Genomic DNA, 57,671 nt, shown 5'->3' on the forward strand with positions numbered 1-57,671 from the left:
GAAAAGTCATATTTTTAGGAGATATTACGGATCGAGGTCCAGCTTCCATTAAAATGATTGAACTGGTATATGAAATGGTCGTACAAAAAAAGGTTGCTGCATATGTACCTGGCAATCATTGCAATAAGTTATATCGCTATTTCCGGGGAAATAACGTTAAAGTAAAGCATGGTTTAGAAACAACAGTTGCAGAATATAACAGCCTATCTACTTCTAAACAAAATGAAATAAAAGATAAGTTTATGCAATTATATGAAGAAGCACCATTGTACTTAGTGCTTCACAAATATCAAGCAGTTATCGCCCATGCAGGTATTCGTGAAGACCTGATCGGTCGTCAGGATAAAAAAACAGCGACATTTGTTTTTTATGGTGACATTACCGGTGAGACACATGAGGATGGTAGGCCAGTAAGGCGAGACTGGGCACAAGCATATCATGGGGATAATTGGATAGTTTATGGTCATACCCCAGTTAAAGAACCTCGTATCGTTCATAAAACCATTAACATCGATACCGGGTGTGTGTTCGGAAATAAACTAACAGCTTTTCGCCTACCAGAAGAAACAACTGTTAGTGTTAATTCTAATCAACCTTATATTGAAGAAAAGTTTAGCTATTTTGCATAAAGAACGTTCGATTTTGGTTCAAATAATTACTCCCAGCGAAAGCATTTTGCTCATTTCGCTGGGAGTAATTTTTGCATATCTGCTGGTAACTTAGAAGTAAATGTATGTTTCTCTTTCGTAATTGGATGGATAAATGATAAAGATACACAATGTAAGGCTTGGCGATGCAAAACATCTGTTTTACCACCATACAACTCATCACCAACTAACGGATGACCAAGATGTGAAAAATGAACACGAATTTGGTGCGTCCTCCCTGTTTCTAACCTTATGTGCAACAAAGAATCAGAATTTGTCTCTTCCAATACGTGATAATGCGTGATGGCTCGTTTCCCCGAAATATCTACCCTTCGTTCGATAATAGACGCTGGATTTCTGGCTATCGGTGCATCAATTCTCCCTTGCTTTTCTTGTAAATGTCCAGATACAATCGCTTGATACCGTCGTTCTATCTTACCTTGTTTTTGATCCATTGCAAGGATAGAATGACTAAGTCGATGCTTTGCTACTAATACCAATCCGGAAGTATCTCGATCTAGCCTAGTGACAATATGTACCGTAAAATCTATTTGATTTTTTTCATAATGATACAATATGCCATTGGCGAGTGTTCCTTTTGTATGATGAATGGATGGTATAGTTGCCATCCCTGCCATTTTGTCAATAACTAATACATCATCATCCTCATAGACAATATTTAAACATACTGGCTCTGCTCGCATAAACGATCCCCGATGTTCTTTAGGAAAAACAACCTCTACTATATCATTTTCGTGTAATACTCGGCGAACAGTCGCACATTCCCCATTTACTAACAGACTTCCAGACTGAAACTTAATTGCTTTAATAATACGTCGAGAAAACCCCTTTGTATCTTTTAGGTATTCTCTTAGTAATAAACCACTTTCTTCATTTGTTACTTGCCACTTCACTATTCTCTTCACCTTTTCATCTTTCTTATCGTTCATCAGATATAAAGGAATCACGAACCCGCTTCCAAAATGGAAAAGACCTAAATCTTGCAAATCGAATTTTTTCCTCTGCTACTTGGTATTCAATCGACTCAATATTGACTACACTCTTAGTAATATGATCGATCGTCAATAAGAAACTTTGGTTCTCCTCTACTGGTTTAAATTCACATACATGATGTTTTGGTAATATCAAAGGGGAGCCAATTGTTCGATATACTCGGTTATTAATGGATGACATCTCTGTAATTTGTACAGAAGCTAGAGAAGGATGAATAATCGCTCCACCCAATGCTTTGTTATAAGCTGTACTACCAGAGGGAGTGGAAATACACAGTCCATCACCTCTAAAACGTTCAAACTGCTCCCCCTTAATATTCACATCTAATACAACAGATCCTTCTACTTTTTTAATTGATGATTCATTTAAAGCTAAATATCGCTTCGATTTCTTGTTTTTTGTATGAATTGTCATAGCTAATAAAGGGTATTCCACAATTTGATATGGATTTTTTGCAATATCAATTACTAATTTTTCAATTTCTTCCGGAACCCAGTCAGCATAAAAACCTAAATGACCTGTATGCACACCAATAAATGCAGTTTTGTTTAATCGGTGGCTGTAATTGTGAAAAGACTGCAAAAAAGTCCCATCTCCACCTACTGATATTGCCAAATCAGGCGCTTGTTCATCGTATTCTAAATCAAAATCAGTTAAATATTGACGTATTAATGCTTTAATACTTTCAGATTTGTGATCACCTTTTGATGTAATAGAAAACTTCATGAGCTATGAACTGCCTCCTCCTTTATGCTTATGTGTAAGTTTGTATTGATTAAAAATGCGTTGTGCCTCTTGGACTTCATCTTTAATCATAGCCATTTCTTCATCTAATTGAAAAGCTGCTTCTGCCGCACGTTTTAATTTTGATTTAATATGTGATGGAATTCGGCCTTGGTATTTGTAATTTAAAGAATGCTCATTTGTTGCCCAAAAATTCATAGCTAATGTTCGAATTTGAATCTCCGCAATGACCTGCTTTTCACCTTTAATAGTAGCAACAGGATAACGAATAATCATGTGATAAGACCGATAACCACTTTCCTTTTTATGTTCTATGTAATCTTTTTCTTCAACAATCTCAAAATCATTTCTTTCTCGTAACATGGTAACAATCGTGTAAATGTCATCAACAAATTGACAGACAACACGAACACCAGCAATATCTTGCATCTCTTCTTCTATTTTATCAAGCAATATATTTTTCCGTTTTGCCTTATCAATAATACTTGAGATAGGCTTTACTCTTGCAGTAACAAATTCAATGGGGGAATGCTTAGACTCATATTCGTATTGTGCTCTTATCCCCTTTAATTTTACTTTTAATTCTTCAACTACTTGTATATAAGGTGCGAGAAATGTTTCCCAATTCAAATCGGACACCGCCTCCATGTCAATTAATTCTTATTTTATCATCATTGTATCATATGTTTGTTTAAAAGCATTATAATAACTTCATTACAGATTTACGCATATATTATTCGACATTTACTCAAGTCATCCTCTATACTAATATATAGCAAATAGCACTAGTAATCGGGAGTTGATCTAATGGTTCAAGAAATAGAAATGGAAAGTAAAAATTTATTAACTAAACAAGAGTATAAAGATCTAATTCACTATTTTAATTTAGATACAGAGGTACCAAAAAAACAAGTGAATTATTATTTTGAAACACCAGATTTTCATTTAAAAAATACCGGATCGGCATTACGCATTCGGGAAAAAAACGGGCAATGGACACTAACATTAAAACAACCTTATCATGAAGGCTTATTAGAAACGCATGATCAATTAACGGAAACAGAAGCAAAACAAGCGACAAACGATCAAATCATTGATAAACCAAATGTCGGAAAACAATTAAAACAATTAAAAGTTGATAGAACAACAATACAATACATGGGTTCCTTAGAAACACACCGCTTCGAGGTACCATATAAAAATGGACTAGTAGTTATCGATTTTAGTAAATTTAACGGTTATTCGGATTACGAATTGGAAATTGAATCATCATCTAAGTTAACAAGTGAAACAATAATGAAAGAGTTAGCAGAGATCTTGGATATATCCATAAAGCATACGCCAAATAAAATTGAACGTTTTTACCATACGTTACAAAAGTAATTTATCACGTAATCCTATTCCTTAAACAGATAAGTTGCCCAATTTCAAACAATGCTGTTAGAATAAGTTATTAGATAGAGTTATGAATAAATAAGTAGATAGGCTGTCACATCAAAAGTTTATCTTTCAATACACTGGTCAGTATTTATTGAAAAACATGGGTATCCTAAATGTAACTTGATACTTCAAATTTATATAACATCCAGATTTGTTGTTAATAAAGAATCCTACTGCTAACTTATAATTAAACAAAGAAACCACATCCTATGATGAATACACCTGAAAATGAGAAAGGAGAATCGATGTGAGCTGGAATGTATCTGGATCATCCGATCATGCTACGGCACAGTTTGGCTACTTTGATCTTCTTAGAAAACCAATAGAAATATATCTCTTTATTAATCCCTTATGTCCAGAATGTTGGTCACTTGAACCATTATTAAAAAAATTAGTGATGGAATATGGTCGATTTTTTACCATTCGTCCAATATTAAGTAATCAACTATCTACTTTAAACCAAGAAAAATTCAATAAGAAAGAGTTAAAAAAACAATGGGAAAAGACTAGCAGCTTGACTGGGATGTGTTGTGATGGTGATTTATGGCTAGAAAAACCTGTACACTATCCCTCTATTCTCCCAATAGCGATTAAAGCAGCAGAACTTCAAGGGAAAAAGGCAGGAAAGAAATATTTACGAAAAGTTCAAGAGTGTGCTTTTTTAAATAAACGAGATATCACTACTGAAGAAAATTTAATTGCCTGTGCTGATGAAGCACAATTAGACGTTGTAGAATTTAAAAAGGATCTATATTCTAACTCAGCAAAAAAGGCGTTACAGTGTGATTTAAAGTTAGTCAAAGAGATGGAAGTTGATTATTTTCCTTCTATCGTTTTTTTCAATCAAGCTGGTGATGACGAGGGATTAAAGCTCTCTGGTATATACCCATATGAAGTTTATGTGAAGGTACTAAAAGAAATACTACAGAAAGAAGTAAAACCTGTTGAAAAACCCTCATTAGAGGAATTTATTGCACATTTCCGCTTTGTTGCAACAAAAGAAGTTGCTGTTGTATTTGACTGGTCCATAGAACACGCAATAAAGGAATTAAAGAAATTACAACTAAAACAATTAGTCCATGAAATTCCAGTTAAACATGGATCATTTTGGGAATACGCGAAATAAAGTGGAGGATACTGTTACAATCAGCATCCTCCATTTTATTATACTTTTCAAAGAAACTGTTACCCATGTCTAGATTTAAACATAAAAAAAGCGAGTGTACATTAATGTACACTCGCTTCACCTAGTCTATTTCTAGACAAGGGGGGGATGGGAGAAAGTTTCAGGTCAAACAAAGGGGTTTTGTTTGTTAAACATCTCACATTTAGAATATACCAAGTATTTCTATGTGGTGCAATGGTTAGCTATGCGGTTTCACAAAAATGTCAAAGTTCTACTTCTGTTGTTCGATACATAAATTAAATTAAAAATTAGTATTTATTTCGTAATATATTTTTCAATCCAAAGGAGGTTGCACATTTGCGTCATTATTCACCTTGGATCTTTCTTTTTTTAACTTGTATTGCTTTTGTTGTTAATTTATTTGGATTAATGGAGCTCATTTCAAAAATTATTACCTTACCATTTTTATTTGTTTGTATCTATCTAACCTTATTTTCCTTCACTCATCGGCATACTTATCGTGGAAGATAAAACGGAGTTGTCTTTAACAGGCAACTCCGTCTTAATTTTATTGTTCAACTTTATCTAATAATTGTTCCATTTCATCAAGTTTTTCTTCAAACACCTTCAATGCTTGCATGATCGGTGTTTTTTCTGTCATATCTACCCCAGCTTGTTTTAATACTTCAATAGGATAATCACTACTTCCAGCCTTAAGGAAGCCAAGATATCGCTCAACAGCTGGTTCTTTTTCTGTTAATATCTGAGACGCAAGTGATTGCGCAGCAGCATATCCTGTTGCGTATTGGTATACATAATAATTATAGTAAAAATGAGGTATTCTTGCCCATTCTAAACCGATTTCTTCATCAATGGTAATTTCTTCACCAAAATATTTTTTATTCAGCGTATAATACATTTCGGTTAATTTATCTGGTGTTAAAGCCTCTCCGTCTTGTGCTTGTTTATGAATAAGGTGTTCGAATTCGGCAAACATTGTCTGGCGGAAAACAGTTCCTCTGAATCCTTCAAGAAAATGATTCAATAAAAATAATTTTTCTTTATCATCATTTGTCTGATTTATCAAATATTCATTTAACAAAGCCTCATTACAGGTAGAGGCTACTTCAGCCACAAAAATAGAATAATCGCCATAACGAAAAGCTTGGTTTTCTCGTGTGTAATAACTGTGTAATGAATGTCCCAATTCATGGGCTAAAGTAAATAAATTATTTAAGTTATCCTGCCAATTCATTAGGACATATGGATTTGTTCCATACGTACCGGAAGAATAGGCACCGCTACGTTTCCCTTTATTCTCTTCTACATCAATCCACCGGTTTTCAAAGCCTTCTTTCAATCTTGAAACATATTCTTCACCTAATGGTGCCAATCCTTTTAAGACATGTGCTTGTGCCTCTTCATAACTATATTTCATTGAAACATCTTTAATTAGTGGTGTATACAAGTCGTACATATGCAATTCTTCTACATCTAAAACTCGCTTACGTAAAGATACATATCGGTGAAGGAGATCGATTCGATCATTAATTGTTTCAACTAAATTATCATAAACTTTTTCTGGAATTTTATTATTATCTAAAGCCGCTTCACGAGCAGATTGATATTTTCTAACCTTTGCATTAAAATTATGTTTTTTGACTGCGCCGGATAATGTTGAAGCGAATGTATTAATAAAATTTCCGTACGTATTATACATTGCTTTAAATGCATTCTTACGCACTGATTGCTGATCGGATTCTAAAAAATTAAGATAGCGACCATGTGTTAACTCTACTTTATTTCCTTTATCGTCTTCAATGGTTGGAAACGTAAGATCTGCATTATTTAACATGCCAAACGTTTGCGAAGCATTATCCGTTACTTCAGATACTTCCGCTAATAGTGCTTCCTCTTTCTTTGATAACACATGATCTCGTCTACGGGTGATTTCTGCTAAAGCTTGACGATAGTGCTCTAATTTAGGAACGTCTTTAAAAAACTGCTCCAGCTTTGACTCTTCTATTTGTAAAATCTCTGGTACAATAAAACTCATCTTACTTGCAGCTAAAGTTAATAGGTTTTCTGCTTTTGCATTTAACGCTTGATAAAATGAATTCGTTGTGTCTTGATCATAGCGCATATGGGCATATGTATACAACTTACCAATTCGCTCTGAAATCTCATCCTGTAATACTAGCAAGTCATACAAGTTAATTGCTTCTTCTGCTAATTTCCCTTGATAATCCTGAATTTTTGGAATTTCTTTTTTTAATTCCTTTAATTCCATTTCCCATGACTCATCAGTCGAGAATATATCTTCTAAACGCCATGTTTTCTCAACTGATACTTGATCCCTTGTTTGTAACTTTTGATTTTCCGCTGTCATTTAAAAAACCTCCACTTCTTCTTTTTCGACCATTAATGATGGTAATCCAATTACTCTATTACTTACTATTATAACTTACTAATTAATATTCATGTGTCTTTTTCTATAATATAGCAAATTGTTTCATGATTAACTTATCCTGTTCAAGCGCTTTATCTAGGGATTCATACGATGTTAAATCCATTTGTAGTTGAAAAGTATCATGGCTTATCTCTTGGATATATTGGAGTTGTAATAATATATTTAAATATTCTTTGATTGGATGGTGTTTGGCATATACGAGAGGAAATTTGTAATCGGGAATCATGTACCGAGTTAAAAATTGTTGACATTCATAAAATGTGACACGTTTTTTCTTTAATAATAAATCAATGCATAATCTGCTTTGCCAATTCCATGGTGCAATCATCATTTTCCATTGACTAACAACTGGTAAATGAATAATGGAGGGTAAGGTAGTAGGATGATATCGATGTAAATACAACCATTGACGCCATTGTTTTTCACTGCTGCTTGGATGAGAACTGTTATATAATCGAAATTGTTTTTTTTCAACTAACCACAATGTGGCTCTCTCCTCGCTTGTTTTATTTGCTATCTTAAATAGATCAACAAATTTCAGTTGAGAAATGGGATGAAAGGATAAGTTACCAATTGCTGTTCTTCGCCCATTAAGCCAACTATTTTGATTAATAGCGAATTTTTTACTGTTCGGACAATAATAGAAAAAATAAGTTGGCAAGTTTGCTTTAAATTGATGAATGAAATGATGCTCTGTAGGGGTTAAATATAATTGTTGATGGTTGCGACGCCTCATTCGATTGCCGCCTAAAACCCAAATAGGAATGATACCTAGTTTTTGATAACCAGCTGTTCTTGAGATTAGTTGCTTTATTGGGATAGATGCACATTGAAATTCAATTGCGATCTTTTTATTATTGTGGAATAGAAGGAGATCAGGGCGTTGTTTAATTTGAGGTAAGTATTTTTCCAATTCGACATAATATCCTTGCGCTAGAAGCCAGTCATAAAGATCTATTTTTCCTTGTTCATGGTATTCACCTTCCCCTTGAGAAAAAGCACAAGCACTTTTTCGTTGGTGAGCAAAATGGGCAATTCTTTTATCGCCTATTCTTATATTTACCCTTTCTTTGCAGCATGGGCAATAAAATGGATGTTTTGATTTTAAGCTTAGAGCCACATCCCTTGATAATAATGGAAGTATAATTATCTGGCCATCTTTCGAAATTGCTTTAAGCATATATTCACCTTCCTTTGTTTTAATGGATACATATTCGACAAAAGATTGCATAATCCTTCTTAATCCAAAAAAAAGAAGCTGTCGTATAGACAACTTCCGCCATTGAAAGCTTATCACTTTTCTGGAAAATAGCTACGAATTTGTTCAAATACATCTTGATCAAAAATAACTTTACCATATTCCTCTAATAAATGTATCGTCTTGTTTGTTTCTTGTCCATATTCTAATAATTGACTTTCAATATCTGCTTGTTGGTCTTCATTTAAATATAAGTCATCAAATTGGACTAATAATACATATTTTCCTTGATAATGATATAATGTATCTTTTACTCCTTCTATTTCAATTGATTGATGACTTAACTGTATGACGTCTTCAAACTCTTCAAATTGAATAATTGAAATTAGATCTTCATCTATTGGATACAGCATATCTTCTTCTTGATCATTTTCCGATTCGCCACCAAACTTTTCATCAAGTAAAGACTCTATCTTTTCATCAATCGGTAAATCAAAAGTGCTTCCTGCTTCGGTAGGCAGTTCTAAATTCTGACCATCCTTTGAAAGTTTGGCTTTGGTAACAACAATTTCTAAACCTTTATCTAAAGCTTGAACTTGAATCCAAAGCGGACCGTCTATATTAAAATCTTCATCAGTATAATTCACTTCATCCATTACTTGCCAAAAAAGTTGTTCGCTTCTTTCACGATTGTACCAAATTTCTTCTCGATCAAATCCTCTATTTTCAATATCCATATATGATATATAGAATTTAACCGTGTTCTCATTTATTCTTTCGATTTCCATTTGCTTTTACCTCTCCCTTCTAAAATATATTAGGTGGAAGGGATAACTTCACCTATTATACCTTACCCGAATGAAATAGTACTTAATCATCTAACATGGATATAGATCTTTATTCTATTCTATGATAAATTAGTTGTAATTGAAAATAGATATGCCTAAAAAAATTAATTTTTATTAAAAAATATCACAATTATTTGACATGTTATTATATAAAGTTCTCTGTCAAATGTGGTGGTGTGGTTCTCACTCCACCATCTCTTTTATAAAAAGTTTATTATAAGCAATGCTTGTACCTAAACCGCAGGGGAAATACACTCGCTTTTTTTGCTTCTATTGATGCCTTGAAAGATCAAGGGGGCACCACCACATTTAGTATACAGCCAACATATATTTATAAAAAAAACGCTAACCCTAGGTTAGCGTTTTTTTGTAAATATTATGCTTCTTTTGTTGCAGGTAATGGATATACACTTACTTTTTTACGGTTACGTCCAACTCGTTCAAAACGAACCACACCGTCTGTTTTAGCATAAAGTGTGTCATCTCCACCACGTCCTACATTGACGCCTGGATAAACTTTTGTTCCACGTTGACGGTAAAGAATAGATCCACCAGAAACAAATTGGCCATCAGCACGCTTGGCGCCTAGACGTTTTGATTCAGAGTCACGACCGTTCTTTGTACTACCCACACCTTTTTTAGATGCGAAAAATTGCAAATCTAAACGTAGCATTGGTTTGCACCTCCTTATTTGTCAGAGATGGTAATATATTGACCATAATCACGAGCGATTGTTTCTAATGATACAATCATTCCTTCAAGTAATAATTGCACACGTTCAAACGTGACACCTGTTACTTGTGTAGGAAGCGTAACATAAAGATAACCACCCTCGCCACCCTGGTCAATAATTGGCTCAATCTCACAAAGCTTTATCATAGCATTAACGGATCCAAACGAGACGGCTGACACTGCTGCACAAACTAAATCATGACCAGCAGGACCACTCTCTGCATGTCCGCTCAACTCAAAAGCTGAAACTTTCTTATTCGATTTACGATAAATCGTAACATTAATCATATAAGTCAACCTTACGCATTGATTTTTTCAATCGTTACTTTTGTATATGGCTGACGATGACCTTGTTTACGGTGGTAGTTCTTTTTAGGTTTGTATTTGAATACAGTTACTTTCTTTTGACGACCTTGTTTTTCAACTTTTGCCGCAACTGTTGCACCATCAACGTATGGAGATCCGACTTTTACATCATCACCACCAACGAAAAGTACTTTGTCAAAAGTCACTGATTCTCCAGCTTCTGCTTCTAATTTTTCTACAAAAACTGTTTGTCCTTCTTCAACTTTTACTTGCTTACCACCAGTTTCAATAATAGCGTACATACTACCTGCACCTCCTTCAAAAACTCAGACTCGCCATACAGGTGTTGTAAAATACAACTTATGCTTTACCTGTTCTGTGCGGTTGTAGCAACAGGTGCTACGATGAATAACGTATTGATATTATCATGAATTAAACCAATTTGTCAATAACCCGATCCTTATTCTTTTCCATATACGATTTAATAAGATCTTGGGTTCCAACCCGTTTAATATGAAAACCGGTAACTCCTTTTGTTTTTTCAAAATAAATGGACTGTTTGATATTTATCTCAATCTTTTTCTGATCAATGTATTCATACCATAATTCTAGCACTTTTGGTTCCACTTGGATCAATAATGCTTCAACCTCAGATGTTTGATATTGATACAGTGTTCGTTCTAGGCTAAAAACAAAAGACAGTGGTGCATACGCAACTTTTTTCCTGTTCGGTTGTCCCCCTAATAATTTAGTAATAGAAGGAGCTTCTCTTTTCCTTGTTATTTCTAGTAATCCCAGTTTAGTGAATCCGTACACTACTGTTTTCATACGATCAAAAGCAAAGACTTTCCTCAATGCATGGATTACCTTTTGTTGTTCTTTTGTTGATTTCATATCAATAAAATCAATGATAATAATACCAGATAAATTGCGTAATCTAATTTGTTCTGCAATTGCTGTTGCAGCAAACAAGTTAGTTTTTACATGTGTTTTACCTTGATGATATCGATCTGCAAAACCACCAGAATTAACGTCAATGACAACCATCGCTTCTGTTTCCTCTATCGTTAAAGTTATACCATTCTCTAATGTGACAACTGGATGGAGTAGCTGTTTAAAAAGTTGATCAATAGTCATTGGCAATGCTTGTTCCATTGATTTTTTCCAATGAATCATACTAATCATTGTTGGAAATTTTTGTTTCAAGTGTTTACTTAGCACACTACTATCGACGTTGATTTGATTTATTTCTGATGGTGAATAGCTACGAATTACACGCTCTGCTACAGAGTCCTCAAAGAGAAGAGACGGGGCTTTTTTTGATTTAGCCTGATTGAATAATTGATTCATTTGAGATCGTAGCATGATGAATTCTGTTTTAATCACGTCATCCGCTACTTCTGAAGCAGCTGTTCGAAGAATAATTCCCTCTTTGCTTTCGATCACAGAAGCAAGCATTTCTTTTTTTGATTCAATCGCCAATGCAGTTAACTTTCTGGAAATCACTATATTATCACCATATGGCAAATATATTAGGTATTGACCAGGTAAAGTAATATTTGCTGTTAATCTAGCTCCTTTAGATTCATAAGCATCTTTCACAACCTGTACCAGTAACGTCTGTCCTTCTGTAATTAACGATTCGATTCGTGTGTCTGGATCAAATGGAAGTTCTTTTCGTTGTAAAAATCCATCTTGGTCTGCACCAATATCGATAAACGCAGCTTGCAATCCTTTCTCAACCTTTTTTACCTTTCCTAAATAAATATTTCCAACTTGCTGTGGTTGATCTGGACGATCAATAATCAGTTCTTTTATTTGAGTGTTTTCTATTGCGATTGCAATTTTTTCTGTTGTTTCATTAAAAATATAAAAGGAAACCACATACGATCCTCATTTCTACTAATTTTTGCAAACATCCTCCACTGTTGCTTGGTATTGTTTTAATGTGAAATATGTATAAAGACATTGTCTTTCATCTGTTGTGTTTAAGCTATGCTGTACATATATGTCATGCTGATATCCTCGATGAAATTGACTAAATAAATCGATTAACTTTGTTTGAGTTGGCACTAGAATTGGTCGTTTTTTTTGATTAAAAGATAAAGCTTGTTGTCGATTTAATAAAAAACGCATAAAGACATAAAAACGTTGTTTCCATTCTAATCGATTTTCCCATAGGATAAAAGTAAATAATAAATAAGTACTAAACGCAACTTCTTGTTGATATAACATAAAACCAATTAAAGCTAATGTAAAACTTACTGATGTAATAATGGTCATGGTATGTGCTTTACGGAAAGGATATCGAAAAGATAGAATGGTTAATAATAATTTACCCCCGTCTAATGGGAAAATGGGTAATAAATTAAACAGAAGAATCGTCCAATTAAATTGATAAGCCATGGCTAGAAGGGAAGGAGAAAGTAAAGACAGATGTTCCATCCCTTGCAATAAAAAAAATATCCCACAATGTTGTAAGGGACCAGCCAATGTTATCATAATTTCTTCATGTAAGGGGCGATTAGCATACTCATCCGTTTCCATTACACCACCAAACATCCATAACATAACTTTTCGAATTTTCCATCTAAAGAATGTTGCTGCAAAAAAATGTCCGCTCTCATGAATGCACACAATAGAAAAGACAAGAAGGAACTCCATTATTGTACCGGTTAGTAAAGAGACAGTTAAACTAAACCATAAGGTTGGATGAATAACAATTGGCGGTAGATAATTACGAAGCATCATCAACCCGAATCACCTGCACTGGATCAAGATATTGATTATTTTTCTTCACAGCAAAATATAGTTCTTTTTCATCTTCAGAAGGAACAAACTTACCTATTTCTTGATTGGCTTTAATAAATTGATATTGGTTTACATGGATATCAGATAGATTACCATAAATAGATTTACTTTTATCAGGATGTTGAACAATAATGGTTTTATTTGTCTTTCGATCATTACCTGCAAAAATTACTGTACCTTCATCCATTGCGTAGACGTTTAACGGATTATTTGCTGTAATCAAAATACCTTGTCCATTCACTTGAAAGGATTCACTTATTGTCCCATTTACAGGCAAAGCAGTAGCTGGTTCTGTTGTGTTCACCGAATTATCTGAAATAAAGGCTAAAGGAGAACCAAATTGTTGTTGGTACCATTGATTTACAGTTGCAAAAGGGAACTCTTCAGTTAAAGCAGTAGTAGCCCATTGCTTTGGTTTTGATAACCATGCTTGATCTACCTGATGACTTATTGTAAAAAACAAAAAGATAATTGCAGCAATCATAGATTTCAAAAGAAAAGCAGAGAACCAGGTATCCTCTTTTGATGATTGGGATAATTTAGCAAGTGTTGGCATGTAACCATGCTTCTCCTCGTCATCCACAAAATGTTTTGCAGTATACGTTGATGAATGGTTATTTTTGCGATACATATTTGGTAACTTCTTTTGTTTACGTCGGGCAATCTCTTTTCTAATATGTTCTACATCTTTTTTCATTATTCTTCACTTTCCTTCATAAACGATTTGTACAAGTCTATGAACGAATATTACTTATTATGTGTACACTTCCAGAATAAAATAAAAGCTTCTTTTAAAAAATTAATTTATGCATAAACATAAAGAAGTACTTACGAAAAAACGTAAATACTTCTTCTTTCTTTATGAACGCATTCCAAAAAATTTTTTCACTTTTGATAAGACACTTTTGTCGTCTTCAAAAGACTGTAGAGGCACTGATTCACCTAAGATTCTTCTACTAATATTCCGATATGCAAGTGATGCTCTCGTATTTGGCTGAAATGCCACAGGTTCTCCATGATTAGATGCTTTAATCACTTCATCATCATCAGCAATAATGCCTAAAAGCTCAATGGATAAAATCTGTACGATTTCATCAATATCTAGCATATCACCGTTTTTCATCATATGATTACGAATACGATTAATCACTAGTTTTGGAGATTCAAGGTCTTCTTTTTCTAATAAACCAATGATACGATCTGCATCACGTACGCTAGACCTTTCAGGCGTTGTTACAACAATAGCCTTATCTGCACCAGCAACCGCATTCTTATAGCCTTGTTCAATTCCTGCAGGACAGTCAATCAAAATATAATCAAACTCTTGTTTAAGTTCTACAATCATTTTCACCATTGCTTCAGGGGTTAAATCAGTTTTATCACTCGTTTGTGCAGCTGGTAAAAGGTATAGATAATCAAATCTTTTATCCTTGATTAATGCCTGTTTGAGTTTGCAACGTTCCTGGGCAACATCAATAATATCATAGATAATACGGTTTTCTAGTCCCATAATTACATCTAAATTTCTAAGTCCAATATCAGTATCCATCAAACAAACTTTTTTATCATTTAATGCAAGTGCAGTACCCAAATTTGCTGTGGTAGTTGTTTTACCCACACCACCTTTTCCAGAAGTGATTACAATTGCCTCACCCATTTAAAATTCTCCTTTCAAACCCATTTAACTCAGGTCTTTTTTGTGTAAGAATTTGCAATCGATCGATGACTATTTTCTCTTCTTTCTCATCAATAAAGCCACATTCCATATAGACGCCAACTGATTCATAGTCTGGTGATCTACTAATATGATCTGCGATGCGCAATTGCATTGGTTGCATATAAGAGGCAGCAACTACCGCCTGTCTATTACCATGATACCCAGCATGTGCAACTCCTCTTAAACTACCCAAGATAAAAATATTACCTGTAGCAATTAATTTCCCACCAGGGTTAATATCGCCAACTAATAACACGTCACCGGTTACTTCAATCACTTGTCCTGAACGAACCATTTTTGTGATAACTTTCATTTCGTTTTCATTTTTCCATCTTAATGCATCTTCTTTTAAAATTACATTCGATTCAATCGCTTGTACAACTAACTTATGTTTACTACGAATTAAATCACGAAGCGCTTGCTCCTGTTCCTTATGTAAATACCGATTCCCTAAATGTATTGTCACCGTTATCATCGGAGCATCCTCATCAATATATTCAGTAGAAAGGACACGATCTAATTCTTCTAATATTACTGTGAAAGAACAGGAATCATCTATGTTTAATGTTAAGCCATCCCGTGTTCCCTTTATTGTTATCATTTGCTTGTTTATTGTCACGGTTGGTTCACCTCATTCTTCATATCATTAGAAAAGCTCATTTATTGATATAGTACTTATGAAAATGCATTTCCCCTCACCTATCATTCCAAAATATATACTACTGAATGGCAGTAACGGAATACTATGAGCTTTTTGTATCAAAGCGTTGCACTGACCATTTAGAAAGTCGATTCTTAAAAATAAGATAAAGGATACAAAATACGATTACGTTTAGAACAAGTGTTGGTAACAATCGCTGTAGAAGGTAATCTGAAATAAGCATATTGTTTATTCCAATAAAATAATAAACAAATGATATGCCACCATCAACTAATGTCACCCCAAGAATAACCAACAATAATGTTACAAAGAAATTAGCATGCAATACTTTACGCATACCATGAATTAAGTAAACGACTAACCCATATGCAAACATATATACGCCAATAATATCCGTATAGATAACATCTGTCATTAATCCGATGATCACAGCAGCTAATATAGAGTAGTAGGTATATTCCAGATCATAAAACAGAGCCATTAAAACAATGAAAATAAACGCCCAATGCGCAATAAACAACCAACCTTTGTCCAACATAGCGGATGGTATAAAATCATAAGCAATACCTTCCATTACAAATAAGAAAAGGAGTAAGAGAGGAATATAAATGCGTGACATTACTCTTCCTCCTCTCCTGTAACTCCTTGTGTAGAAGTATCCATCATACGATCTACCACAATAACATGATGGACATTAGATAGATCTGCTGACGTTTCTACATATGCTACTTGGCTTAAACCATATTGATCCATTGTAACTTCTTTTATCTCTCCTATTTCTAATCCTTTTGGAAAAACCCCACCTAATCCAGAAGAAAATACAAACGTTCCTTCTTTGATTTCTCGATCATAATCCGTGAATTCAAGTAATAATGCCTCTCGCTCTTTATCATAACCTAAGATAAATCCACTAGCATCTTCTTCTTGATTAGGTAGATTCACTTTAACAGAAATACGGTTTGAACGATCAAATCCATTTAATAATAGCACAGTGGAAGAGAACTGTGATGACGATTGAATTTTACCTATCATTCCTTTGCCTGTAATAACTGCCATGTTTTTTTCTACACCATCTTGTAATCCTTTATTAATGGTTACTTGTTGAAACCACTGCTCGGGACTTCGAGCAGTGACAGATGCCTGGATTGGATGGTAAGCATCAAGTTTATCAGAATCTGTCTTATCAATGATCGATGATAATTCTTCATTTTCTTTACGAAGTTCTTGAATTTCATACAATGTCTGTTGGTACTGACTAAGTTCCTCTTTTAATCGTTGGTTTTCTTTGTATACATTTTTCATATCATCAAGATTAGTGATAATCGATGACACGTATTCTACTGGTGTATGAATTATTTGCTGCATCCAACTGATCGCATCTTTAGCAAATTGTTCTGGTGCCGTTAAGCTTTGTCGATCACGAATAGAAAATCCAATTAAGCCAACAAGGATGATAATACCAATTAATATAGTGAACAACCTTTTCCTACGAAAAAAAGACATGCATCAACACCCACTTAATCCATTGATCTTGTAGCTATATTAGGTTGCGATTTGAAATGTTGGATATAATCTAATGATTTCCCAGTACCTATAGCTACACTATCGAGAGGGGCATCAGCAATAAAGACAGGCATTTTTGTCTCATCACTTATAATCACGTCTAATCCAGAAAGTAGTGCCCCACCACCAGACAACACAATCCCTCGATCCATAATATCTGCAGCTAATTCAGGTGGGGTTTTCTCTAATGTATTTTTCACAGCATCAATTATTGCATTGATTGTATCGTTTAAAGAACCAGAAATCTCTTCGGCTGTAATGGTAATTGTTTTTGGTAAACCAGTTAGTAAGTCTCTACCTCTGATATCCATTTCGTCATTGTTTGTAGGTTTTCCTGCATAGCCAATGTCCATTTTAATTGATTCTGCAGAACGTTCACCAATCATTAAATTGTATTTCTTTCTAACATACTGAATAATTGCATCATCCATGTCATCTCCTGCGATTCGAATGGATTTACTTGTAACAATACCACCCAATGATATAATGGCCACTTCTGTTGTTCCACCACCAATATCAACAATCATACTTCCAGTCGGCTCCCAAACTGGTAACCCAGCTCCAATGGCAGCAGCAAACGGTTCTGCAATTGGATAAGCTTCTTTTGCACCTGCTTGTTTTGTAGCATCAATAACAGCACGTTCTTCTACCATGGTAATCCCTGAGGGTACACAAACCATTACATTTGGTTTACGGGCAAACGCAGAACGATTCTTTTGTGCTAAACGGATATAATATTTCATCATAGCAGCAGTTGTATCATAATCCGCAATCACGCCATCCTTCATCGGTCGGATAACTGAAATATTCCCCGGTGTACGGCCAATCATATTACGGGCATCACTTCCCACCGCTTCAATATCTCCTGTTGAATTATTTCGCGCAACAACAGAAGGCTCTCTAACTACAATTCCTTTTGATTTCATATAAACTAATGTATTTGCGGTACCTAAATCTATACCTAAGTCTTGTGATAAACTAAATGCCAACTTAAATCTCCCTCTCTAAACCTAACGATGTCTATTTCATTTTATTATTACATGCATGAATGAATATTTATTTTCCCTATATATATCATAACATGAAATTACTAGGACGATATTTCCATTTATCATAACAATTAGCGCCAAACACAAGCAAAACTTGTAAAATGGCGCTAATAAAAATTTCGTCTATATAATTATACGAAAAAATACAAAAAATAGATAGTACTATACATATCCTTTTTCTTTTAATGAAATAAATTTATGGTCACCAATTACTAAATGATCTAAAAGTTCTATTCCTATCATCTTACCGCACTCGGCTAATCTTTTGGTAACGTGGATATCTTCTTGTGAAGGGGATGGATCGCCAGATGGGTGATTATGGCAGCAAATAATCGACGCAGCAGCACGCTTAACAGCTTCTCGAAATACCTCGCGAGGATGAACAATCGATGCATTGAGACTCCCAATAAAAACGGTTTGTCTGTGAATAACCTGATTCTTTGTATTTAGAAAAAGACAAACAAAATGCTCCTGTTTCAATAAGCGCATTTCTTCCATTACAAAATTCGCACCATCTTCTGGGCTTCTTATGCAGTAATGCTCTTGAGGTTTAAGTTGGTTTATCCGATTACCAAGTTCAATCGCCGCAAGAATAATAACAGCTTTGACAGTACCAATCCCTTTAATTGCTGTTAATTCTTCTAGCGTAGAGTCTCGTAACAAATTAATCCCTTCAAAATGCATAAGCACACGTTGAGCAAGCTCCTGTACCGACTCTTCTTTCGTACCTGTTCCCAATAATATCGACAATAGTTCTTGATTGGAGACATGACTCGCTCCTAATTTTACCAATCTTTCTCTAGGTCGGTCTTGTCTAGGAACATCTTTCATTGTGACATGTAGTTTATCCACTTTCTCACCTCATTCGTAAAAGTTACTGTAATGTAACTAGTTTACGAATATGACTACAACAAAACAAATAACTATTCTGAATTAATACGTGCTCTTATACCCCTATTTTTCCTATCTTGACAATAGCAATATTCATTTTCTAATGGATACAAACGATACATCTATCGATTTTGTTTTTTTACGCTTTTATTTTAATCAGTTTGATCATATAAATACCAAAGTTGGATTAATTGAGTAGAGATCCGATAGCCAGATGTATTTTTTTCTAATAACTCTACAAATTTTTCACCGGATTTTTTAATAGAACTGGAATATTCAGACAACGGGGCTGGAGCAGACGAAAGCCAATTCGACCATTTTTTTTTCTCTTCCACTACCGCTTCCTTATTCGTTTTCTTCATTGTATCCTTCCATAATGTTGAAAACTGTTGTATCCATTCACCCTCTGTATTATTTAATTTGATTGATTTCGATTCTGTTGTCCATTCACGTACATATCCATCTAAATTTGCATCAATTAATTCATTTGCTAACTTCTCTCCTTCTGTTTTCGTAGCGTATACATTTACGAATAAACGAAAACCTTCACTCGTCTCCCAAGAGAAAGCATCATATCCTGATGCAACAAGTTTGTCTTTCCATTCATCTGCTTTATCTGTTGTCGAAAACAAACCAGCTTGTACAACATATCCTGTGATAGATTCCAATGTAACAGTTGTTTTTTCTTGATTACTAGCAGATGAATCTTCCTCTTCTTCAGTTATAGCACTAGTCTCCTGATTGGATATGGTTGGTTTAGTATCATCTATTTGAACAAACATTTTTAATACAAAAAAACCAAAACCAATACCAATCATAATCGCCATGCTAGCTGTTAACAAAACCCGCTTAAGATATGTCTTGTCTCTCTTTTTAGGTAGTGTGTCATAATTAGTCGATCTACGCTCAAACTCATTCGGCTCTTCGTTATCATCAAGGGAAGCTGCTTGTTCTTGGTACCAGTTATACGGTTCTTTTGTTTCAGAGCTAGCTGATTCTATCGTTTTATTATTTAATTTTACAATCACTTTATTTCTTTCATCCATCAAACTCGCTCCATTCTTTTATCCTGTTTGCCATACTCTATCACATCTTAAAGAAAAAGAAAGGCGAGTTTTGTCTAATGAGATAAGTTATTTTTCTACAAAACTAGCAATCCTATCATCCCTATTGGGCTTGTTGAGTAATATTTTTCCAAAGTATAAAAAAAGAACCATGAATCGGTTCTTTAAATAGATTATAAATTTTCTCATTCTGATTGGTAAAAGGTTGTAATTGTTGTAGTTGCATTCACTTTGTTAATAGAATTAGTAAATTCAATATGATGTAGCTCCATCAATTGTTCGTTATTACTGATTGCTGTCAGGAATTGATTCATTTCGTTAAAATTATCGGCATCAAAATCTACTTGAAACGTATATGTCAAAAGTTCTGAATAACCTTTCGATCGCGCGTCTTCTTCACTTTTCGTTATCTTCGTTACTGTTACACCTGATGCTTCTTCTATTTGCTTGAATTTAAGTAGCAATTGATCAACTGCTATTTGGTTTGGTAATTGTTGTTGTAAGTTTTCAACTATTTCAGTAGCCTCTTCAATAGTGTGTTCATCCTTAGTTGTTTTTTCAATTAATTGATTTTGTGTTGCTATCTCCGTTTCAAGTTGTTCTACTTCATCATGAACAGGGTAAACAAAATGATAAAAGGAAAATAGGCTACCTAAGACTAAGAGAAGTAAAATGATAACAAGGATAATTGAATACTTTTTGTTCCACTCTATCGTCATATTAATCAGCTTCCTCTAATAAAAAATCTTTGCTAACTTGAAAAGTAAACTCTGCCATATATGTATCACTTGTTTTGTTTAAACTTAATAAATTTGACTTCTCTATAAATGTTAGCTTACTCATAGCACGAACAAACAAAGAGGTATCATTGATTGAATTCGTTTTAATATTGACTTTTAGACCATCTTCAATTGTAAAATAATATTCTTCTATTCTTGCTTCATCAGGTAAAACTTGATAAACCTGATTCAATAAATAGGTACTAGGATAAATCTTATGTTGTAATTGACTAATTTGATTCGTTAATGTTTCTTTCTGTTGGATAATAATGTTTTTTTCTCTAATTTCATTCAGTATAAGGCTATTTTCTTGTTTACTATTCATTAACAATTGTTGCTTCTCATTTAAATTTTCCTGATAAACGAACAAACTAACTGTAATGATAGCTATGCCAATTAAGAAAGTTCCTACTAATAAATATGGAGATGCATTTACTTTTTTCTTTTCGACTAAATTAATCTCTATCATACAGTTGCTCTCCTTACAAAAATTTAAATTAAGAGAATAAAAATAACTAAGATCTTAATGTTAATCCATACAACTCAGCATAAGCTAATGGAAGCTCTTCTGGCAAATACGGTGTATAAACAGAAAGATTAAATCTACTTTGCAACAATTCTTTTAATAAATCATCAAATAAAAAATCACCCGACAATAATATATCCGTAATTTGGGCTTCATTATTCATAATCGAATACTGATAAAAATCCATAAACCGTTCAATTGTAATCAATTGTTCATCTATCAGATTTTGTAGTGTCTGTCTATCAAATTCTTTATTATCAACTGTGTCTAATTTACTACTTGCTGCATGATAGACGTGACGATTAAAAATTGGCTGATGGTTATGGAATACAGTCAGTACTAAGTCTGATTTTCTCCACTGTATGTTTAACAAATGGGCTTCTGGACGAATCAAATCACGCTGAGCACATAATCGATAAACAGATAAAAAGGATAGATCCGCAAGCACCAACTTTAGATTTGCTTGTTCAAACACATCTTTATAAGAATCAAGCCGTTCCTGTGGGTAAGCAATTAATAAAATCTTATTTTTATCCGCTTCTTCTCCAATAATAGTATAATCAATAACAGGTCGATCAAAAGGTAAACGAATAGTATTACCTAATTCTAGTAAAATATATTTTTTTACTTCTTCTTTGTTTAATTGTTTAGGCACCAGTTCTTCTCGCAAGGTAACGAATGCATCAGGGACACAAAAAGCAATTTCTTTGTTTTTCCATTTTTTCTTGTTAACTAACCCTTTCAGCACACCGATTAAGCTCATTCGATCAATAATCTTACCATCCTCTACTATCCCCGGCTCTAATTCAATTTCCCCATAATCACATTGCTTTTTATTTTGAAAGAAATACCGAATAACGGAATCCGTTAACGATAGGTTCACTCTGTATTTTGCAAAAAATTTCATCTCTCTATTCATCCTTAAAAAAATGATGTCACATACCAGTTAATTATATCATATCCCCAGAAGTACGTGATACAGGCCGCTATACAAATATATGGACCAAATGGAATGGCTGTTTTCCGATCAACTTGTTTTAATAATAGCAATATAGCACTACTTATTGAACCTAATAAAACAGCAATAAAAAAGGTTAGCAGAATCCCTTGATAGCCTAACACAACACCTAATATTGCGAATAATTTCATATCACCCGCACCCATTCCGCCTTTGCTAAACAAGATAATAAAAAAAATAAGAAAAAAACCAATTAATGCTCCTACAATTGAAGACCACCAAGGTTGTAATGGTGAGAAAAATCTAATTAATATAAAAATAGGTAAAAAGAATAATAGTATTTTATTCGGAATGACCATATATTTTAAATCAGTTACCATGATAATGGCAACTAAAGAAGTGAGGCTTAATGCCATGATTAACTCTATTTCGAAACCAACCAAAGAATAACTTAGCGCAAATAAAAAGGCAGTAAATAATTCGATGAAGGGATAAATGATAGAGATATGCTGTTTGCACCCTTTACATTTTCCTCTTTGAAATGCATAGGAGAGAATGGGGATTAATTCATACCATGATAATTGCCTTTTGCAAGATGGACAATATGATCGATTAGAAGTTAAAAAGTTTTGCATAGGAACACGTAACCCTACTACATTAAAAAAAGAACCAAATACACTTCCAAGAATAAAAAAGGTGATAATAAAATAATTATTCATATTTGTCTCCTATATATGTAGAGAGATCTCATACCTATCATGAGATCTCTCCTACGTAATATGTCAATGTGTTTATTTTATTTTCCATCTGGATTGTCAAACGTGTAGGTGGTACCATCTTTATAAATCGTTTTGTCTAGAATAGCTGCATCTGAGTCTTCAGCAAAATCTCCAGTTGCTTCTAAATAACCATTATCAACCAGATCTTGTACTGTTGTAGTACCACTAGTAAAGGTAAAGTTTTCGTTTTCGTCCAACTCTGCTAATCGTACTGCATCAAATACCAATTCTTTTTGTGCTTCATCTACATTAGTTTCAGCCTTCTCCGTAATATTACCAATAGCAGGCACTGCAATAGCAACAATGATACCTAGGATAGCAATAACTGCTAAAAGTTCTACTAATGTAAAACCTTTCTCGTTACGAAATACCTTTCTTAATCTCCTTCTCATCTTCATCCCTCCAATTAGAATAAATAAAAAAATCACTCTATTGTCAGTCGGTTGCACTACTAGCTCCGATCTATCCAAGTGCCCAGATAAAGATAGATTTTCAATGCGCCTATATACATATTATAATATATTTATAGTTAATGTCTATAACTTTAGAACTAATTACCGTCTTAAATTGTTTCAAATAGGTTAAACATTGGTATAATGATTGCTAAGACGATCGCCCCTACTACGAGAGAAAGAAAGATAATCATAATTGGTTCTATTAATGCCTTTAATTTATCAGAACTTTCATTTAATTCTTGTTCATAAAAGTTCGACACCTTCTTTAACATGGCATCTACTGAACCAGTCCGCTCCCCTACTATAATCATCTGTGTAATTAACTTAGGAAACACCCAATGAGTTTTCATCGGCGTTGCTAAAGATTCCCCTCGCTCTAAAGAAGTCTTCGCATCACTTAATACTTGTTTAATTACCTTGTTTTCAATTACATTTTCTGTAATAGTTACAGCCTGAAGAATTGGAACTGCACTATTTAATAATGAACTTAATGTCTGTGTCATTCTCGCTAAAATTGCTTTTTGAGTAAACTTCCCAAAAATAGGAACCCTTAGCTTTAGACCATCAAACATATAAGCTATATTTGGATTGCGATATAATAATTTTATGACTATCGCGACAAGAATAAGACCAAGCAATAGAACCCACCAATAAGTTTGAACGATATCACTAATACGCAATACAAATGCTGTATACGCAGGGATCTCCTGATCAAATGACAGAAACATATTCGTAAAAACCGGTACAATAACCGCCAACAAAAAAACCGTAATCACAATAGCTATGAACCCTACCACTATTGGATAAGTTAATGCTGTAATAATTTTTTGTTTTAATTGATATTGTTTTTCATAATAATTTGCCATTTGATTCATAATATCATCTAAATTACCACTCACTTCTCCTGCTTTAACCATGCTTCTTAACAATTCAGGAAATAAACGTGGAAACGCTCCGAACGCATCAGAAAGACTTGTTCCTTCTTCTAAAGAGAGTTGGACTTGTTTTAAAGCCTTTTTTAAAGCTTTGCTTTGTGTTTGTTCTTGAAGGATATTTGTTGTTTCTACTAAGGTAATCCCAGCGTTAATTAAGGTAGCAAATTGTCGTAAGAAAATAACAAAATCTTTGTTCTTAATTGGATTACCAATATAGATATCTTGATATAAAACAGAATTCAATTCTTTTATTTCAAATAAAATGAATCCATTTAATTTCAATTGTTTAATAGCTTCACTTTCACTTTCACTATTAATTTTACCTTTCAATAATTTTCCTTCTGTATTTTTTGCTTTATATGAAAAATACTTCATTTTTCACACCTTCTTTCACAAACAACTAATTGGCTAATACTTTAGATCTTTTACATATGGTGCTGCGTGTCTTTCGTTAATTATTCCTTGTCTTAATAATCGTTTAATATCCATCGTCATGGTGTGCATGCCAAATTCCTTTGATGTTTGCATCGTATTTGGAATTTGGTGCATTTTTTCAGAACGAATAAGATTTTTCACCGCAGGTGTATTAATTAAAATTTCTGTAGCCGCCACTCTTCCCGCTTCTTTAACTAATGGAAATAGACGTTGTGATATGATCGCTTCTAACACATTTGCTAATTGAATTCTAATTTGACTCTTCTGATGTGCTGGAAAAACATCTATAATACGTTCCATCGTTGATGACGCATCTGTTGTATGTAGTGTTCCTAACACTAAATGACCCGTTTCAGCTGCGGTAATAGCAGTAGAAATGGTTTCTAAATCTCTCATCTCACCGACTAAGATGACATCTGGGTCTTGGCGTAAGCAAGCTCGTAACCCTTTTTGAAACGTTGTCGTATCAAAACCAATTTCCCGTTGATCAATAAGACAATGATTATGTTGATGCAAATATTCTATTGGATCTTCTAGTGTAATAATATGCCGATTCATTGTTTGATTCATATAATCAATCATTGCTGCTAATGTAGTACTTTTCCCGCTGCCTGTTGGTCCAGTGACTAAGACTAAACCTTGTGTGAGTTGTGCTACCTCTTTCATAACGTTAGGTAGGCCGAGAGAATCAATGGATGGAATGGTTGTCGGAATTGTACGTATTGCTAGTGATATACAATTTCTTTGAAAATATATATTTATTCGAAAACGAGAGATAGACTTAATTCCATGGGATAAATCTAGTTCTCTTTCTTCTACTAACTTATCCCACATTTCTTCTGTTAAAATCTCTTTTGCCATTGCTTCGGTGTCTTCTGGAAGCAACTTATTCTCACCAAAAGCTTGCAGTCTCCCATCAACTCGAAATATTGGTTTGGCTCCCACTGTCAAATGAATATCAGAGGCATTCTTCTGATAAGCTCTAATTAACAAATCTTCTATAGAATAACTCAACTTTGATCACCTACTCTTCTGTCGCTACGCGTAACACTTCATCTACTGTAGTCAAACCTTTTTCTACTTTAAATAAGCCATCTTGTAGTAAGAAACGCATATGAGTTTCTTTTAAATACGTTTTAATTTCTGACATGGTTGATTGGTTCATCATTAATGTTTTTATGTTATCATCAATAACTAATAATTCGTGAATGGCTATTCTGCCACGATAGCCAGTCTGTCTACAACCATCGCACCCTACACCTTCATACACTTCATCTATATCCATTTGATTATTTCTTAATAATTGCTTTTCCATTTCGGTTAACACTCGCGTTGTTTTACAATCAGGGCATATTTTTTTCACCAAACGTTGTGCCATTACAGCACTTAAAGCAGATACCACTAAATAAGGTTCAACTTCCATATCAAATAAACGTGGTATAGCAGCAATAGCACTGTTCGTGTGAAGCGTACTAAACACTAAGTGTCCAGTTAAAGCAGAGCGTATTGCTATCTCTGCTGTTTCACGATCTCTAATTTCGCCAACCATGATGATATTAGGATCCTGACGCAAAATCGAACGAAGTCCTTTGGAGAAAGTTAATCCTACCGTATTGTTTACTTGTACTTGATTGATTCCTTGCAATTGATATTCTACTGGGTCTTCAATTGTAATTATATTGACATCTTCTTGGTTAAGTTCATTAATAGACCCATATAGAGTCGTTGTCTTACCTGACCCTGTAGGACCTGTTAACAATATCAAACCAGATGGTTTTTTTATAACCTTTTGATATCTCTCTAATGTTTCAGAGGAAAAATCTAGCTCTGTAAGTTTTTTAAAAATGTTGCTTAGATCTAATATTCGAATAACAATTTTTTCTCCAAACACTGTTGGCAAGGTAGCTATTCGTAAATCAACAGGTTTGGTATCAATCACCAAGCGTATCCTACCATCTTGGGGCAATCTTGTTTCAGTAATATCTAATTCAGATAAAATTTTCACACGAGCTGTCAGTGCATTTTGTAATTTTTTTGGTATTGTTTTTTCCGTTTGTAGCATGCCATCTACCCTGTATCTAACCACGATATTTGTTTCCATTGGATCAATATGAATATCACTTGCCTTTAAGGCAATACCAGTTTGTAAAATTTGATCTAATATTCGAATAGCAGGTGCATCATCATCACTAATCGCTTGATCTAAATACGCATCATCTAAATCATAGTACTTATTAATTGCTTGCAAGATATCATCTTTTGTTGCTATAACAGGATTAATTGTAAATCCAGTAGCTAATTCAAGGTAATCAATTGCATAATAATCTAAAGGGTCGTGCATCGCCACAGTTAATAAATTTTCACGTTGTTCAATCGGTATTAGGATATTCTCTCTTGCAAATTCCTTTTGAACAAAATCCATTAACTTCGTATCAATTGGAAAGCGATACAAAGATACACTTTTTATTTTTAAATGTATTTCTAACACGTCAATTAATTGTCGTTCTGTTATATACCCTTGTTCAACCAAAGCATCGCCTAATTTTTGTTTGTCTTTCTTATGTTCGAGTACTTCAATAATTTCTTGCTCCGTTATCAAGCCATTTTCTTTTAAGACATCACCAAGTTTACGTTTATTTCTTGCATTCATTGCGATCCCTCTTCCTAATGCTTAGCTTAATGTATTTCTCTCGGAGGCTCTTTTGTGATTAGATCGTCTAAAGAGGAGTTTTCAGTACTAAACGGAAAATCTCCTAGATCCACTGCTTGATAATCCACTTTTGCACCTCCACCCCCGTTAAATTCCTTACTAATAATTGCTCCGGATATGCTTACTCCACCTCCAGCATCAACTGTAGCATCGGGTGCTAAAAGGAATAATTTTGAAAATACCCCCCCATTAAACGTTACTTTATTCCCGCCAGTTACCATATATCCATTAAACCTTCCGCCACCACTTAGTGTAACATCTGCATCTTGAGCGAATAATGAACCGTTTATGCTTTGTCCACCACTTATCTTTACTTTTTGATTTTTACCAGCTAAAAAGATATTTAGTTGCTCTGTTGAAGCATTTTGATTCAGCGTACTACCAGCTCCTATTTTAAAATTATTTTTAACATAAATATTCACTTTCCCAGAGCCTTTTAACTCAATGACACCATTATTAATATTCAAGTTATCAACCACTATATTATGATCTTGATCATTAGTATCAATATTCAATTTATTATTTGATTTTAAAGTAATATTTTTAAATGAAGTATCTCTATTTAAATCAAAAGTATAATTATCTGCTTGCCAGCTGTTTATATTTAGATTCCCATTTTTAATTACGTCAAAACGATTAAATGAACCGCCAATTGTTTCATCTTCTGCTAATGTGTATGCGGGAATAATTGGGAATGAATCAACAATTGTACGATAATCAGCCCATGGAATCGCATAATGGTTTTCTTTCACCGTAGGGGGATCTCCACCAAAATGTTTGGGTAAATCAAGCGCATTATCTACTGATTCCTTTGGTACATATGCAATGCCATTTGTTATCTTTGTACCACCTGACATCTGTATTGTTTTTGCATTAGAAGAAGCAATATAGATGTCTCCTTCTATCCAGGCACCACCTTTTAAAGATATAGTACTTTTTATTACCGCTACAGCTTGCTCAGGAATAGCTATTCCATTGTCGGATTGCCAATTGATTCGAAATGGTCTAGATACTGTTCTTACTTGATTACCTATTGTCCCTTTCGAAATAATTTGATACTCTCGTGGATTCCCATCTGTAAGTTGTTTTACTTCAATTTCAGCTATTGGATTCTCACCAAAATGCTTTGAAAAATTAGTTAATACTTTATCATTCAATGGATCTATTTTGCTATTCAATACAGCATAGAATTCTGCTTCACTACTTGTCATGCTATACACAGATGAAACAATAGAATTAATTTTTGCATAGGTTTGATGAACGCCTGCTTCTGCAATGTAGTAGGTGGATTGATAATCACGATCCTTTGTAGTTAACTTTAGATGTGCGTAGGAAACAGTAGCAATTGCTGTGCCAAGCATAGTCAAAACAGTTAATGTTAATAAAACTAAAACGAGACTAGCACCTGATTCATTTTTCCATACTCTATCCAATCCTTTCACCTACTCTCTAAAATAAATAGTCGTCTCTAAGTCACTTTGCTCTCCTTGTTTATTCGCAACACTACTAATCGCTATTCCTATCCCTGATTCGGTAATCTCAATAGTAAATTGATCAATCATTCTACTAACCGCATCATTATTACGATACAATGTATTACCACTATGACGATATGTGTGATTACCAATGATTAATTCGTTTTCTTTTTTCATGATCTTATTTTCCGTAACAGAACGAAGATCGGTAGTAAGCTGACTCATTACAAAGCGAACTTCATCTTGCGTTTCAATTTCATCCGTTTGTTTAATATATTGCTTCTGACCAAACAAATGAGCTGAACTAATTAATGCAATTACAATCGACAAAATAGCTAAGACTGCTAGTAATTCAACTAATGTGATGCCTCTTTCATTTTTAAGCATCATTATTCCTCCTGCCCTTCAAAAAATAGCTTTGTTTCCATCTGGGCTTTTAGATTACTATTTTGATCATAGACTTTAACAATTACTGCATACAAGTCATGAATAACCTCGTTATCTTGATTCTTTGCTGGTTGAACGACTGTTTCTACTTTAAATTCTTTCTCAAAACGTACTACCTTTTCGAGATCTTTGATCGATTGATAGCTATCTGCTTGTGAACGAATAAACTGAATGAATGCATCATAATTTAAAGTTTCTGATTCATAATAGAGCCGTTCTAATTGAGTTTGCGCAACATAGGAAGCATCCAACACATCTTCAGATACATTTGTGTTTTTTTCAGATTGGATAAAAAAAGTGAGAAAAGTAACAATAATGATTGATAATATTAAAATAGAAACGAGTACTTCAACCAAGGTTAATCCATTTTGATTTTTTAAATTGCTTCTTTGCACTTTCCCCACCTCTTATTATTTACATTCTCAACTGGCTCTTCTATTAAATACCATATTATACTAGTTTACTAGGTAATAAAAGCTATATTTTTTTAACAAGTTGTGATTATTAGTATAATCTTTTATATAATCGAGAACAACCTCAGTCATTGGATAGCTTTTCGAACGTGTGTTACAAACGCTAAAGATCCAACAACAAAAATAATCTCCTTATCATGATTGCTTTGTATTTTCTCTTGTAAAAATTGGCACCAATTATTTGTGATTGCTTTGTTTTTATGATTAGACAATGCTATTAATGCCTCTGCTGTTTCTGCTCGTTGATGATTAAAAGTGGTAAATGTAATCGCATCAAAAGTGGAATCAACCTGTCTGATCATTTGTTCCAGTGGTTTATCTTTAAATGCTGCAAACAATAAATGTTTTTTATAGTCTGGATACTCTTTTACAACTGTACTTCTAAATGCATTTATACTAGCCACATTATGCGCACCATCAATTATAATCATTGGATTCTGGTAGATGATCTCAAAGCGAGCTGGTATAACAGCTTTTAATAGGCCTGTTTGTATGGCTTTAAACGTGATAGACTTCTCTTGATTCATTAGTAAACGCGCACTTTTAATAGCAATGGCAGCATTATGTCTCTGATGATCACCTACCATATTTAACTGAAAAGGAAAAACTAGATCTTCATCGTTATAAAGAGACCGCGTGTCCTGTTGTTCTGCACAAAAATCTATACCATATCGATAGATAGCTGTTGCCTGTTCCGATGCTTTCTTTTCAATCACTTTTTTTGCACCGTTTGGTAATTGTCCAATAATAACAGGGCAATTTTTTTTAATGATACCCGCTTTATGTGTAGCAATTGATTCCAGATGACTACCTAAATAATATGTATGATCATAATCTATTGATGTAATAATTGACAGAATAGGATTAAAGCAATTCGTTGCATCTTCCAATCCTCCCATTCCCGCTTCTATAATGGTATATGTCGTATGATCTGCAAAATATTGAAAGGCGATAGTAACCATGATTTCAAAGTTACTAGCCGGATCATCCTGTTCGTCTAAAGTTGTTAGTGCGATATATAAATTATTAAAATATCTTAAAAAATTTTGATTAGAAATTGCTACACCATTTATCTGAATCATCCCCTGACGATTCGTTAGACTAGGCGAAGTAAATGTTCCTACAACATGGTCACTCGCTTGTAAAATTCCACTTAAAAAAGTTGCAGTAGATCCTTTACCATTCGTTCCTGCAATATGAATAGCTTGAAGCCTTTCTTCTGGATGATTACAAGCTTCTAAAAGATATTTCATGCGATGTAATCCCGGTTTTATCCCTATCGATTCTCTTATATCTAAAAATTGATTTAGTTCTTCTATTGTTTGTAGCATCTTATACCTACTTCCATAACCAATGTTTTTCCGTCATAATATAGTATATCAAATCATGACAAGGAAGGTTTAGAAATAATGCATGGATGGGTAATTTATAATGGACATTTACAAAGCGAGGCGTTTCTCACCTTTTCACAATGGATACATAATGCAGGCAAGAAATTCGATATGACAATTGAACAACGAAAAAACAATGAGCTATTTGTATTATTAGATAAGGGTAAGTCGTTACTAGATACACTAAATTACCAGAACAAGCCTGATTTCGTTATTTTCATTGATAAAGATATTGCGTTGGCAAAACAACTAGAGGCGATTGGTATTCCCGTATTTAATTCGGTACAAGCGATTGCCACCTGCGATAATAAAGTAGACATGTATCCTGTGTTACATCAAGCTAATATTGCAATTCCCAAAACAGTCATCGCACCAAAAATATTTTCTAAAGCAAATCCAATACAACTAGCTCACTTTCATCAACTAGAGAAAATTTTTCAATATCCTTTCATTATCAAGGAAGGTTATGGTTCTTATGGGCAACAAGTATATTTGATTCCTAATCGAGAGGAATTAGAGGTAAAAATAAGTGAAATTGCTGATCGACCATTTTTATTTCAGGAATTTATTGACTCAAGTTATGGAAGAGATCTACGTATATACGTGGTAGGCAATGAGATTGTTGCTGGATTAGCACGCACAGCGCATGATGATTTTCGCGCAAATGTTTCTGTTGGAGGTACAGTGAAGGCACACCTACCTACTATAAAAGAGCAAAAAATAGCAATTGAGGCTGCTAAAGCGGTTGGTGCTGACTTTGCGGGTGTGGATCTTTTATATGATGAAAAAGAAGAGCCGATTGTCTGTGAAGTGAACACGAGTGCACATATTAAGAATATTTATGATTATACAGGCGTAAATATTGCGGAACATATTATAACTTGGATAGTAAAAAAATTGACAAGTTAAAATATGAGTGCCTATCACCCGTTTGTGACCAAGGAATGTGCGATTTCGCCGGATAATGTGCGATTTCGCCGGATAATGTGCGATTTCGCCGGATAATGTGCGATTTCGCCGGATAATGTGCGATCATCTCCAGCAAAGCTGTCGATGATCGCATATTTTTTCATAACTGGACGCATCTGACCCTTGTTTCCTTCAAAAATGCGTGGCCAGTGATCTTGGAATTTGGTTTTTAAAATATTCATTGCAAGAACAAGCACGTAACAAAGCAAAAAAATTTTATGCCCTCTTATTTTTCAATAAAAGTCCAAGCAATTTTTGCTTGGACTTTTATATCTAACCTTTTAGCTCTTGTAATCTTTCCTGTACTTTTGCACGCTTTTCGAGATAGTCTTTTTCTTTTTGTTTTTCTTCTTCTACTACTTTTTCAGGTGCTTTTTTAACAAATCCTTCATTTGAAAGCTTTTTCTGTACACGCTCTACCTCTTTATTTAATTTATCTAACTCTGCATTTAGTCGTTCGATTTCTTTATCGATATCGATTAAACCTTCTATAGGTAAGTACAATTCTGCGCCAGTAACTACTGCAGACATTGCTTTTTCTGGTGTATTTACTTCTGTAGCAATGGTTAAATCACTCGTATTACAGAATCGCTCTAAATAATGACGATTTTCTTGTAATTGTGATTGAATTGTCTCATCTCCAGCTTTTACAAGTAACACAATTTGCTTAGACATTGGTGTATCTACTTCCGCACGAATATTACGCACAGAACGAATAATTCCAACAAGACGATTCATTTCTTCAGCAGCTTGTGCATCATGTAATTCTGGACGTACAACCGGCCATGCGGCACGTGTGATTGATTCTCCTTCATGTGGAAGGTACTGCCAAATTTCTTCTGTAACAAAAGGCATCAATGGGTGAAGCATCCGCATGATTTGATCTAACACATAAGCAAGGATCGATCTTGTTTTTTGCTTTGCGGCTTCATCATCACCATACAATGGAAGCTTTGCCATTTCGATATACCAATCACAGAAGTCATCCCAAATGAAGTTGTAAAGGTGGCGACCGGCTTCACCGAAATCGTATCTATCCGTGTGTTTATTTACTTGTTCTATGGTTTCGTTTAAGCGTGTTAAGATCCATTTATCAGCAACTGATTTTTCACCTAACAAGTCAATATCTTCGTACTTCAATCCTTCTAAATTCATTAAAACAAATCGAGAAGCATTCCAAATTTTATTAATAAAATTCCAAGTTGATTCGATTTTTTCATATTGGAAGCGTAAATCCTGTCCAGGTGTAGAACCTGTTGCAAGGAAATAACGTAATGCATCTGCACCATATTGATCAATGACCTCCATTGGATCAACACCATTTCCTAATGATTTACTCATCTTCCTTCCTTCAGCATCACGAACAAGTCCATGAATTAACACGTCTTTAAATGGACGTTCATCATTGAATTCAATTGATTGGAAAATCATTCGAGCTACCCAGAAGAATATAATATCATATCCAGTTACTAACACATTTGTTGGGAAGAAATGTTTGAAATCCGCATCTTCTGTGTCTGGCCAATTTAATGTTGAAAACGGCCATAATGCAGAGGAGAACCATGTATCTAATACATCACTATCCTGTTCCCAGTTTTCACTATCAGCTGGCGCTTCTTTCCCTACATACAATTCGCCAGTTTCTTTATGATACCAAGCTGGAATTCGGTGTCCCCACCATAACTGACGTGAAATACACCAGTCACGAATATTATCCATCCAGTGAAGGTACGTTCCTTCAAAACGGTTTGGTACAAAATTAACCTTTTCGTCTTCTGATTTTTTCTGGAGTTCTACTGCCGCTTCTGCTAAAGGCTCCATATTTACAAACCATTGTGTTGATAAATAAGGCTCTACTACAGCACCGCTTCGTTCAGAGTGACCAACAGAGTGCATATGCTCCTCTATTTCAAATAAAACATCTTGTTCTTGTAAATCTGCTACTAATTGCTTTCTACATTCAAAGCGATCAAGCCCTTGGTATTTACCAGCGTTCTCATTCATTGTTCCGTCTTCATTCATTACTAAAACGCGTTCTAGATTGTGACGGTTACCAACCTCAAAATCATTTGGATCATGGGCAGGGGTGATTTTTACTGCTCCTGATCCGAATTCCATATCAACATAGTCATCAGCTACAATTTCAATTTCTCTACCTACAATCGGTAAAATTACTTTTTTACCAATCAAATACTGATAACGTTCATCATTAGGGTTCACAGCAACCGCCGTATCACCAAGCATTGTCTCTGGACGAGTTGTCGCAATTTCAATTGACCCTTCTTCATCCTTTAACGGGTAACGCATATGATAAAAATGACCTTTTACTTCTTCATGAATTACTTCAATATCGGACAAAGCTGTTTTTGTAGCCGGGTCCCAGTTAATAATATACTCCCCACGATAAATCAGGCCTTTTTCATACAAAGAAACAAACACTTCTTTTACTGCATTTGAAAGTCCTTCGTCCAATGTAAAACGCTCTCTAGAATAATCTAAACCTAATCCTAATTTAGACCATTGCTCTCTAATAAAAGAAGCATACTCTTCTTTCCAATCCCAAGCTTTTTCAAGAAACTTTTCCCGACCAAGTTCATATCGGTTTGTTCCTTGCTCTTTTAATTTCGCTTCTACTTTAGCTTGTGTTGCAATTCCAGCGTGATCCATCCCTGGTAGATATAACACATCATACCCTTGCATTCGCTTCATTCGTGTAATGATGTCTTGAAGTGTTGTATCCCATGCATGACCAATGTGTAACTTTCCTGTTACGTTTGGTGGTGGAATAACAATGGTAAATGGCTCTTTATCTGTGTCTCCACTTGCCTCGAAAAATTTTCCGTTTACCCAGAAATCATAGCGGTCTTTTTCAACTGCTGCTGGATCGTACTTTGGTGGTAAATTCGTATTGTTTTGCTCCATGCTATAATCCTCCTTAGTTTCTTAAAAAACTATTGTTTATGAAAAAATATTACCCATCATTATTTTTAAATAGTGATTACTCTTGAACCGCAGCTAAAATATATTCGCTTTCCGCGGGCACGGCCTCGGGCCCACATGAGGTGGGTCAGTTAGACGTTGTCACAGGACGTGACGGTCTTAGTCTAACATACATCCAAGTGGATCTTCGGACGCGTGCTGTTACCGCAGGAGTCTCATATATTCTCTCTGCTAGGGTTCTCATGCGTTAAAAACCCCCTAACACTTTTACTTTATTCAACAAAAGAATCCACATCTTTTAATATAGAGCCTAATATCTATATGAAATGGACGTAAAAAACCCTTTTCATCCTAATTAAAGGACGAAAAGGGTTTAGTTTCCGTGGTACCACCTTCATTTGCATGTATAAATAAGCTTACATGCACACTCATTAATGATATAACGATTCTTCACCGGCTGCTCTTACTACTATTTCTGAGAAGCTGCATCTGAGGCGACATTCCAAAATAGACAATCCTAGAAAACCTTTCAGCAAATGGCTTTCTTCTCTGTTGGGGTCAATTCTGTACTCTTCCTCTTCCTAACATTTCGAATTCATTCAATTATATATTCGTTATTGTAAACAATTCATACCACAAAAGTCAATACATAAAGATTAGCAGAGTAATAATTTTTAACTTATATACACTCAATTTAATCTAAATTTCCAAAATTAAGCACTATGTTTAAAGTGTAATTTATTTCAAAATTTATTGAAAATTTAAACTTTTATGTTATTATAAAGGTAATAGCATTATTTCTTTAATAATGTTAAAAAATTTAATAAGGGAGAGTTATAATATGATAACTATGAAAAAGAGTTTTGCTTCAATTGCTATTTGTTCTGCATTATTTTTTACAGGTGTAATCACTACTTCCGCTTCCACAGATTCAAATAGTAATGTCCAAAATGCATACTATTATATTGGAGGCCAGGAGTATGAAGTACCGAAAGAAGACATTGATTCTTTTATAAATCAGGACGATGATTTTGTAATTCCTCAAGATTCTAATAAACCTGAGATAAAAGAAGGGAAATTCTCGCAAAATATTGAACCTAGAGGTAATGCTTGTTATCCGGGAGACCGGTTTGATGGTTCAAGAACTTCAGCAGGTTTCCAAAAAGGGCGTTCTGGTAGCAGGGTTATCAATGACACTTCTAACACTTTAGAGGAAGTTTCTAAACTCTCATCTAATACCACTATATCAGGTTATGTTAGTGGCTCTGGATCTTGGGGATGGGGACCGATAGAAGCAACAGCTGGATTCGAAATAGGTGGTAGTAAAACTTGGTATACCTCTCAATCCACTAAGATTAAAGTTCAACCAGGAGATTGGGGATGGATTGATTATGGAACACATTCAGAAACTTGGAAAGGATACTACTATTATCTGAGTGGAGATTGCTATCAACACAATAAAAACTATTTAACCGTAAAAGGCCCTAAATATAAAGCAAAACTTGCTAGAACTGAACGATATCCTTATTAATTATTAACATAATAGAAGGATGGAAGATGAATGAAATGGAGATTATATTTTTGCTTAAGTATATTAACATTACTTGCTACCTTAGGTTGTGAAAGTAATCAAAATGATTTAAATAAAACAAAACAAGAAAAAAATTCATCAGGAATTGCTCTTTTAAATGATTCTGAATCTATAAATAATAGTATCGTAAAACAAGTTTATATACACGAAGCCCCTAAAAAAGTCTCACCATCAGAAGCTGTAATTAAACAATTTGAAGTAGAATTTGAGGATGGGAAAAAGAAATTTCCAACACGAAAATCAATATTATTTGAAACTATTATCGGATCAAATAGTATCGTAGGTATACGCTCTCCAGAAGGTGAACATAATTTTGCTGTTTTCCAATATAAACATGACATAAATTGGTATATCAACTCTCTGTTGAGAATTAAATATCAAGCTGAAAACAATTATAACAATAAATTAGGATTAGCTTTACCAATGAATAAATTTAATTCTATCAATTTGGACACACAAGAAGATGGTGATATCTGGGTATTTGTAGATAAAGAAACAATTGTAGCTATTACTAAATTTGACAGATATAATTTTAATCCAAGTAATAAATCTAAACAATTAAAACTTGATAATGGTACAAGTGCGTATTTAGATTTCGATGTATTTAATCAGCCTAATTTATTCTACTATGATTCCAGTCAGTTAATTGTTATCTCTGGTAATGTTACGCAATCTATTTTATTGGAAATTGCTAACTCATTACCAAGCGCTAATTCAATATATTTCCCTGCTAAAAAACAGTCTAATTGGTAATTTATAAGGTGCTTCTAAAAGCTTAGCTTTTAGAGGCACCTTAATTTTTTTCTGTGATGGATTTATCTAAAGATTAAACCGTGATAAACAATTGATTTCACAATCCTATCATAACTAGCACATCTGCTTTATGGAACACATACTATACACCAAAAGAATGATTTGAGGTGTAAATCATGAGTCGTTACTATCGTTATCGTTTACCACCATGGTGCCGAACTTGGTTAATCATTATTGAACGATGTATGTTACCTGTTTTGATCGTGCAATGTCTTCGTACATTATTTTTCCCAACTACATTAGATGTATTCTTACTTGGGCTATTTACTGGTATTTATGTAGCTTTTTATTTAGAGTGGATCTAACATTATTGTTCTTGACTGTTTTCTAACATTTTGTCTCGAGCTACTTGCTGCTGTTCTTGTATCATTAATCCTGCCATTAACCTGCGATAATCTTGCAGCAGTGAAGGAATCAGTTCTATTTGTTTATTTTTCCTTTCAAAGTACTGTTCAATGATCTGTAGATAAGGATCAGGCTGTAATAAATAAATCGCTAATAAGCTACGTTGACTATTAGTAAGTGGATAATTTTTTTCATAATAAGGAATTGCTTGGGTGATCTGTGACATGTCCGTATCATGTGTAGCTGTCTGGTAATAAACGAAGGATGCAATCTCTGTCATAGGATCACCTATATGCGTATGCTCCCAGTTGATTAGATAGCCTTGATCGGCATTTGCAACATAATGTGAGGCTGTTGCAAAACCATGACATACCGACTGATATCCTATTTCTTCATCCTTTATATCTGTTAAATAGTTATCATACCAGTTGTTGAGCCTATGAAATATCGTTTCAATTTCATGGAACTGTGTACAGAGTTCTAAACCAAAAGGAGATAGGTAACGTTTTTGTTCAACTTGCTCAATATAATCTAACAGTAATGAAAATTTCTTTTCCGTTTCAAGTTTATTCAACTTTATCTGTTCTTCTGTCAACGAAAGATTAACATAGTGACGTTGTTTAGTGATTTCATGTAATTTGCCTAATAATCCAAAAAAATCTTTATATGAGACATTCATTTGTGTACTATCTTGTTGATCTACCCATGGCATGACATAATAGATGAATGATTGGTAGGTTGTAAAGATATTACCTTGTAAATTACGAAAAACAGGCAAAATAAAAGACAATTGACTTTTTTCTCTTAACTGATAGATGTCATACCATTTATTTAACGTATTTGGTGTGAGTGATGACATTTTTAGTGCGAAGATTCCATTCTGGCTATATATTTTCCATAGCCGAGAAGTTATTTTTTCCGCTCTAAAGTGCTTTAATCCATACTGATTTAATACCTGCGTTAATTGATCGATCCCGTTCACCTCCTTATAAATCATAAAGAAAAAAGGTAACAACACAGCGATGTGTAGCTACCAAGAAAAAGCAAACATAATAAAGTAATAAAAATTAAATAGTTATTTCTTTTTACGTTTATTAGGAATATATAAAATTTGACCAGCCAATACGTCATCATTCTCTAAATCATTTGTCTGTGATAACTGCATCGTTGATACATCATAGCGCTCAGCAATTGCTTCTAATGTATCTGATTCTTGTACAATACACATACGCAACTTAGTGTAAGATTCTTCCTCACCATGGTTAAATAAATGAACAATACTTGTTTCGTCTTCCGTTCTTTGTACTTCAGGAGACTCTGCGGATGGCTGTTCATTAATTTCTATACTCTCCATTGATTCTATATCATTAACAGACTCAATTGATTCAATTGATTCAGAGGATTCAAATTCCTCCGTGGACTCTGGTGATTCAGGGGACTCTTCTTTCTTACCAAAAAAATCGGCAAATGATTGCGATTTGTGTGTTGGCCACCGCCCTGCTTTTTCATTTTCATCATTGTCTGGTGTGTCTTGACTTGATTCATTCGATATTTCTATTTCTTCTGTTTCATTTGATCCTACCTCTTCATCTAACTCTTCTGGTTGTGTTGTTGCTTCTGGTTCTTCCACCTCAAAACGAAACGTATTTGAATCGCTCGTTTCTCCATCAGATTCAATCTTGTCTTCCACTGATTCACTATCACCCTCAAGCTCTTCATTACGTTCTTCATTATCAACACAATCAATGCCGTGTATAGCAATTGTCGCATTTAAACGAAGTTGACTTTGTTCTGGGATTTCATAGTCAAACGATTCAATGCCTACTAAAACATCATCTAAATTAGAAACACGATGTGATGGAATAGATATCTCAACAGGAAATTGATGTGCAAAATAATTCACACTCTCTTCTTGTCGCTCAACGATATCCAAATATCGTTGATTTGGGTACTCCCGAATATCAAGCACTTCATCAACATAACTTAGATCAGCATCAGGGTCTACATAATATTCCCCTTTTAATTCCATAACACCTCGGACAGATATATGATCTGAAAATGTTTGAATAGAGATTTCAGGCTCTAACGAAATATGGATCATCTCGCCTACTTCCTGTCCGTTTTTCAATCGTAGTGACTCATCTAATTCAAATGTAAATACATTCTGATTATAATCTGACACAAAATTCCTCCTCTCCAAATCAAATACCACTAGACAAACAACCTTCTCTTTTACAGGTATATGATTTCAATAAAGAGATATGCTTAAAAGATGTAAAGAAGATCAGAATAGATGTACAATTTGTGAGGAGGGAGAAGAAAAGGTTTTTACTTTTATTGGTGCGGTGGAATAGTGAGAAAATTGAAGGATTGATTTAGGGAGGGAGCACCCAGCCATAACGCTGACGCTGATGTGTTATTCTATTAATTAAAACTGCTTTTTATCATCAGTCACATCTAAAGTGATTTCATCAACATCAGTGTCAGAGGTTATTCTAATAAAAATTTCTTCACTATTTTCACCTTTAAGTAAAGTCGCCTTTATTGAACGATTTATTTCCCCGTCAAAACCTTCATATGTATAAGAAACTTTTGCTTTATTATATCCCCTTCCATACACATATTGTTTTCCATTATCTAAACTAAGGTAATTCAAATCTTCATCAGTATCATTTCTCACTTTATTTAACCAGTTATTGATTTCATTAGAATACTCGCCATCCAAAGAGAGATACTCATAATCTATAATGGCATTGCTGTTTTGATCAGTTTTATTATCAAAATTTTGTTGACAGCCTAATAAGAAAAATAATAAACCAAATACCCAAATAAACAGTATTACTTTTTGTTTTAAAACCATCCTATTACTCCTTTTCATTCTATATTCAATTTACTTCTCCTATTTATTTGATCATAAAACTAATCCATTAAAGATCACTGCTAGCTTAATAAGTTTCCAAAAACCAAAACGAATTCAAAAACGCGGATAATCCTAATGAAGATATAAATGACCCAATATTAATTTTTTTTATATCAATAGCTCCTTGTTATACATTAGCTCCCTATAGTTAGACACTATTTTGCTTGCATTTTTTTATTTTTATAGACGTAAACAAACATTATTATTGCACCTACTACTATACCTGTTGAAGCTAAATAAGAAAAACCTAATATAGGACCTCGACCATTTTCAGGACGGATAATATTGACATCTACCAATAATGATAACACAACAATTATAAATCCCAACCATTGCTTCAAATTAAAACCATTTTTCTTTTGTTGATTCATACACACATCTCCTTTCCTTCTTAAAGCTAACTGATCGTTAGATACAGGTAACTCAGATTAGTGGCTATTTCTTCTAGTACTTGTATCAGGTCTTTTATTTGAAGTGAAAAAAAGACCATTGAAGCTGCAATAATAAAAAGCAATATAATTTTAATTATTTCTTTGTTCTCTGTTATGATTTTAAACTTTTCCTTGTTTTCCATTGAACAACCTCCGTATTTTCAGTAACTTTTGCATTTGTCCTTCATAACCAACACCAGTTTGAGTCACTTTTAAATTTAGTTCCAATAATATTGACGAAAAAAAACTAAAAAAGTTCCATACTTCAAGTGATATTGATATGCCCTGGAATTCCAAACGAAATCACCGCATTAAAACTATCCTTAGCTTTAATTTAGATATTTCAATCATAATAACGCTTCTTATGGTAATAATAAGAACTACTAAATTTAAAATGAGGTATATAATTTGAAGCAGTTATCAACATTTATTCTTACTTTAGCATTGTGGTTTATTTTTGTTGGCCAAATCAATATCGAGGTGTTTTTGTTGGGTACTATTATTTGTTCTATTGTATCGCTTACGTTAACAGATAATGTTCCTAGATCAGTACAACTGAAATATGGCACAAAAAAATTTTCACTAAGAATATATTACATATTTTTGTTGTTCAGCAATTACATATCTGATGTATTTTTATCTGCATTCAGAGTATCCAAACAAGCATTTAAACTTAAACCTTCTTTTTCTACCAGTATCGCTGCAAGCAAAACATCTCTTAAAAATAAAAGCAGAACTGAAATTTTAGTTTATTTTATTACATTACCTAAAATGGGCCTGGGTATAGATATTGATGTTATAAATAGAGACTATTCTATTCACTGGATAGATATCCACAATGACGATAAAGCAAAAGAAAAGCATGCACTGATTCATAAACATGAGAACTTAATAGCTAAAATATTTGTTTCATTTAAGTAGCACCTTTTTGGAGAAATGCGGGAGGTTGATAGTAGTGCTCTATTTTATACTAGCAATTATCTTATTAGCTATTTCAACTTTTTATAGAGTGATTAAAGGCCCTAGTATAGCTGATAGAATAATGGCTATGAATACAATAGGTGTTATGTTTTTATTGGTTTTAGTTTTATTAAGTTTTTATTTTGAAAGAAAAATTTTTATTGACGTAGCTTTAGTTTATGGGGTTTTTTTATTTGTAAATGTTTTAATTTTGGACAAATATTTCTCAAAACCAATAAAGGAAAAAGTTGGTGATTAATTAATATGTTAATACAGTTATTTGTTTATATATTTTTAATTATAGGCATTTATTTTTTGTTAAGTACTGCTGTGGGAATGATTCGTTTTCCTGATTTGTATACCCGTTTACATGCTGGCTCTAAATGTCTGATAGCCGCAGCTATTTCAGTGTTAATGGGTTGTATAGTAATGGAAGGAATCGGGTTTGTTTCTTTAAAATTACTTGTAATAATATTTTTCTTATTACTCACCAATCCGATAGCTATTCATGTGATAGCCAATTCCGCTACTAATTATACTAATAAGTGATTGGAGGTAAGTTCATGATTGATCTTATATTTAATATGTTAATGATATTTTTATTAATTACTGCATTTTTTATGGTGTTTACTAAAGATATATTAACCTCAGTTATTACTCTCCCCATATTCGGTGCTATTCTAGTAGTTATTTTTGTAATTCTCCAGGCCCCTGGTCCTGCTATAGCTGAAGCTGTTATTGCTTCCGGCTTAACTACTTTCTTTTTTGTAATTACCATAAACAAAACGGAGTATGAACAGAATGAATAGAATCAATGTCATATCCAAAAAACTCTATAAAATAGGACTTGTTGTATCGCTTGCTATTTTTTTATTATTCATATTTTATGACATACATAATCTTGAAAGCAATAGTAAAAGATATTTATCTGACCACTATATTTCTGAAGGGGTACAGGAAACAGGTGCTATAAACATAGTTACTTCAGTTCTATATGATTACCGTGCTTTTGATACGTTGGGTGAAGCAACTGTACTTTTAACAGCAGCTGCTATTTTATCTTTTCTCGTTCCTATAACAAAAGATAAAATGCGCGGTACTCCCTTTACAATAATTGTTTCTCAAACTACACAAGTTTTTATTCCATTTTTAGCAATTTTGGGAATGTATTTAATATTTTTTGGTCATCTAGCTCCTGGTGGGGGTTTTGTTGGAGGAGTAGTTATTGCTTTAATCCCCATTTTATTGACAATAACTTATCGTGTTGAATTTTCTGAATATAAATTTAAACCTGACAAAAAAAAGGTATCAGAAGATATAGGCGCTATCGGTTTTGTTTTAATAGGATTACTAGGGATACTAACGGGAAGCAATTTTCTAGCAAATGGACAAGCTAATGTTAGCCTAGGAGATGCTGGGGAATTGATTAGTGCAGGATTAATCCCTTACTTAAATATAATGATTGGTATCAAAGTAGGAGCAGGTCTGGCCATCATTTTTAATAGTTTGATTAAGGAGAAATAATAGTGCAAATATCTTATATTGCAGTAATAATTTTGTTTTGCCTTGGAATTTATACGATAATTTCCAATAAAAATATAATAAAGATGGTTATGGGATTTACGATTTTAGAGTCTTCTTTGATTTTATTATTAATCTTGATAAGTTATACCCCAGGTGGAACTGCACCTATTTTAGATAGGCAATATGAAATAGTAGTCGATCCTATCCCTCAGGCACTTGCCCTAACAACAATTGTTATTGGGGGAAGTGTTACAGCTGTCATGTTAGCAGTGACAATTAAGCTGTACAAAAGATATAGAACGCTAAATGTGGATAAGCTTCGAAAACTGAGAGGATAATATTCATTGGGAGGACAATAATGGAAGCTGCTGTCTGGGTTATCATTTTACCTTTATTAACCGCATTTTTTATCGGCATTTCTAAGGTATATGTTAAAAAGATTTTTGTTCCTTTGGTAATCAGTAGTGCGATTATTTATCTTTATTTATTAATTTTAGTTATCAATAATAGTTATCCCCCAAATGTTTATAGTGTTGGGGCGTGGCGACTAATTGGAATAAATTTAATGGTTGACCCTTTTTCGGGCCTATTTTTATTGATTATCGCCCTATTATTTTTACCTGTTATTATTTTTTCCGTAAAATATATTAAAAGTTATAAACATGAATATTTTATTTTTACCTATATAATGACAGCCGGCATTGCAGGAATGGTTCTTACTGCCGATTTATTTAATCTGTATGTATTTTTAGAGGTTAGCTCTCTAAGTTCTTGTGCTTTGGTGGCATTAAAAAAAACGAATAAAGGATTAGAAGGTGCTTATAAGTATTTGGTTATGTCTACGTTAGGTAGTTTTTTTATTTTACTAGCTACAATCTTAACTTACTATTTAACCGGTACTTTAAATATAGCAGAAATTTCTCTGGAATTTAACGAGATCCCTTTTAAGATAAAAAGTGCACTTATGGCCTTTTTTGTTTTTGGTTATGTACTAAAGATAGGATTAATTCCTTTACATTTCTGGCTTCCAGATACGTATGAAGATTCCCCTATCCCTTACAATGTTTTATCATCGGGATTGGTAATGAAATCTGCTGTATATGCATTAATAAAAGTATTATATATTATTTTTGGAATTGATTTTCTAGATAAGAGTGGACTTTTACAAATTGGTGTTTTCTGGGGAGTAATTACTTTTATTGTTGCTCATTTATTAGCCTTTCAGCAATCAAATTTAAGCCGACTTCTTGCGTATTCCAGCATTGCCCAGATAGCGTATATCATGATTGGATTATTTGTAGGTACGGAAGGTGGATTAATCGGTGGTAACTTCCACATCTTAAATCACGCTATAATGAAAGGAACTTTATTTCTAGTAACAGCAATTTTTTATTATAGTCTAAGCGCTGTTAATATAGAAGATATTAAAGGACTGGCCTATAAATTTCCCATACTTTCCTTTACTTTTGTGGTTGCTTCCCTTGCAATCGTGGGCCTACCTCCCTTCAATGGATTTATCAGTAAATGGCTTATTGTTGAAGCAGCTTTAGAATCTGGTTTTGTTTATGCTGCTTTTTTTATACTGGTGGGAACGTTTTTATCTTTAACGTATTATTTAAAAGTAATCATTACATTATATACAAAAAATGACAAAGAAATAGTAGTAGAAGAACCAGGTTTATCTTTAAGCTTACCAACTATATTTCTTGGTAGTTTATGTATTGTATTTGGAGTAGTGCCTTCATTACCTTTACGTTTAATTAATAAAATTCCAACATTTTTGCTGGATAATGGAGAATACATTCGAGTATTACTAGGAGGTTAACGATGATTACTCCAGGTTTCTTATATTTTATAGGTGCTATACTTTTACTTTTCCCCGTTTATGAAAAGCTGAAGTACATGTTATCTTTCCTTGTCACTGTAGCAGCCATTATTATTACTTTGCACTTAATACCTGGATATAGTGTACAACTGGATTTTCTAACATTTACTTTAGTTCCTTTCAAAGTAGACAACATTAATAAATTAACAGGACTAATTTTTGCTGTCGGTGGCTTGGCTGCTGTGATTTATTCCATTAGTATGTGTTCCCTAAGTCATTTAAGATTAATATTTGTGTTTATTGGTAGTGCACTAACCGCGGTTTTTTCCGGTGATCTGTTTACTCTATATGTTGCCTGGGAGTTAATGACTATCAGCTCCTCTTTTCTTATTATAATGACAAGTGATGTAACTAAGAAAACGGGATATTATTATTTTCTAATGCACGTGGCAGGCGGTTTAAGTTTATTATGGGGTATATTCTTACAATACTCAGCTACAGGTAATTTCTCTTTAAATAATATAGAGGTTGGAATTCCTTTTTTTATGATCGCGATAGCCATTAAGTTGGCCTTTGTCGGTTTTCATACTTGGTTGCCATTAGCATACAGCAAAGCTCCTTTTTATGTGGCAGTCATTTTGTCCATCTATACAACAAAGGTGGGGGTATATGTAATGAGTCGCCTACTGTCCGGGATAAATAGTTTGGCTTATGCAGGCCTCATTTCTGCGTTATTTGGAATTGCAATGTCCTTAAAACAAAAGCGTGTGCTTAAATTGTTATGCTATTCCATCATCATCCAGGTTGGTTTTATGATTATTGGTATTAGTATTGGTACTACAGAGGGAATTACAGGAGCTATTTTTCACCTCGTTAATCACATATTATATAAAACTGTATTATTTATGGTAGTGGGAGTTGTCATTTATACAACAGGGAAGGATAGTTTTGAGAATCTTGGGATCATGGGCAGGAAACTTCCGATAACTTCAATAGCAACATTTGTAGCTTTTATGGGTATAGCAGGCGTTCCTTTTTTTAATGGGTATATGAGTAAAAGCATTATTAAAGAAGCCATACAGGATCCCATATTAACCTTGGGGTTAAACGTGATGAGCTTTGGGACTTGTATAATATTTTTAAAATTTATCTATTATGCATTTTTCAAAAATAGTGATCGTAAAGTAGATAAAAAACCACCCGTCAGCATGCAGTTAGGCATAGGATTTTTAACTGTTCTTATGCTATTAGTTGGTATTCATCCATTTTTTTTAGAAAATCTAACGAATATGCATGTAGACCTTCATTATTTCGATAAAAAACATCTCTTAAGTGGAATTCAACCTTTTCTCTGGTCCATTCCTATATTTATTTTATTCAAAAAATATATAGTGAAGAACTATGAAAGGTTTCTATATTTTGATATTTACCTTAACATGGCTAAACTATTTATGACTACAGGCTACCATTTAAGTAATTATCATGACGGAAAATTAAATAAATATTTGCTTTGGGCAACTTCTACTTTAATTATTTTGTTGTTATTGTTCATGTTTTAACAGGAGTACATCATGTATAACACGGTTCATTCTATAAAAACAATTTAAGAAATGCAGCTATCCTGTTATCGATAGCTGCATTTTTGGTTAATAGAATAGCCTAAGAGTTATTCTATTTTTTATTTTTAAGACTTTTCTTCTTTTGAAATATATTCAAAGGCTGTACGTACTGCTTTGATTGTTTCTTCAATATCCTCATCCGTATGTGCAGTAGATAAGAATACACCTTCGAATTGAGATGGTGGAAGAAACACACCTTGCTCTATCATTTGACGATAGTAACTGGCAAATCGTTTTACATCTGATTTGCTAGCTATTTCATAGTTAACTACTGGTTGATCATTAAAGAAAAAGCCAACCATCGAACCTGCACGATTTACTTGTAAATCAAGTTGAAAATCTTCTGCTGCTTGCATAAAACCTTCAATCAAGCGATCTACTTTTTGATTCAACTTTTGATAAGCAGACTTATCCATTGCTTTTAATGTTTCTAGACCTGCAGTCATTGCTAACGGGTTTCCAGATAATGTACCTGCTTGATAAATATTACCAGTTGGCGCGACTTTTTCCATAATTTCACGCTTTCCACCATAGGCGCCAACAGGTAATCCTCCACCGATAACTTTTCCTAAACAAGTTAAGTCTGGCGTAACATTAAAATGACCTTGTGCACAATTGTAGCCTACACGAAAACCAGTCATTACCTCATCAAAAATTAATACTGAACCATATTGTTCTGTTAGCTGACGTAAGCCAGGTAAGAATGGTTCAGACGGTGGAACTACCCCCATATTCCCAGATACAGGCTCTACAATTACCGCTGCGATATCATCACCATATTGTTCAAATGCATATGTCGCACTTTCTAAATCATTATAAGGAACAGTAATGGTATGAGCTGCAACAGAATCTGGAACACCAGGACTATCTGGTAAACCAAGTGTTGCTACACCTGAACCCGCCTTAATTAATAGAGAATCACCATGCCCATGATAATTACCTTCAAATTTAAGAATTTTATTTCGACCTGTATAGCCACGCGCTAAACGCAATGCACTCATCGTTGCTTCCGTACCGGAATTAACCATTCGTACCATTTCAATTGATGGCACACGATCAATGACTACTTTGGCTAATTCATTTTCTAAAATGGTTGGTGCACCAAAACTCGTTCCGTTCTCCGTTACTTCTTTCAATTTGTCTACCACATTTGGATGTGCATGACCAAGTATTAACGGTCCCCAACTTAACACATAATCAATATAATCGTTTCCATCAATATCGTAAATTTTTGATCCTTTACCGCGTTCCATAAAAATTGGATTCATACCAATCGATTTAAATGCACGCACTGGTGAGTTAACACCACCAGGCATTAAATCTACTGCTTCTTTATAGGCATCAATGGAATGGTTAAATGATTTCATTGTAAGAATTCATCCTTTCTTTTATTGCAACCAGTTTGCCACATCTTTGGCATGGTAGCTAATAATTAAATCAGCTCCTGCTCGCTTCATCGCTGTTAGTGATTCTAGCACAACTGCTTTTTCATCGATCCAACCATTTTGCGCAGCTGCTTTGACCATTGCGTATTCTCCACTAACATTGTAAGCTACGACCGGAACATCTTGTCTTTCTCGAATGTCACGAATAATATCCATATAGGATAAAGCAGGCTTTACAATTAAAAAGTCTGCGCCTTCTTCTACATCAGATGCTGCTTCTCGAAAGGCTTCGATTCGGTTAGATGGATCCATTTGATATTGCTTGCGATCACCAAATTGTGGTGCACTATCGGCTGCATCTCGAAAAGGACCATAAAAAGCAGATGCATATTTCACTGCATAAGACATGATTGGTGTTTCTTTAAAGCCCGCTTCATCAAGTCCTTTTCTTATTGCTGATACAAAGCCATCCATCATATTGGATGGTGCGATGATATCAGCTCCGGCCTTCGCTTGTGAGACAGCTGTTTGCACATGCAAAGGTAATGATTGATCGTTGTCAACATGTCCATCTTTATGTATTACCCCACAGTGTCCATGTGATGTGTATTCACACAAACACGTATCAGCTATAGTTAGCATAGTCGGAAAACGCTCTTTGATCCGTCTCAATGCTTCTTGTACAATACCTGCTTCACAATAGGCTTGAGTCCCCACTTCATTTTTCTCTTTTGGTATACCGAATAGTAATACCCCACGGATACCCAATTGCTCTAATTGTTGTATTTCTTGATCCAAGTAGTCTAACGAAACTTGGTACACACCAGGCATGGAAACAACTTCTGTCCGAATCTCTTCTCCTTCTACCACAAACAGTGGATAAATTAAATCATTAGTTGTTAAATATGTTTCACGAACCAATGCCCGCATTGCATCTGAAGAACGAAGTCGACGATGTCTTTTAAAGTTTTGCTCGTTCATTATTACACCCCTTACTTCATTATGAAAAATATTCAGAAATGACCTGAATCATAGCTTCTGTAGTAAATTTTGTTGGTATAAGTACTTGCTGAAAGCCACTTGCTAACGCAGCCTGTTCTGTTGTTGTACCAATACATACACATAGTCGATTATTTTTAATATACGCAGTCTCATCAGGTATACCTTTTGTTTGATCGTCAAAGGAATGTACAGTAGAAGGACTAGTGAATGTATAAACGTCCAGTTTATCTTGTTTGATCCATTTTGTTAATGCTTCTTGATATGCAGTTTCATTTAATGTCTCATAAACGATAATCATCTCTGTTTCAATTGCCTTATTTGTTAATACTTTCTGCACCTCAAGTGAACTTTTATTTCCTAAAGCGAGAAGCACACGATTGTCCTTACCAAAAAAATATACAAATTGATCTGCCATTTCGGTTGCTTGATACTTACTTGGTAAAAAACTAGCTTGATAACCGTAAAATTGCAATGTTTGTTCAGATTTCTCACCAATAACAGCAAATTTTACATCTTTAAGTTGTGACTGACTTATTTGATAGTATTGCATATTTTCAAAGAAAAAACGCACACCATTTGCACTTGTGAAAAAAATCCAATCATAATCTTTTATTTGATTTAGTTTTTTCCTGTTCTCATCAACGCACTTTGCTTGAAAAGTTATTAATGGAACATGCTTTGGTTCAGCACCTAACGCATAAAGACCTTCCATCATCGGTCGTGCCTGTTCAGATGACCGAGTTACAAGGATCTTTTTACCTTTCAGTGGATCACTCATTTTCAGATAACTCCTGCTTTACTCGATCAACAATTGCTTGCGCTCCTCTTTCTTTTAGAAGTTGAGCAGCACGTTCACCTACTTGGACTGGGTCTTTCCCTCTTACCTCTTCATGTAAGACAGTTTCACCATCAGGTGTAGCAACTAATGCTGATAACACAATCTCGTTTTTATCAATCCTAGCATACCCACCAATAGGAACCTGACATCCTCCTTCAAGTAAATGTAAGAAGGTACGCTCTGCGGTTACTGTATTTGCAGTTTCTTCATCTTTAATTTTTTCTAACCATTTGATTAATTCTTTATCCGTTTCACGACATTCAATCGCTAGTGCACCTTGCCCAATTGCTGGAACACTCAATGTTGGATCTAAATACTCCGTAACAATCTCTTTACTCCAGCCCATTCTACTTAGGCCGGCTGCAGCTAATATAATCGCATCAAAGTCTTCTTCTTTTAACTTTCGAAGACGCGTTCCAATATTTCCTCTTATCCACTTTATTTCTAAATCTGGACGAGCAGCAAGAATCTGCGAGCTTCTCCGTAAACTACTTGTCCCAACAATTGCTCCTTTTGGTAAGTCCATTAATTTTACATGATTATTTGAAATTAAAGCATCTCGATGATCTTCCCGTTCTGGAATAGTACCAATCGTTAGGCCTTCTGCAACGACAGCTGGCATATCTTTCATACTATGCACAGCCATATCAATTTCTTCATTGTACATTGCTTGTTCAATTTCTTTTACAAATAACCCTTTTCCCCCAACTTTTGATAAAGTAACATTCAAAATCTTATCACCTTTTGTTGTGATTCTTTTTATTTCAAAAGTAAAGGGGGCTCCAGCAGCTTTTAATTTATCAATTACCCATTCGGTTTGCGTGATTGCTAGTTCACTTTTACGGGAACCTATAATAATTTTTCGCATCGTTCATCATCCTTTGTTCATAATAGGAATAATACCCCATCTTTTCACGGATGGGGTATAGGCTAGTGTATTGCAACATTCTCCAAAGCTTTCTTAGATTGTTTATCAACTGCTTCTAATGCAATAACATTATTTTGTTTCACCTGTTCTTTTACTTTTTGATTAACCAAATCTTCTATACCAAATATTTTTATAAAAAGGTCTAAAGATTCTGTTGCATTTGGTTCGACAGCTAACTCTTTTGCCTCTAATATTGGTTTTTTTAATAATTGGTTAATGATACTTTTCGTATGCTTGCTAATCACTTTTCTTTCACGGTCTGTTAGATCAGGAATCTTTCTTTCAATACTTTCCATTGTCTCGGCTTGTATACCTAGTGCATGCTCACGTAAAGATGAAATAATAGGGACAACACCTAATGTGTTTACCCATTGATTAAATGCGACAATCTCTCCTTCAATCATTAATTCAATTTTCTCAGAAGCTTGACGTCTTCTTGCAACATTACTATCAACGACATCTTGTAAGTTGTCAATGTCATACAGGTATACATTATCAATGTTTGCTACGTTAGGATCTACATCTCTAGGAACAGCAATATCTATAATGACTAGCGGACGGTTTTCTGTGCGTTTTTCCATTGCTGTACGAAGTGTTGTTTCAGTAAGAACAAAATCATTTGCATTCGTTGAACTAATAAATATATCCGTATCTACTAATGTTTGACCTAGTTGTGCAACAGTGACTGCTTGTCCATTAAATTGTTTTGCCAACGCTTTCGCCTTATCAAGGGTTCGATTCATCACTGTAATTGTTTCAATACCAGAACCGTGTAGATTTTTTGCTGCTAATTCTCCCATTTTCCCTGCACCCAATATGGCAATTTGCTTTGATGTAATATCGTAGAATAGTTTTTTTATTAGATTAACAGCTGCATAACTAATTGATACAGGATGGTCACATATTCCTGTTTCTTTATGGGCACGTTTAGCTAATGTAACAGCCTGTTTAAATAACTGATTGAACATCGTACCTGTTGCTTTATTCGATTGAGCTAGAGCAAAGGCGTGCTTCACTTGTCCTAATATTTGTGTTTCCCCAACGACCATTGAATCAAGGCCTGATGTCACATGAAACAAATGTTCTTTTGCGCCATCGTTTTCATATATTACTAAATGGGAGGAGAATGCTTCTTTCTCGATCCCAAACCAATTGGCTAAAAATTGTTTTAAATAATAACGTCCTGTGTGTAATTGATCTACAACTGCATATAACTCTGTTCGGTTACATGTGGAAACAATCACATTCTCCAGCACACTTTTTTGTTCATTTAATGTCTGCATCGCCTCGACGAGCTTGTCTTGATGAAAGGTCAATTTTTCACGAATTTCAATTGGAGCAGTTCGAAAATTAACACCAACCATAAGGATATGCACACTATCTACCCCCAAGTATTTTGTAACCCTCGTTACATACTTATTCTATAAATATCTATCTATTGATTTGCTGAAAATCATTCATTATATTGCATTAAATCGATTTTCACCAATAATGGTTTAAGCTATGATAAAATATATAAATAACATCATTTATTATTCAATACTAATGTACTTTATCATATCTATTAAAGATAATCAAGAAACGAATATTATGTAATAACTATTATAAATAAGGAGAGACCTATGCGCAAACAACATTCATTAACAGCATTTTTATTAATTGGTATAGGTGGTTATTTCTTGCTCAGACAACTTAAATTACCAATTATAACTGATTTTTATTCGTGGCCAACTTTGCTAATTATTCTTGGTGTGGCTTTTCTACTACACGCTTACATGGCAAACGATTATGATAAATTATTTCCAGGTGCAATCCTCTTAGGATTAGGAATTCATTTTCATGGGATAAGATATTATGGATTTTGGATTGAGCATTGGGGAGTGTATACACTAATCGTTGGTCTTGCTTTTATGATTCGTTATCAAAAAGCGAAATCTGGATTATTCCCAGGATTGTTGTTAATTGGATTATCTATTTTTGCAATTTTTGCTTCAAACAAACCGGGTTGGTTTTATTGGATTAATTCTTCCATGTCTTTCTTGGAGTCTTTTTGGCCATTAACGTTAGTAGTATTAGGTTTATATTTGTTGTTTAAAAAGAAGTAATGCATAGCATAACGTTTTTATCAATGAAAATAGTAGTGAGATGTAATAAGCAAATTAAAACGCTTAGTTAAAACTAAGCGTTTTTATAAAAATTAATTATGTGTGTTCTTTTTTAGACTATAGTTAAATTGTTGTACCATTTTTTTTCGTTTAATAACTAAAGAGGTAATTAATATCAACTCACTTATGATGAGTAAACCAAATCCTAAAAATATACCATTAATAAATACAAATTCGTTGGTTCCCCATGTATAGAAAGCCCAGCCGATAATTGTAAATACGTCTAGTGTAAAAATAATTGTCCCCGCAATGAATGATTGCGCAAGAACTTGACCTGTTCTTCTTATCATATAAGAAGCATATGAATAACCAATAAAAATAGCAATACCTATTATAATGACATAGGTAATAAAAGCTATACTGATTTCTCCCATTTAACTCCCACCTGCTTATTTTTATTATAAACGATCTTTAATTAAAGTAGTAAAGTTTTTTTACTTTTTATAGAAAATAAGGCAGCTTTAATAGTCACTAATTAGTGACTATGAAGCTGCCTTATTTATATTTTTGATTGTATTATTAATAGTTTAATTCTCACAAGAAAGATTGAATTGCTTTCCATGCCTCTTCTTTTCCTTGGGCAGTTTCTGCAGAAAAAGGAATCACTTGATCTTCAGGCTCGATTTCTAATGTATCTTTGACTCGCTTCACATGTTTTGCTACTTGTGATTTTTTAATCTTGTCCAATTTTGTTGCTATAACAATAACTGGAATCTCATAAAACTTTAAAAAATCGTACATCGCAACATCATCACTAGTTGGTTGATGTCTGATATCAACAATGAGTACAGTTGCTTTTAATTGCTCACGTGTAGAAAAATATTCTTCCATCATCTTACCCCAAGCTTCTCTTTCTTTCTTAGAAACTTTGGCATACCCATAACCAGGAACATCCACAAAATGAAATACATCATTTATTTTATAAAAATTTAATGTTTGTGTTTTCCCAGGTTTTGAGGATGTTCGTGCCAATGCTTTTCTGTTAATTAACTTATTAATAAAAGATGATTTGCCAACATTTGAGCGACCAGCTAATGCAATTTCTGATATAGGCTCTGCTGGATATTGTTTTTTAGCAACAGCACTAATTACTATTTCTGCTTTGGTTACTTTCATTTTTATTCCCCCAATAATGCATGTTCTAATACAGTATCTAAATGTTGTACTGGAATAAAGGTAAGATCTTCCCTTACACTATGTGGAATATCTTCTAAATCTTTTTCATTATCTTTTGGCATAATAATGGTTGTAATACCAGCTCGATGAGCACTAAGTGACTTTTCTTTTAAACCACCAATTGGAAGTACTCTCCCACGCAAAGTAATTTCTCCGGTCATCCCTACTTCTTTTCGTACAGCCCGGTTAGTAAGTGCAGAAACGATAGCTGTGGCAATTGTAATTCCAGCTGATGGACCATCTTTTGGTGTAGCACCCTCTGGTACATGGATATGAATATCATTCTTTTGATGAAATTCAGGATCAATGGAAAATTTATCTACTCTGGAGCGAACATAACTAAAAGCAGCTTGAGCAGACTCTTGCATTACATCACCTAATTTACCGGTTAATGTTAGCTTTCCTTTTCCAGGAACAATACTAACTTCTATCGAAAGTGTATCTCCTCCTGCAGCCGTATAAGCTAAACCAGTAGCTGTCCCAATTTGATCTTCTTCCTCCATCATGCCATAACGGAACAATGGTTTCCCCAATAATTCTTCAAGTTGCTTCTCGGTAACAATTACTTTTTTTCGTTCTTCAGAAATAATGATCTTTGCTGCCTTCCTGCATATAGAAGCAATTTGGCGCTCTAGACCTCTTACACCAGCTTCTCTTGTATATTGACGAATTAATTTCAGCAATGCATCTTCCCGTAACTGTAATTGCCCTTTTTGTAAACCATTTTCTTTTATTTGCTTTGGTAATAGGTGTTCCTTAGCAATATATTGTTTTTCTAATTCGGTATATCCTGCAAGAGAAATAACCTCCATACGATCTAACAAAGGACGTGGAATGGTTTGCAAATTATTTGCTGTTGCAATAAACATTACCTTAGACAGATCATATGTCTCTTCAATAAAGTGATCACTGAATGTGTGATTTTGTTCAGGATCAAGTACTTCTAGCATGGCTGAAGATGGATCTCCACGGAAATCACTTGCCATTTTATCAATTTCATCCAATAAGAAGACTGGATTAATTGTTTCTGCTTTTTTCATTCCTTGCATGATTCGTCCAGGCATAGCCCCAATATATGTACGGCGATGACCTCTAATCTCAGCTTCATCACGAATACCACCTAAGGAAATACGTACAAACTTCCGATTTATTGCCCGGGCAATAGATTTTGCTAAAGATGTTTTTCCAACACCTGGTGGGCCAACTAAGCAAAGTATTGGTCCTTTCATTGATTGCGTAAGGTGTTGTACAGCTAAATATTCTAATATGCGTTCTTTAACTTTATCTAAACCATAATGATCTTCATTTAAAGTAGAGTCAGCATGAGCTATATCTAAATTATCTTCTGTTTCTTTCGTCCATGGTAACGTCACTAACCATTCAATATAATTACGAATAACAGAACTTTCAGCAGATGTCTGTGGAATTTTTTCAAAACGATCCAATTCTTTATAGGCGACTTTTTGTACACGTTCTGGCATATCTGATGTTTGTATTTTTTCTTTTAAACTAGCTACATCCCCTGTTTTTCCATCCTTGTCACCTAATTCCTTTTGAATGGCTCTTAACTGTTCACGTAAATAATACTCTTTTTGGGTCTTTTCCATCGACTTTTTCACACGTTGACCGATTTTTTTCTCAATGGTCAAAACCTCACGCTCATTTGAAATAATGTGGATAAGACGTTGGAGGCGATTTTTAATATCTGTTGTTTCTAAAAGTTCTTGCTTCATCTTTAACTTTAATGATAGGTGCGAGGTAATAATATCCGCTAATCTTCCAGGCTGCTCAATATCTATAACAGTATCATAAGTTTCTCTTGTTAATTTTGTCGATATCTGTATGTACTCCTCGAATTGAGCTAATAAAGAACGCATTAATGCTGTTTCTTCATTTGCTTCTCCATGCGTATCTTCCAGTTTCTCTACATCAACAATCAGCATTTCATCATCATGAATTACCGTGTTTATTTTCGCACGATCTTGCCCTTCAACTAATACTCTAAAAGTGCCATTGGGCAACTTTAACATTTGTTTCACATGTGCAATTGTTCCCATTTGATACAAATCATCTATTGAAGGTTCTTCCATACTGCTTTCTTTTTGCGCAACTAAAAAAATCAGATTTTCTTCCATCATTGCTCTTTCTAGTGCTTGGATAGAACGCTCTCTACCTACATCTAAATGCAATACCATTGATGGAAAAACTAAAAGTCCTCGTAATGGGAGGAGTGGTAGGTTCATATTGTTTTTGTCTGGCATAAAATTCCCTCCAATGCATCACTTATAAATTAACTTAGTCTTTTCTCTATATATTGCTCATCTTCGAGCATCACAGGCTGTAATACATAGTTTAAAGCTTCTTTAAATGTGGTAACAGGTATGATCTTGATACCAGTAAATCGTTCAGATAAAGCATCCATATTTTCCTTTGGAACAAGAATAATTTTAGCACCAGCTTGCTCAGCTGCTCTCACCTTAACTGGCACCCCACCGACCGGACGCACTTCACCATAAAGACTTAGCTCCCCTGTAACTGCAACTTTATGATTGATTGGTGTTTTCTTTATAGATGAATAAATAGCCAACGTCATTGC

62 protein-coding genes, 1 riboswitch and 2 other annotated features (2 of these 65 cut by a window edge) are annotated in these 57,671 nt (G+C 34.1%); of the genes, 16 read left to right on the forward strand and 46 right to left on the reverse strand.

Features of this window, described 5'->3' with window-relative positions; translation table 11 throughout:
* A protein-coding gene (gene prpE / locus BN1058_RS11160) for a bis(5'-nucleosyl)-tetraphosphatase PrpE (protein ID WP_090857443.1) crosses the window boundary here: on the forward strand, window positions 1-629 show its 3' portion. 112 nt of this gene lie to the left of the window's left edge; 629 of the gene's 741 nt are visible here — the last part of the coding sequence; its start codon lies off the left edge, out of view; its stop codon occupies window positions 627-629.
* Window positions 630-679: 50 nt separating this feature from the next.
* Here prpE and BN1058_RS11165 read toward each other — a convergent pair whose 3' ends face one another.
* Genes BN1058_RS11165 through BN1058_RS11175 form a run of 3 tightly spaced genes read right to left on the reverse strand, consistent with a single transcriptional unit; the run spans window position 680 to window position 3,035 of the window.
* Window positions 680-1,597 (reverse strand): RluA family pseudouridine synthase, encoded by a 918-nt coding sequence (locus BN1058_RS11165; RefSeq protein ID WP_090858277.1) that lies wholly within the window; start codon window positions 1,595-1,597, stop codon window positions 680-682.
* Complete coding sequence (locus tag BN1058_RS11170; RefSeq protein WP_090857446.1) at window positions 1,587-2,387, reverse strand: NAD kinase; 801 nt, start codon at window positions 2,385-2,387, stop codon at window positions 1,587-1,589. Before BN1058_RS11170 ends, BN1058_RS11165 begins: the two co-directional genes overlap by 11 nt.
* A gap of 3 nt (window positions 2,388-2,390) precedes the next feature.
* Window positions 2,391-3,035, reverse strand: a complete 645-nt coding sequence (locus BN1058_RS11175; protein ID WP_090857449.1) for a GTP diphosphokinase — start codon at window positions 3,033-3,035, stop codon at window positions 2,391-2,393.
* A 177-nt stretch (window positions 3,036-3,212) separates the two neighbouring features.
* Here BN1058_RS11175 and BN1058_RS11180 point away from each other — a divergent pair, with 177 nt between their 5' ends.
* A complete protein-coding gene (locus BN1058_RS11180) occupies window positions 3,213-3,788 on the forward strand; it encodes a CYTH domain-containing protein (RefSeq protein ID WP_090857452.1) in 576 nt (191 codons plus the stop codon).
* Between the two features lie 304 nt (window positions 3,789-4,092).
* Window positions 4,093-4,971 (forward strand): ClpXP adapter SpxH family protein, encoded by an 879-nt coding sequence (locus BN1058_RS11185; RefSeq protein WP_090857454.1) that lies wholly within the window; start codon window positions 4,093-4,095, stop codon window positions 4,969-4,971.
* A gap of 568 nt (window positions 4,972-5,539) precedes the next feature.
* Here BN1058_RS11185 and pepF read toward each other — a convergent pair.
* The 28 genes from pepF to BN1058_RS11325 form a co-directional block, all read right to left on the reverse strand.
* Window positions 5,540-7,360 (reverse strand): oligoendopeptidase F, encoded by a 1,821-nt coding sequence (gene pepF / locus BN1058_RS11190; protein WP_090857457.1) that lies wholly within the window; start codon window positions 7,358-7,360, stop codon window positions 5,540-5,542.
* A gap of 103 nt (window positions 7,361-7,463) precedes the next feature.
* Window positions 7,464-8,621, reverse strand: coding sequence for a competence protein CoiA (locus BN1058_RS11195; RefSeq protein ID WP_176694505.1), 1,158 nt, complete (start codon window positions 8,619-8,621; stop codon window positions 7,464-7,466).
* A 113-nt stretch (window positions 8,622-8,734) separates the two neighbouring features.
* Window positions 8,735-9,427 (reverse strand): adaptor protein MecA, encoded by a 693-nt coding sequence (mecA, locus tag BN1058_RS11200; RefSeq protein ID WP_090857463.1) that lies wholly within the window; start codon window positions 9,425-9,427, stop codon window positions 8,735-8,737.
* Between the two features lie 436 nt (window positions 9,428-9,863).
* The gene (rpmA, locus tag BN1058_RS11205; protein WP_090857466.1) at window positions 9,864-10,160 is read right to left on the reverse strand and encodes a 50S ribosomal protein L27; all 297 of its coding nucleotides are present in this window, start codon (window positions 10,158-10,160) and stop codon (window positions 9,864-9,866) included.
* 14 nt (window positions 10,161-10,174) lie between these two features.
* Window positions 10,175-10,507: a ribosomal-processing cysteine protease Prp gene (locus BN1058_RS11210; protein ID WP_090857469.1), complete on the reverse strand. Its 333-nt coding sequence runs from the start codon at window positions 10,505-10,507 to the stop codon at window positions 10,175-10,177.
* Window positions 10,508-10,518: 11 nt separating this feature from the next.
* Window positions 10,519-10,827, reverse strand: coding sequence for a 50S ribosomal protein L21 (rplU, locus tag BN1058_RS11215; protein ID WP_090857471.1), 309 nt, complete (start codon window positions 10,825-10,827; stop codon window positions 10,519-10,521).
* 16 nt (window positions 10,828-10,843) lie between these two features.
* Window positions 10,844-10,921, reverse strand: a sequence feature (ribosomal protein L21 leader region).
* A 36-nt stretch (window positions 10,922-10,957) separates the two neighbouring features.
* Window positions 10,958-12,409, reverse strand: coding sequence for an Rne/Rng family ribonuclease (locus BN1058_RS11220; protein WP_090857474.1), 1,452 nt, complete (start codon window positions 12,407-12,409; stop codon window positions 10,958-10,960).
* Window positions 12,410-12,427: 18 nt separating this feature from the next.
* Window positions 12,428-13,276 carry a site-2 protease family protein gene (locus tag BN1058_RS11225; RefSeq protein ID WP_090857476.1) on the reverse strand — a complete coding sequence of 283 codons (849 nt, stop codon included), beginning with the start codon at window positions 13,274-13,276 and terminating at the stop codon, window positions 12,428-12,430.
* Window positions 13,263-14,033 carry a M23 family metallopeptidase gene (locus BN1058_RS11230; RefSeq protein WP_090857479.1) on the reverse strand — a complete coding sequence of 257 codons (771 nt, stop codon included), beginning with the start codon at window positions 14,031-14,033 and terminating at the stop codon, window positions 13,263-13,265. The genes BN1058_RS11225 and BN1058_RS11230 overlap by 14 nt, the downstream gene beginning before the upstream one ends.
* Before the next feature lie 162 nt (window positions 14,034-14,195).
* Window positions 14,196-14,993 (reverse strand): septum site-determining protein MinD, encoded by a 798-nt coding sequence (gene minD / locus BN1058_RS11235; RefSeq protein ID WP_090857481.1) that lies wholly within the window; start codon window positions 14,991-14,993, stop codon window positions 14,196-14,198.
* Window positions 14,986-15,672 (reverse strand): septum site-determining protein MinC, encoded by a 687-nt coding sequence (minC, locus tag BN1058_RS11240; RefSeq protein WP_304362516.1) that lies wholly within the window; start codon window positions 15,670-15,672, stop codon window positions 14,986-14,988. Before minC ends, minD begins: the two co-directional genes overlap by 8 nt.
* Before the next feature lie 124 nt (window positions 15,673-15,796).
* Entirely contained in the window at window positions 15,797-16,333 is a 537-nt protein-coding gene (gene mreD / locus BN1058_RS11245; protein WP_090857484.1) for a rod shape-determining protein MreD, read from the reverse strand.
* Window positions 16,333-17,217: a rod shape-determining protein MreC gene (gene mreC, locus BN1058_RS11250; protein ID WP_090857487.1), complete on the reverse strand. Its 885-nt coding sequence runs from the start codon at window positions 17,215-17,217 to the stop codon at window positions 16,333-16,335. Before mreC ends, mreD begins: the two co-directional genes overlap by 1 nt.
* A 14-nt stretch (window positions 17,218-17,231) precedes the next feature.
* Window positions 17,232-18,266, reverse strand: a complete 1,035-nt coding sequence (locus BN1058_RS11255; protein ID WP_090857490.1) for a rod shape-determining protein — start codon at window positions 18,264-18,266, stop codon at window positions 17,232-17,234.
* Between the two features lie 222 nt (window positions 18,267-18,488).
* On the reverse strand, window positions 18,489-19,157 hold the full coding sequence (gene radC, locus BN1058_RS11260) for a RadC family protein (protein WP_090858283.1): 669 nt from the start codon (window positions 19,155-19,157) through the stop codon (window positions 18,489-18,491).
* A 212-nt stretch (window positions 19,158-19,369) separates the two neighbouring features.
* The gene (locus BN1058_RS11265; protein WP_090857493.1) at window positions 19,370-20,263 is read right to left on the reverse strand and encodes an SPOR domain-containing protein; all 894 of its coding nucleotides are present in this window, start codon (window positions 20,261-20,263) and stop codon (window positions 19,370-19,372) included.
* Window positions 20,264-20,466: 203 nt separating this feature from the next.
* Complete coding sequence (gene pilO, locus BN1058_RS11270) at window positions 20,467-21,000, reverse strand: type 4a pilus biogenesis protein PilO (RefSeq protein ID WP_090857496.1); 534 nt, start codon at window positions 20,998-21,000, stop codon at window positions 20,467-20,469.
* A gap of 1 nt (window position 21,001) precedes the next feature.
* Window positions 21,002-21,529: a PilN domain-containing protein gene (locus tag BN1058_RS11275; RefSeq protein ID WP_090857500.1), complete on the reverse strand. Its 528-nt coding sequence runs from the start codon at window positions 21,527-21,529 to the stop codon at window positions 21,002-21,004.
* Between the two features lie 46 nt (window positions 21,530-21,575).
* Window positions 21,576-22,493: a type IV pilus biogenesis protein PilM gene (gene pilM, locus BN1058_RS11280; RefSeq protein ID WP_176694506.1), complete on the reverse strand. Its 918-nt coding sequence runs from the start codon at window positions 22,491-22,493 to the stop codon at window positions 21,576-21,578.
* Between the two features lie 14 nt (window positions 22,494-22,507).
* Window positions 22,508-23,263 carry a prepilin peptidase gene (locus BN1058_RS11285; protein ID WP_090857506.1) on the reverse strand — a complete coding sequence of 252 codons (756 nt, stop codon included), beginning with the start codon at window positions 23,261-23,263 and terminating at the stop codon, window positions 22,508-22,510.
* Between the two features lie 77 nt (window positions 23,264-23,340).
* Window positions 23,341-23,715, reverse strand: coding sequence for a competence type IV pilus major pilin ComGC (locus BN1058_RS11290; protein ID WP_090857509.1), 375 nt, complete (start codon window positions 23,713-23,715; stop codon window positions 23,341-23,343).
* A 36-nt stretch (window positions 23,716-23,751) separates the two neighbouring features.
* Window positions 23,752-23,835, reverse strand: a riboswitch (cyclic di-GMP riboswitch).
* A 50-nt stretch (window positions 23,836-23,885) separates the two neighbouring features.
* Window positions 23,886-25,088, reverse strand: a complete 1,203-nt coding sequence (locus tag BN1058_RS11295; RefSeq protein WP_090857512.1) for a type II secretion system F family protein — start codon at window positions 25,086-25,088, stop codon at window positions 23,886-23,888.
* A 33-nt stretch (window positions 25,089-25,121) separates the two neighbouring features.
* On the reverse strand, window positions 25,122-26,162 hold the full coding sequence (locus BN1058_RS11300) for a type IV pilus twitching motility protein PilT (RefSeq protein ID WP_090857515.1): 1,041 nt from the start codon (window positions 26,160-26,162) through the stop codon (window positions 25,122-25,124).
* A 10-nt stretch (window positions 26,163-26,172) separates the two neighbouring features.
* A complete protein-coding gene (locus tag BN1058_RS11305) occupies window positions 26,173-27,798 on the reverse strand; it encodes a GspE/PulE family protein (protein ID WP_090857518.1) in 1,626 nt (541 codons plus the stop codon).
* Window positions 27,799-27,824: 26 nt separating this feature from the next.
* The gene (locus tag BN1058_RS11310) at window positions 27,825-29,291 is read right to left on the reverse strand and encodes a DUF7305 domain-containing protein (RefSeq protein ID WP_090857521.1); all 1,467 of its coding nucleotides are present in this window, start codon (window positions 29,289-29,291) and stop codon (window positions 27,825-27,827) included.
* A 9-nt stretch (window positions 29,292-29,300) separates the two neighbouring features.
* Window positions 29,301-29,720 (reverse strand): PilW family protein, encoded by a 420-nt coding sequence (locus BN1058_RS11315; protein WP_176694507.1) that lies wholly within the window; start codon window positions 29,718-29,720, stop codon window positions 29,301-29,303.
* Window positions 29,721-29,722: 2 nt separating this feature from the next.
* A complete protein-coding gene (locus BN1058_RS11320) occupies window positions 29,723-30,175 on the reverse strand; it encodes a prepilin-type N-terminal cleavage/methylation domain-containing protein (RefSeq protein ID WP_176694508.1) in 453 nt (150 codons plus the stop codon).
* Between the two features lie 146 nt (window positions 30,176-30,321).
* Window positions 30,322-31,584, reverse strand: a complete 1,263-nt coding sequence (locus BN1058_RS11325) for a bifunctional folylpolyglutamate synthase/dihydrofolate synthase (protein ID WP_090857531.1) — start codon at window positions 31,582-31,584, stop codon at window positions 30,322-30,324.
* A gap of 78 nt (window positions 31,585-31,662) precedes the next feature.
* Here BN1058_RS11325 and BN1058_RS11330 point away from each other — a divergent pair, with 78 nt between their 5' ends.
* Entirely contained in the window at window positions 31,663-32,553 is an 891-nt protein-coding gene (locus BN1058_RS11330) for an ATP-grasp domain-containing protein (protein ID WP_090857534.1), read from the forward strand.
* 333 nt (window positions 32,554-32,886) lie between these two features.
* Here the strand turns inward: BN1058_RS11330 and BN1058_RS11340 are convergent, their stop codons facing one another.
* Complete coding sequence (locus BN1058_RS11340; RefSeq protein WP_090857540.1) at window positions 32,887-35,535, reverse strand: valine--tRNA ligase; 2,649 nt, start codon at window positions 35,533-35,535, stop codon at window positions 32,887-32,889.
* A 373-nt stretch (window positions 35,536-35,908) separates the two neighbouring features.
* Window positions 35,909-36,145, reverse strand: a binding site (T-box leader).
* A gap of 249 nt (window positions 36,146-36,394) precedes the next feature.
* Here BN1058_RS11340 and BN1058_RS11345 point away from each other — a divergent pair.
* The 3 genes from BN1058_RS11345 to BN1058_RS11355 all read left to right on the forward strand — a co-directional run bounded on the left by BN1058_RS11345 (window position 36,395) and on the right by BN1058_RS11355 (window position 38,262).
* Entirely contained in the window at window positions 36,395-37,084 is a 690-nt protein-coding gene (locus BN1058_RS11345; protein ID WP_090857543.1) for a hypothetical protein, read from the forward strand.
* A 30-nt stretch (window positions 37,085-37,114) separates the two neighbouring features.
* Window positions 37,115-37,897, forward strand: coding sequence for a hypothetical protein (locus tag BN1058_RS11350; RefSeq protein WP_090857546.1), 783 nt, complete (start codon window positions 37,115-37,117; stop codon window positions 37,895-37,897).
* Window positions 37,898-38,073: 176 nt separating this feature from the next.
* On the forward strand, window positions 38,074-38,262 hold the full coding sequence (locus BN1058_RS11355; RefSeq protein ID WP_090857548.1) for a hypothetical protein: 189 nt from the start codon (window positions 38,074-38,076) through the stop codon (window positions 38,260-38,262).
* Window positions 38,263-38,264: 2 nt separating this feature from the next.
* On the opposite strand, the gene BN1058_RS11360 is transcribed toward BN1058_RS11355, so the two are convergent.
* The 5 genes from BN1058_RS11360 to BN1058_RS14365 form a co-directional block, all read right to left on the reverse strand.
* The gene (locus BN1058_RS11360) at window positions 38,265-39,284 is read right to left on the reverse strand and encodes a protein kinase family protein (RefSeq protein ID WP_141652145.1); all 1,020 of its coding nucleotides are present in this window, start codon (window positions 39,282-39,284) and stop codon (window positions 38,265-38,267) included.
* Between the two features lie 93 nt (window positions 39,285-39,377).
* Window positions 39,378-40,484, reverse strand: coding sequence for a stage VI sporulation protein D (gene spoVID / locus BN1058_RS11365; RefSeq protein WP_176694509.1), 1,107 nt, complete (start codon window positions 40,482-40,484; stop codon window positions 39,378-39,380).
* 246 nt (window positions 40,485-40,730) lie between these two features.
* Entirely contained in the window at window positions 40,731-41,162 is a 432-nt protein-coding gene (locus BN1058_RS11370) for a hypothetical protein (protein ID WP_090857556.1), read from the reverse strand.
* Window positions 41,163-41,377: 215 nt separating this feature from the next.
* Window positions 41,378-41,593: a hypothetical protein gene (locus BN1058_RS11375; protein ID WP_090857559.1), complete on the reverse strand. Its 216-nt coding sequence runs from the start codon at window positions 41,591-41,593 to the stop codon at window positions 41,378-41,380.
* Window positions 41,594-41,619: 26 nt separating this feature from the next.
* Window positions 41,620-41,796: a hypothetical protein gene (locus BN1058_RS14365; RefSeq protein WP_176694510.1), complete on the reverse strand. Its 177-nt coding sequence runs from the start codon at window positions 41,794-41,796 to the stop codon at window positions 41,620-41,622.
* A gap of 265 nt (window positions 41,797-42,061) precedes the next feature.
* Between BN1058_RS14365 and BN1058_RS11380 the strand changes: the two genes are divergently transcribed.
* The 8 genes from BN1058_RS11380 to BN1058_RS11415 are packed head-to-tail and all read left to right on the forward strand — an operon-like array spanning window position 42,062 to window position 47,521.
* Window positions 42,062-42,574: a Na+/H+ antiporter subunit E gene (locus tag BN1058_RS11380; RefSeq protein WP_090857562.1), complete on the forward strand. Its 513-nt coding sequence runs from the start codon at window positions 42,062-42,064 to the stop codon at window positions 42,572-42,574.
* A gap of 34 nt (window positions 42,575-42,608) precedes the next feature.
* On the forward strand, window positions 42,609-42,872 hold the full coding sequence (locus tag BN1058_RS11385) for an MrpF/PhaF family protein (protein ID WP_090857565.1): 264 nt from the start codon (window positions 42,609-42,611) through the stop codon (window positions 42,870-42,872).
* Window positions 42,873-42,877: 5 nt separating this feature from the next.
* Complete coding sequence (gene mnhG, locus BN1058_RS14615) at window positions 42,878-43,162, forward strand: monovalent cation/H(+) antiporter subunit G (RefSeq protein ID WP_090857568.1); 285 nt, start codon at window positions 42,878-42,880, stop codon at window positions 43,160-43,162.
* A gap of 14 nt (window positions 43,163-43,176) precedes the next feature.
* Window positions 43,177-43,422, forward strand: coding sequence for a Na(+)/H(+) antiporter subunit B (locus tag BN1058_RS11395; RefSeq protein WP_090857571.1), 246 nt, complete (start codon window positions 43,177-43,179; stop codon window positions 43,420-43,422).
* Window positions 43,415-44,137 carry a hydrogen gas-evolving membrane-bound hydrogenase subunit E gene (gene mbhE, locus BN1058_RS11400; protein ID WP_090857573.1) on the forward strand — a complete coding sequence of 241 codons (723 nt, stop codon included), beginning with the start codon at window positions 43,415-43,417 and terminating at the stop codon, window positions 44,135-44,137. Before BN1058_RS11395 ends, mbhE begins: the two co-directional genes overlap by 8 nt.
* A gap of 2 nt (window positions 44,138-44,139) precedes the next feature.
* Window positions 44,140-44,475 (forward strand): sodium:proton antiporter, encoded by a 336-nt coding sequence (locus BN1058_RS11405; RefSeq protein WP_090857575.1) that lies wholly within the window; start codon window positions 44,140-44,142, stop codon window positions 44,473-44,475.
* Between the two features lie 20 nt (window positions 44,476-44,495).
* Window positions 44,496-45,962 (forward strand): complex I subunit 5 family protein, encoded by a 1,467-nt coding sequence (locus BN1058_RS11410; protein WP_090857578.1) that lies wholly within the window; start codon window positions 44,496-44,498, stop codon window positions 45,960-45,962.
* A 2-nt stretch (window positions 45,963-45,964) separates the two neighbouring features.
* The gene (locus BN1058_RS11415; RefSeq protein ID WP_090857581.1) at window positions 45,965-47,521 is read left to right on the forward strand and encodes a proton-conducting transporter transmembrane domain-containing protein; all 1,557 of its coding nucleotides are present in this window, start codon (window positions 45,965-45,967) and stop codon (window positions 47,519-47,521) included.
* 125 nt (window positions 47,522-47,646) lie between these two features.
* Here BN1058_RS11415 and hemL read toward each other — a convergent pair whose 3' ends face one another.
* The 5 genes from hemL to hemA form a co-directional block, all read right to left on the reverse strand.
* Window positions 47,647-48,948 carry a glutamate-1-semialdehyde 2,1-aminomutase gene (gene hemL / locus BN1058_RS11420; protein WP_090857584.1) on the reverse strand — a complete coding sequence of 434 codons (1,302 nt, stop codon included), beginning with the start codon at window positions 48,946-48,948 and terminating at the stop codon, window positions 47,647-47,649.
* Between the two features lie 21 nt (window positions 48,949-48,969).
* Window positions 48,970-49,947, reverse strand: coding sequence for a porphobilinogen synthase (hemB, locus tag BN1058_RS11425; protein ID WP_090857587.1), 978 nt, complete (start codon window positions 49,945-49,947; stop codon window positions 48,970-48,972).
* Between the two features lie 19 nt (window positions 49,948-49,966).
* Window positions 49,967-50,746 carry a uroporphyrinogen-III synthase gene (locus BN1058_RS11430; protein ID WP_090857590.1) on the reverse strand — a complete coding sequence of 260 codons (780 nt, stop codon included), beginning with the start codon at window positions 50,744-50,746 and terminating at the stop codon, window positions 49,967-49,969.
* The gene (hemC, locus tag BN1058_RS11435) at window positions 50,739-51,674 is read right to left on the reverse strand and encodes a hydroxymethylbilane synthase (protein WP_090857593.1); all 936 of its coding nucleotides are present in this window, start codon (window positions 51,672-51,674) and stop codon (window positions 50,739-50,741) included. The genes BN1058_RS11430 and hemC overlap by 8 nt, the downstream gene beginning before the upstream one ends.
* A gap of 62 nt (window positions 51,675-51,736) precedes the next feature.
* Window positions 51,737-53,110, reverse strand: a complete 1,374-nt coding sequence (gene hemA / locus BN1058_RS11440) for a glutamyl-tRNA reductase (protein WP_090857596.1) — start codon at window positions 53,108-53,110, stop codon at window positions 51,737-51,739.
* A gap of 246 nt (window positions 53,111-53,356) precedes the next feature.
* Between hemA and BN1058_RS11445 the strand changes: the two genes are divergently transcribed.
* Complete coding sequence (locus BN1058_RS11445) at window positions 53,357-53,839, forward strand: LiaI-LiaF-like domain-containing protein (RefSeq protein WP_090857599.1); 483 nt, start codon at window positions 53,357-53,359, stop codon at window positions 53,837-53,839.
* 92 nt (window positions 53,840-53,931) lie between these two features.
* Here BN1058_RS11445 and BN1058_RS11450 read toward each other — a convergent pair whose 3' ends face one another.
* From BN1058_RS11450 to lonB, 4 genes are all read right to left on the reverse strand, one after another.
* A complete protein-coding gene (locus tag BN1058_RS11450) occupies window positions 53,932-54,273 on the reverse strand; it encodes a hypothetical protein (RefSeq protein ID WP_090857601.1) in 342 nt (113 codons plus the stop codon).
* A gap of 160 nt (window positions 54,274-54,433) precedes the next feature.
* Window positions 54,434-55,015, reverse strand: coding sequence for a ribosome biogenesis GTP-binding protein YihA/YsxC (gene yihA, locus BN1058_RS11455; RefSeq protein ID WP_090857603.1), 582 nt, complete (start codon window positions 55,013-55,015; stop codon window positions 54,434-54,436).
* 2 nt (window positions 55,016-55,017) lie between these two features.
* A complete protein-coding gene (gene lon, locus BN1058_RS11460; protein WP_090857605.1) occupies window positions 55,018-57,336 on the reverse strand; it encodes an endopeptidase La in 2,319 nt (772 codons plus the stop codon).
* A 29-nt stretch (window positions 57,337-57,365) separates the two neighbouring features.
* Window positions 57,366-57,671, reverse strand: partial view of an ATP-dependent protease LonB gene (gene lonB, locus BN1058_RS11465; RefSeq protein WP_090857609.1) — the end only. It continues 1,344 nt past the right edge of the window; 306 of the gene's 1,650 nt are visible here — the last part of the coding sequence; its start codon lies beyond the right edge, outside the window — the gene reads right to left on this strand; it ends in the stop codon at window positions 57,366-57,368.

It is taken from the genome of Paraliobacillus sp. PM-2 (assembly GCF_001368815.1).
Taxonomy (GTDB): Bacteria; Bacillota; Bacilli; order Bacillales; family Amphibacillaceae; genus Paraliobacillus.

Bases quoted from the DNA above. Each gene is read 5' to 3' on its own strand.
- BN1058_RS11165 (WP_090858277.1), bottom strand. From the start codon at position 1,597: ATGAACGATAAGAAAGATGAAAAGGTGAAGAGAATAGTGAAGTGGCAA.
- BN1058_RS11170 (WP_090857446.1), bottom strand. From the start codon at position 2,387: ATGAAGTTTTCTATTACATCAAAAGGTGATCACAAATCTGAAAGTATT.
- BN1058_RS11180 (WP_090857452.1), top strand. From the start codon at position 3,213: ATGGTTCAAGAAATAGAAATGGAAAGTAAAAATTTATTAACTAAACAA.
- pepF (WP_090857457.1), bottom strand. From the start codon at position 7,360: ATGACAGCGGAAAATCAAAAGTTACAAACAAGGGATCAAGTATCAGTT.
- BN1058_RS11195 (WP_176694505.1), bottom strand. From the start codon at position 8,621: ATGCTTAAAGCAATTTCGAAAGATGGCCAGATAATTATACTTCCATTA.
- mecA (WP_090857463.1), bottom strand. From the start codon at position 9,427: ATGGAAATCGAAAGAATAAATGAGAACACGGTTAAATTCTATATATCA.
- rpmA (WP_090857466.1), bottom strand. From the start codon at position 10,160: ATGCTACGTTTAGATTTGCAATTTTTCGCATCTAAAAAAGGTGTGGGT.
- BN1058_RS11210 (WP_090857469.1), bottom strand. From the start codon at position 10,507: ATGATTAATGTTACGATTTATCGTAAATCGAATAAGAAAGTTTCAGCT.
- rplU (WP_090857471.1), bottom strand. From the start codon at position 10,827: ATGTACGCTATTATTGAAACTGGTGGTAAGCAAGTAAAAGTTGAAGAA.
- BN1058_RS11225 (WP_090857476.1), bottom strand. From the start codon at position 13,276: ATGATGCTTCGTAATTATCTACCGCCAATTGTTATTCATCCAACCTTA.
- BN1058_RS11230 (WP_090857479.1), bottom strand. From the start codon at position 14,033: ATGAAAAAAGATGTAGAACATATTAGAAAAGAGATTGCCCGACGTAAA.
- minD (WP_090857481.1), bottom strand. From the start codon at position 14,993: ATGGGTGAGGCAATTGTAATCACTTCTGGAAAAGGTGGTGTGGGTAAA.
- mreD (WP_090857484.1), bottom strand. From the start codon at position 16,333: ATGTCACGCATTTATATTCCTCTCTTACTCCTTTTCTTATTTGTAATG.
- mreC (WP_090857487.1), bottom strand. From the start codon at position 17,217: ATGTCTTTTTTTCGTAGGAAAAGGTTGTTCACTATATTAATTGGTATT.
- radC (WP_090858283.1), bottom strand. From the start codon at position 19,157: ATGAAAGATGTTCCTAGACAAGACCGACCTAGAGAAAGATTGGTAAAA.
- BN1058_RS11265 (WP_090857493.1), bottom strand. From the start codon at position 20,263: ATGGATGAAAGAAATAAAGTGATTGTAAAATTAAATAATAAAACGATA.
- pilO (WP_090857496.1), bottom strand. From the start codon at position 21,000: ATGACGATAGAGTGGAACAAAAAGTATTCAATTATCCTTGTTATCATT.
- BN1058_RS11275 (WP_090857500.1), bottom strand. From the start codon at position 21,529: ATGATAGAGATTAATTTAGTCGAAAAGAAAAAAGTAAATGCATCTCCA.
- pilM (WP_176694506.1), bottom strand. From the start codon at position 22,493: ATGAAATTTTTTGCAAAATACAGAGTGAACCTATCGTTAACGGATTCC.
- BN1058_RS11285 (WP_090857506.1), bottom strand. From the start codon at position 23,263: ATGAATAATTATTTTATTATCACCTTTTTTATTCTTGGAAGTGTATTT.
- BN1058_RS11290 (WP_090857509.1), bottom strand. From the start codon at position 23,715: ATGAGAAGGAGATTAAGAAAGGTATTTCGTAACGAGAAAGGTTTTACA.
- BN1058_RS11295 (WP_090857512.1), bottom strand. From the start codon at position 25,088: ATGAAGTATTTTTCATATAAAGCAAAAAATACAGAAGGAAAATTATTG.
- BN1058_RS11305 (WP_090857518.1), bottom strand. From the start codon at position 27,798: ATGAATGCAAGAAATAAACGTAAACTTGGTGATGTCTTAAAAGAAAAT.
- BN1058_RS11315 (WP_176694507.1), bottom strand. From the start codon at position 29,720: ATGCTTAAAAATGAAAGAGGCATCACATTAGTTGAATTACTAGCAGTC.
- BN1058_RS11325 (WP_090857531.1), bottom strand. From the start codon at position 31,584: ATGCTACAAACAATAGAAGAACTAAATCAATTTTTAGATATAAGAGAA.
- BN1058_RS11330 (WP_090857534.1), top strand. From the start codon at position 31,663: ATGCATGGATGGGTAATTTATAATGGACATTTACAAAGCGAGGCGTTT.
- BN1058_RS11340 (WP_090857540.1), bottom strand. From the start codon at position 35,535: ATGGAGCAAAACAATACGAATTTACCACCAAAGTACGATCCAGCAGCA.
- BN1058_RS11345 (WP_090857543.1), top strand. From the start codon at position 36,395: ATGATAACTATGAAAAAGAGTTTTGCTTCAATTGCTATTTGTTCTGCA.
- BN1058_RS11350 (WP_090857546.1), top strand. From the start codon at position 37,115: ATGAAATGGAGATTATATTTTTGCTTAAGTATATTAACATTACTTGCT.
- BN1058_RS11355 (WP_090857548.1), top strand. From the start codon at position 38,074: ATGAGTCGTTACTATCGTTATCGTTTACCACCATGGTGCCGAACTTGG.
- BN1058_RS11370 (WP_090857556.1), bottom strand. From the start codon at position 41,162: ATGGTTTTAAAACAAAAAGTAATACTGTTTATTTGGGTATTTGGTTTA.
- BN1058_RS11375 (WP_090857559.1), bottom strand. From the start codon at position 41,593: ATGAATCAACAAAAGAAAAATGGTTTTAATTTGAAGCAATGGTTGGGA.
- BN1058_RS14365 (WP_176694510.1), bottom strand. From the start codon at position 41,796: ATGGAAAACAAGGAAAAGTTTAAAATCATAACAGAGAACAAAGAAATA.
- mnhG (WP_090857568.1), top strand. From the start codon at position 42,878: ATGTTAATACAGTTATTTGTTTATATATTTTTAATTATAGGCATTTAT.
- BN1058_RS11395 (WP_090857571.1), top strand. From the start codon at position 43,177: ATGATTGATCTTATATTTAATATGTTAATGATATTTTTATTAATTACT.
- mbhE (WP_090857573.1), top strand. From the start codon at position 43,415: ATGAATAGAATCAATGTCATATCCAAAAAACTCTATAAAATAGGACTT.
- BN1058_RS11410 (WP_090857578.1), top strand. From the start codon at position 44,496: ATGGAAGCTGCTGTCTGGGTTATCATTTTACCTTTATTAACCGCATTT.
- BN1058_RS11415 (WP_090857581.1), top strand. From the start codon at position 45,965: ATGATTACTCCAGGTTTCTTATATTTTATAGGTGCTATACTTTTACTT.
- hemL (WP_090857584.1), bottom strand. From the start codon at position 48,948: ATGAAATCATTTAACCATTCCATTGATGCCTATAAAGAAGCAGTAGAT.
- hemB (WP_090857587.1), bottom strand. From the start codon at position 49,947: ATGAACGAGCAAAACTTTAAAAGACATCGTCGACTTCGTTCTTCAGAT.
- BN1058_RS11430 (WP_090857590.1), bottom strand. From the start codon at position 50,746: ATGAGTGATCCACTGAAAGGTAAAAAGATCCTTGTAACTCGGTCATCT.
- hemC (WP_090857593.1), bottom strand. From the start codon at position 51,674: ATGCGAAAAATTATTATAGGTTCCCGTAAAAGTGAACTAGCAATCACG.
- BN1058_RS11445 (WP_090857599.1), top strand. From the start codon at position 53,357: ATGCGCAAACAACATTCATTAACAGCATTTTTATTAATTGGTATAGGT.
- BN1058_RS11450 (WP_090857601.1), bottom strand. From the start codon at position 54,273: ATGGGAGAAATCAGTATAGCTTTTATTACCTATGTCATTATAATAGGT.
- yihA (WP_090857603.1), bottom strand. From the start codon at position 55,015: ATGAAAGTAACCAAAGCAGAAATAGTAATTAGTGCTGTTGCTAAAAAA.
- lon (WP_090857605.1), bottom strand. From the start codon at position 57,336: ATGCCAGACAAAAACAATATGAACCTACCACTCCTCCCATTACGAGGA.